At 68.4% G+C, this 56,564-nt stretch carries 47 protein-coding genes (2 of these 47 only partly in view); 21 read left to right on the forward strand and 26 right to left on the reverse strand.

What is annotated here, in order from left to right; genetic code table 11:
- A protein-coding gene (locus DB354_RS09575) for a S46 family peptidase (protein WP_107835345.1) crosses the window boundary here: on the forward strand, positions 1 to 394 show its end. 1,679 nt of this gene lie to the left of the window's left edge; only the last 394 of its 2,073 coding nucleotides appear in the window; its start codon lies off the left edge, out of view; its stop codon occupies positions 392 to 394.
- 327 nt (positions 395 to 721) lie between these two features.
- Here the strand turns inward: DB354_RS09575 and DB354_RS09580 are convergent, their stop codons facing one another.
- The 3 genes from DB354_RS09580 to DB354_RS09590 all read right to left on the reverse strand — a co-directional run bounded on the left by DB354_RS09580 (position 722) and on the right by DB354_RS09590 (position 4,043).
- Complete coding sequence (locus DB354_RS09580; RefSeq protein ID WP_107835346.1) at positions 722 to 1,951, reverse strand: cysteine desulfurase; 1,230 nt, start codon at positions 1,949 to 1,951, stop codon at positions 722 to 724.
- A 105-nt stretch (positions 1,952 to 2,056) separates the two neighbouring features.
- Positions 2,057 to 2,512 (reverse strand): Fe-S cluster assembly sulfur transfer protein SufU, encoded by a 456-nt coding sequence (gene sufU, locus DB354_RS09585; RefSeq protein ID WP_107835347.1) that lies wholly within the window; start codon positions 2,510 to 2,512, stop codon positions 2,057 to 2,059.
- A 448-nt stretch (positions 2,513 to 2,960) separates the two neighbouring features.
- Positions 2,961 to 4,043 carry a uroporphyrinogen decarboxylase family protein gene (locus tag DB354_RS09590; RefSeq protein WP_107835348.1) on the reverse strand — a complete coding sequence of 361 codons (1,083 nt, stop codon included), beginning with the start codon at positions 4,041 to 4,043 and terminating at the stop codon, positions 2,961 to 2,963.
- A gap of 133 nt (positions 4,044 to 4,176) precedes the next feature.
- Here DB354_RS09590 and DB354_RS09595 point away from each other — a divergent pair, with 133 nt between their 5' ends.
- Positions 4,177 to 5,133: a helix-turn-helix domain-containing protein gene (locus tag DB354_RS09595; protein WP_107835349.1), complete on the forward strand. Its 957-nt coding sequence runs from the start codon at positions 4,177 to 4,179 to the stop codon at positions 5,131 to 5,133.
- Here DB354_RS09595 and DB354_RS09600 read toward each other — a convergent pair.
- A complete protein-coding gene (locus DB354_RS09600; RefSeq protein WP_107835350.1) occupies positions 5,123 to 6,154 on the reverse strand; it encodes a LacI family DNA-binding transcriptional regulator in 1,032 nt (343 codons plus the stop codon). The two genes, DB354_RS09595 and DB354_RS09600, sit on opposite strands and share 11 nt — an antisense overlap.
- 190 nt (positions 6,155 to 6,344) lie before the next feature.
- Between DB354_RS09600 and DB354_RS09605 the strand changes: the two genes are divergently transcribed.
- The 3 genes from DB354_RS09605 (at position 6,345) to rhaM (ending at position 11,228) form a co-directional block, all read left to right on the forward strand.
- Positions 6,345 to 8,372: a hypothetical protein gene (locus tag DB354_RS09605; protein ID WP_107835351.1), complete on the forward strand. Its 2,028-nt coding sequence runs from the start codon at positions 6,345 to 6,347 to the stop codon at positions 8,370 to 8,372.
- A gap of 469 nt (positions 8,373 to 8,841) precedes the next feature.
- Positions 8,842 to 10,734, forward strand: a complete 1,893-nt coding sequence (locus DB354_RS09610; protein ID WP_146180172.1) for a hypothetical protein — start codon at positions 8,842 to 8,844, stop codon at positions 10,732 to 10,734.
- A 179-nt stretch (positions 10,735 to 10,913) separates the two neighbouring features.
- Positions 10,914 to 11,228 carry an L-rhamnose mutarotase gene (gene rhaM, locus DB354_RS09615; RefSeq protein WP_107835353.1) on the forward strand — a complete coding sequence of 105 codons (315 nt, stop codon included), beginning with the start codon at positions 10,914 to 10,916 and terminating at the stop codon, positions 11,226 to 11,228.
- Positions 11,229 to 11,486: 258 nt separating this feature from the next.
- Here rhaM and DB354_RS09620 read toward each other — a convergent pair whose 3' ends face one another.
- Entirely contained in the window at positions 11,487 to 12,236 is a 750-nt protein-coding gene (locus tag DB354_RS09620; protein WP_158277462.1) for a rhamnogalacturonan acetylesterase, read from the reverse strand.
- Positions 12,233 to 13,192, reverse strand: a complete 960-nt coding sequence (locus DB354_RS09625) for a pyridoxal-phosphate dependent enzyme (protein ID WP_107835356.1) — start codon at positions 13,190 to 13,192, stop codon at positions 12,233 to 12,235. The genes DB354_RS09620 and DB354_RS09625 overlap by 4 nt, the downstream gene beginning before the upstream one ends.
- An 88-nt stretch (positions 13,193 to 13,280) precedes the next feature.
- Between DB354_RS09625 and DB354_RS09630 the strand changes: the two genes are divergently transcribed.
- The 4 genes from DB354_RS09630 to DB354_RS09645 are packed head-to-tail and all read left to right on the forward strand — an operon-like array spanning position 13,281 to position 15,902.
- Positions 13,281 to 14,054: a hypothetical protein gene (locus DB354_RS09630; protein ID WP_146180173.1), complete on the forward strand. Its 774-nt coding sequence runs from the start codon at positions 13,281 to 13,283 to the stop codon at positions 14,052 to 14,054.
- 46 nt (positions 14,055 to 14,100) lie between these two features.
- On the forward strand, positions 14,101 to 14,484 hold the full coding sequence (locus DB354_RS09635) for a VOC family protein (protein WP_107835360.1): 384 nt from the start codon (positions 14,101 to 14,103) through the stop codon (positions 14,482 to 14,484).
- A 57-nt stretch (positions 14,485 to 14,541) separates the two neighbouring features.
- The gene (locus DB354_RS09640; protein ID WP_107835361.1) at positions 14,542 to 15,012 is read left to right on the forward strand and encodes a carboxymuconolactone decarboxylase family protein; all 471 of its coding nucleotides are present in this window, start codon (positions 14,542 to 14,544) and stop codon (positions 15,010 to 15,012) included.
- A gap of 14 nt (positions 15,013 to 15,026) precedes the next feature.
- Positions 15,027 to 15,902, forward strand: a complete 876-nt coding sequence (locus tag DB354_RS09645) for an RNA polymerase sigma-70 factor (RefSeq protein WP_107835363.1) — start codon at positions 15,027 to 15,029, stop codon at positions 15,900 to 15,902.
- Positions 15,903 to 16,061: 159 nt separating this feature from the next.
- Here the strand turns inward: DB354_RS09645 and DB354_RS09650 are convergent, their stop codons facing one another.
- From DB354_RS09650 to DB354_RS09655, 3 genes are all read right to left on the reverse strand, one after another.
- Complete coding sequence (locus DB354_RS09650) at positions 16,062 to 17,012, reverse strand: DNA glycosylase (protein WP_233256598.1); 951 nt, start codon at positions 17,010 to 17,012, stop codon at positions 16,062 to 16,064.
- A complete protein-coding gene (locus DB354_RS22670; protein WP_233256599.1) occupies positions 16,991 to 17,461 on the reverse strand; it encodes a hypothetical protein in 471 nt (156 codons plus the stop codon). The genes DB354_RS09650 and DB354_RS22670 overlap by 22 nt, the downstream gene beginning before the upstream one ends.
- Before the next feature lie 235 nt (positions 17,462 to 17,696).
- On the reverse strand, positions 17,697 to 19,316 hold the full coding sequence (locus tag DB354_RS09655) for a peptide ABC transporter substrate-binding protein (protein WP_107835366.1): 1,620 nt from the start codon (positions 19,314 to 19,316) through the stop codon (positions 17,697 to 17,699).
- 86 nt (positions 19,317 to 19,402) lie between these two features.
- On the opposite strand from DB354_RS09655, the gene DB354_RS09660 reads away from it, so the two are divergent.
- Positions 19,403 to 19,942 (forward strand): sigma-70 family RNA polymerase sigma factor, encoded by a 540-nt coding sequence (locus DB354_RS09660; protein WP_107835367.1) that lies wholly within the window; start codon positions 19,403 to 19,405, stop codon positions 19,940 to 19,942.
- A gap of 13 nt (positions 19,943 to 19,955) precedes the next feature.
- Positions 19,956 to 22,670, forward strand: a complete 2,715-nt coding sequence (locus DB354_RS09665) for a von Willebrand factor type A domain-containing protein (RefSeq protein WP_107835369.1) — start codon at positions 19,956 to 19,958, stop codon at positions 22,668 to 22,670.
- A 203-nt stretch (positions 22,671 to 22,873) separates the two neighbouring features.
- Here DB354_RS09665 and DB354_RS09670 read toward each other — a convergent pair whose 3' ends face one another.
- Positions 22,874 to 23,656, reverse strand: coding sequence for an SDR family NAD(P)-dependent oxidoreductase (locus tag DB354_RS09670; protein WP_107835371.1), 783 nt, complete (start codon positions 23,654 to 23,656; stop codon positions 22,874 to 22,876).
- Positions 23,657 to 23,958: 302 nt separating this feature from the next.
- Between DB354_RS09670 and DB354_RS09675 the strand changes: the two genes are divergently transcribed.
- Together DB354_RS09675 and thpR are read left to right on the forward strand one after the other, a co-directional pair.
- The gene (locus tag DB354_RS09675; RefSeq protein WP_107835372.1) at positions 23,959 to 24,444 is read left to right on the forward strand and encodes a hypothetical protein; all 486 of its coding nucleotides are present in this window, start codon (positions 23,959 to 23,961) and stop codon (positions 24,442 to 24,444) included.
- 166 nt (positions 24,445 to 24,610) lie between these two features.
- Entirely contained in the window at positions 24,611 to 25,195 is a 585-nt protein-coding gene (thpR, locus tag DB354_RS09680; protein ID WP_146180174.1) for an RNA 2',3'-cyclic phosphodiesterase, read from the forward strand.
- A 62-nt stretch (positions 25,196 to 25,257) separates the two neighbouring features.
- Here the strand turns inward: thpR and DB354_RS22515 are convergent, their stop codons facing one another.
- Both DB354_RS22515 and sugE read right to left on the reverse strand, forming a co-directional pair.
- Positions 25,258 to 26,049, reverse strand: coding sequence for a hypothetical protein (locus tag DB354_RS22515; RefSeq protein ID WP_199226825.1), 792 nt, complete (start codon positions 26,047 to 26,049; stop codon positions 25,258 to 25,260).
- Between the two features lie 39 nt (positions 26,050 to 26,088).
- Positions 26,089 to 26,406: a quaternary ammonium compound efflux SMR transporter SugE gene (gene sugE / locus DB354_RS09690; protein WP_107835375.1), complete on the reverse strand. Its 318-nt coding sequence runs from the start codon at positions 26,404 to 26,406 to the stop codon at positions 26,089 to 26,091.
- 113 nt (positions 26,407 to 26,519) lie between these two features.
- On the opposite strand from sugE, the gene DB354_RS09695 reads away from it, so the two are divergent.
- The 3 genes from DB354_RS09695 to DB354_RS09705 all read left to right on the forward strand — a co-directional run bounded on the left by DB354_RS09695 (position 26,520) and on the right by DB354_RS09705 (position 29,784).
- Complete coding sequence (locus DB354_RS09695; protein ID WP_199226826.1) at positions 26,520 to 28,022, forward strand: glycosyl hydrolase family 28 protein; 1,503 nt, start codon at positions 26,520 to 26,522, stop codon at positions 28,020 to 28,022.
- 88 nt (positions 28,023 to 28,110) lie between these two features.
- The gene (locus DB354_RS09700) at positions 28,111 to 29,220 is read left to right on the forward strand and encodes a LacI family DNA-binding transcriptional regulator (RefSeq protein ID WP_107835378.1); all 1,110 of its coding nucleotides are present in this window, start codon (positions 28,111 to 28,113) and stop codon (positions 29,218 to 29,220) included.
- Between the two features lie 114 nt (positions 29,221 to 29,334).
- Complete coding sequence (locus DB354_RS09705) at positions 29,335 to 29,784, forward strand: hypothetical protein (protein WP_107835380.1); 450 nt, start codon at positions 29,335 to 29,337, stop codon at positions 29,782 to 29,784.
- A 144-nt stretch (positions 29,785 to 29,928) separates the two neighbouring features.
- Here the strand turns inward: DB354_RS09705 and DB354_RS09710 are convergent, their stop codons facing one another.
- The 3 genes from DB354_RS09710 to DB354_RS09720 all read right to left on the reverse strand — a co-directional run bounded on the left by DB354_RS09710 (position 29,929) and on the right by DB354_RS09720 (position 34,124).
- Positions 29,929 to 30,888 (reverse strand): hypothetical protein, encoded by a 960-nt coding sequence (locus DB354_RS09710; RefSeq protein WP_146180175.1) that lies wholly within the window; start codon positions 30,886 to 30,888, stop codon positions 29,929 to 29,931.
- A gap of 120 nt (positions 30,889 to 31,008) precedes the next feature.
- Positions 31,009 to 32,334: a xylose isomerase gene (gene xylA, locus DB354_RS09715; RefSeq protein ID WP_107835384.1), complete on the reverse strand. Its 1,326-nt coding sequence runs from the start codon at positions 32,332 to 32,334 to the stop codon at positions 31,009 to 31,011.
- Positions 32,335 to 32,447: 113 nt separating this feature from the next.
- Positions 32,448 to 34,124: a PEP-CTERM sorting domain-containing protein gene (locus DB354_RS09720; protein ID WP_107835386.1), complete on the reverse strand. Its 1,677-nt coding sequence runs from the start codon at positions 34,122 to 34,124 to the stop codon at positions 32,448 to 32,450.
- Between the two features lie 189 nt (positions 34,125 to 34,313).
- Between DB354_RS09720 and DB354_RS09725 the strand changes: the two genes are divergently transcribed.
- On the forward strand, positions 34,314 to 36,347 hold the full coding sequence (locus DB354_RS09725; RefSeq protein ID WP_107835388.1) for a M13 family metallopeptidase: 2,034 nt from the start codon (positions 34,314 to 34,316) through the stop codon (positions 36,345 to 36,347).
- An 18-nt stretch (positions 36,348 to 36,365) separates the two neighbouring features.
- On the opposite strand, the gene DB354_RS09730 is transcribed toward DB354_RS09725, so the two are convergent.
- The 3 genes from DB354_RS09730 to DB354_RS09740 form a co-directional block, all read right to left on the reverse strand.
- Entirely contained in the window at positions 36,366 to 37,643 is a 1,278-nt protein-coding gene (locus DB354_RS09730) for a class II aldolase/adducin family protein (protein ID WP_107835390.1), read from the reverse strand.
- A gap of 121 nt (positions 37,644 to 37,764) precedes the next feature.
- Positions 37,765 to 39,219, reverse strand: a complete 1,455-nt coding sequence (locus tag DB354_RS09735; RefSeq protein WP_107835392.1) for a rhamnulokinase family protein — start codon at positions 39,217 to 39,219, stop codon at positions 37,765 to 37,767.
- A 130-nt stretch (positions 39,220 to 39,349) separates the two neighbouring features.
- Positions 39,350 to 39,886: a hypothetical protein gene (locus tag DB354_RS09740; protein ID WP_107835394.1), complete on the reverse strand. Its 537-nt coding sequence runs from the start codon at positions 39,884 to 39,886 to the stop codon at positions 39,350 to 39,352.
- 166 nt (positions 39,887 to 40,052) lie between these two features.
- Here DB354_RS09740 and DB354_RS09745 point away from each other — a divergent pair, with 166 nt between their 5' ends.
- The 4 genes from DB354_RS09745 to DB354_RS09760 all read left to right on the forward strand — a co-directional run bounded on the left by DB354_RS09745 (position 40,053) and on the right by DB354_RS09760 (position 45,284).
- A complete protein-coding gene (locus DB354_RS09745; protein WP_107835395.1) occupies positions 40,053 to 40,820 on the forward strand; it encodes a (Fe-S)-binding protein in 768 nt (255 codons plus the stop codon).
- Between the two features lies 1 nt (position 40,821).
- Complete coding sequence (locus DB354_RS09750; RefSeq protein ID WP_107835397.1) at positions 40,822 to 42,216, forward strand: LutB/LldF family L-lactate oxidation iron-sulfur protein; 1,395 nt, start codon at positions 40,822 to 40,824, stop codon at positions 42,214 to 42,216.
- A gap of 61 nt (positions 42,217 to 42,277) precedes the next feature.
- Positions 42,278 to 44,608, forward strand: a complete 2,331-nt coding sequence (locus tag DB354_RS09755) for an oligopeptide transporter, OPT family (protein WP_107835398.1) — start codon at positions 42,278 to 42,280, stop codon at positions 44,606 to 44,608.
- Between the two features lie 64 nt (positions 44,609 to 44,672).
- A complete protein-coding gene (locus DB354_RS09760) occupies positions 44,673 to 45,284 on the forward strand; it encodes an LUD domain-containing protein (protein ID WP_107835400.1) in 612 nt (203 codons plus the stop codon).
- Positions 45,285 to 45,396: 112 nt separating this feature from the next.
- On the opposite strand, the gene DB354_RS09765 is transcribed toward DB354_RS09760, so the two are convergent.
- The 8 genes from DB354_RS09765 to DB354_RS09800 all read right to left on the reverse strand — a co-directional run.
- Complete coding sequence (locus DB354_RS09765; RefSeq protein WP_107835401.1) at positions 45,397 to 45,876, reverse strand: hypothetical protein; 480 nt, start codon at positions 45,874 to 45,876, stop codon at positions 45,397 to 45,399.
- Between the two features lie 283 nt (positions 45,877 to 46,159).
- Positions 46,160 to 46,627 (reverse strand): TspO/MBR family protein, encoded by a 468-nt coding sequence (locus DB354_RS09770; protein WP_107835403.1) that lies wholly within the window; start codon positions 46,625 to 46,627, stop codon positions 46,160 to 46,162.
- A 193-nt stretch (positions 46,628 to 46,820) separates the two neighbouring features.
- Positions 46,821 to 48,347 carry a HAMP domain-containing sensor histidine kinase gene (locus DB354_RS09775; RefSeq protein ID WP_107835405.1) on the reverse strand — a complete coding sequence of 509 codons (1,527 nt, stop codon included), beginning with the start codon at positions 48,345 to 48,347 and terminating at the stop codon, positions 46,821 to 46,823.
- Positions 48,348 to 48,462: 115 nt separating this feature from the next.
- Positions 48,463 to 49,197 carry a response regulator transcription factor gene (locus DB354_RS09780; RefSeq protein WP_107835407.1) on the reverse strand — a complete coding sequence of 245 codons (735 nt, stop codon included), beginning with the start codon at positions 49,195 to 49,197 and terminating at the stop codon, positions 48,463 to 48,465.
- 181 nt (positions 49,198 to 49,378) lie between these two features.
- Positions 49,379 to 50,407, reverse strand: coding sequence for a cupin domain-containing protein (locus tag DB354_RS09785; RefSeq protein WP_158277463.1), 1,029 nt, complete (start codon positions 50,405 to 50,407; stop codon positions 49,379 to 49,381).
- A 262-nt stretch (positions 50,408 to 50,669) separates the two neighbouring features.
- Positions 50,670 to 52,844, reverse strand: coding sequence for a beta-galactosidase (locus DB354_RS09790; protein WP_107835411.1), 2,175 nt, complete (start codon positions 52,842 to 52,844; stop codon positions 50,670 to 50,672).
- Between the two features lie 119 nt (positions 52,845 to 52,963).
- Positions 52,964 to 55,174 (reverse strand): 1,3-beta-galactosyl-N-acetylhexosamine phosphorylase, encoded by a 2,211-nt coding sequence (gnpA, locus tag DB354_RS09795; protein WP_107835413.1) that lies wholly within the window; start codon positions 55,172 to 55,174, stop codon positions 52,964 to 52,966.
- A gap of 147 nt (positions 55,175 to 55,321) precedes the next feature.
- On the reverse strand, positions 55,322 to 56,564 hold the 3' portion of the coding sequence (locus tag DB354_RS09800) for an ammonia-forming cytochrome c nitrite reductase subunit c552 (protein ID WP_107835415.1). The gene runs 221 nt beyond the window's last position; 1,243 of the gene's 1,464 nt are visible here — the last part of the coding sequence; its start codon lies beyond the right edge, outside the window — the gene reads right to left on this strand; its stop codon occupies positions 55,322 to 55,324.

The raw sequence follows: 56,564 nt of genomic DNA on the forward strand, positions 1-56,564 counted from the left end.
GAAGGGCTACGAAGAGGCGGGCAAGGTGGTGCCGCCGTATACGCAGATGGGCGGGCTCTTCGCGCGCAGCGAGGCGCAGCAGGGGCGCGAGCCGTTCGATCTCCCGGCGCGCTGGCTTGAGAAGAAGGGCGCGATCGACCCGACCACGCCGTTCAACTTCGTGAACACCGCCGACATCATCGGCGGCAACAGCGGCAGCCCCGTCGTGAACACCGCGGGTGAGTTCGTTGGCATCATCTTCGACGGCAACATCCAGAGCCTGGTGTTGAACTTCGCGTACGAGGACCGTCAGGCCCGCGCGCTGAGCGTCGACTGCCGCGCGATCCTGGAGTCCATGCGCAAGGTGTACGGAGTCGATGCGCTGGTGAACGAACTCGTCAAAGGTACGCGCTGAGGCGGAGGCCGGAAGCCAGAGGCCGGAAGCCAGAAGCCGGAGGCCAGAGGCCGGAAGCCAGAGGCCAGACGTCAGAAGTCAGATGTCAGCAATCAGACACTAAGGTGTCAGAAGGCCGGTAAGCCGGGCGGCTGATGGCGGAAGGCGGAAGCCGGAGGCAGATGCCAGCCGGACGGCAGATGAACAGAGGCGGGAGGCCCGAAAGGGCTCCCGCCTTTTTCGTCGGCCGGGACGGAAAAGTGTCACGCAATACGTGACACTTTCCCGGGGGCTCAGAGGGCGCTGTGCGCGGAAGTGTCACGTATTGCGTGACACTTTTCGCGGCGGTCAGCCGGTGAAGAACTTCAGGATGCGCTGCAGGCTCTTCACCAGGACGTCGATCTCCTCGGCGGTGTTGTAGAGGTAGAAGCTCGCGCGCGTGGTGCTGGTGAGGCTGAGCTTGCGCATGAGCGGCTGGTTGCAGTGGTGACCGCCGCGGAGCGCGATGCCGTCCTCGTCGGCGAAGGTCACAATGTCGTGCGCGTGGACGTCGGCGAAGGCGAAGCTGACGAGCCCGCTGCGTTCGCCGGTGGGGCCGAGAAGCCGGATGCCCGGGAGCGTGGCGAGCCGCTGGTAGGCTTCCTGGGCGAGCGCGGCATCGTGGCGCGCGATGGCGTCGCGACCGATGCTGTCGAGGTAGTCGCAGGCGACGCCGAGCGCGACGGCGTCGGCGAAGTTGGGCGTACCGGCCTCGAAGCGCTCGGGCGAGGGCTTCCATTTGCTCTGCTGGTATTCGACGACGGAGATCATGCCGCCGCCACCCTGGTACGGAGGCATGGCATCGAGGAGGGTGCGGCGGCCGTAGAGCGCGCCGATGCCGGTGACGCCGGCCATCTTGTGGCCGGAGAACGCGTAGAAATCGCAGCCGAGGGCGCGGACATCGACCGGCATGTGGCCGATGGACTGGGCCCCGTCGATGACGGTGATGATGCCGCGGGCGCGGGCCTGGGCGCAGAGCTTGGCGACCGGATTGATGACGCCGAGGGTGTTGGAAACGTGGGTGAAGGCGAAGAGCTTCACCTCGGGCGTGAGCAGCGCGTTGAGGCCGGACAGGTCGAGTCCGCCTTCGACGTTGGCGCCGGCGACCGGGACAAAGCGCAGCTTGGCGCCGGTGCGCTGGGCGATGAGCTGCCAGGGCACGAGGTTGGAGTGGTGCTCCATCTCGGTGAGGAGGATCACGTCGCCGGGCTTGAGGTTGGCGCCGCCCCAGCTGGAGGCGACCAGGTTGATGGATTCGGTGGTGCCGCGCGTGAAGATGATCTCGGCGGGGTCGGCGGCGTTGATGAACTTGGCGACGCGGGCGCGGGCACCCTCGTAGGCCTCGGTGGCGCGGTTGGAGAGCGCGTGCAGGCCGCGATGCACGTTGGCGTTGTCGCGTTCGTAGAAGCGGGAGAGGGCGTCGATCACGACGCGGGGCTTCTGGGCGGTCGCCGCGTTGTCGAGGTACACCAGAGGCTTGCCATTCACCTGCTGGTGGAGCGTGGGAAAATCAGAGCGAACGTCGCGGCCGGAGAACACGGGGAGTGAGAGTGAAAGTGAAAGTGAGAGTGGGAGGGGCGGAGGGACGGAAGGGGAGAAAGAGTAAGAGGAAGAGAAAGAGGTGGGGGAGAGGCGGGGGGCCGCTCAGTCGGTGTGAGATTCGGTGGTGGCGGGAGAGGCGTCGCCGTGGAGGGCGTTGAGGGCGGCGTGCCAGCCGAGGGTGGCGCACTTGATGCGGGCGGGGAAGGCGTGAACGCCGGCGAAGGCGGCGAGATCGCTGATCTCCTCGGGTTCCTTGCCGCTGGTGACGATGTCGTGGAACTGCTGGAAGAGCACTTCGGCCTCGGCGGTGGTCTTGCCCTTGATCTGGGTGGTCATCAACGACGCGCTGGCCTGGGAGATGGCGCAGCCGGAGCCGTCGAAGGAAATGTCGGCGATGCGGTCGCCCTCGAGCCGCAGGTACACGCTGCACTGGTCGCCGCAGGTGGGGTTGTCACCGTGGGCCACCCGGTTGGCCGTGGGCAATTTGCCACGGTTACGGGGGCGCTTGTTGTGATCGAGGATCACCTGTTGGTATAGCTCGGTGAGGTCGGCGGACATGGCGTGGAGGCGATGAAAAGTCGGGACTGGTTCCGCACTGAACCACGTTCGCGGCGGCTGGCAACTGAGGAGCTGGGCGCGGTGGCGGCGGCCGTTGGCGCCAGTGGTAGGCGCGCCGTCCGGAGCAGCCCGTCGGGTCGTCATGCCCGATGGAGATCAACGTGATGGCGCGGCCCAGGTGCGATTCACCTGCGCCGCGCGGGGCGCAGGGGTCGAGCACTGTGCCGGTCGGAACGTTGGGTTGGTGCCGGCGGCAACAACCGCCCTGCGCCCATGCCCGCTGGATCGGATGACCGCCCTGGGCCGACCTCTGGCATCCGACGTCTATCTGTCTTCCGGCTTCCGGCCTTCCTCCTTCGCCAAGGCTTCGGAGGACAGGCAGGCTTCCGGTTTCTGGCTTCTGTCCTCTGACGTCTGACGTCCGACATCTGACATCTGGCCCGGGCGATCAGCGCAACCGCCGGGCCTCGTCGATCATGGCGAGGATGTTGTCGATGGGCGTGCCGGCTTGGACGTTGTGGCAGGAGCAGCAGATGTAGCCCTCGCCGCCGGCGCCGAGGGTGGCGTGGCAGTCACGGACCTCGGCGCGCACCTGCTCGGGCGTGCCGCGCGGGAGCACGGTCTGGTTGTCGACGCCACCGTGGAAGATGACGCGGTGGCCGAACTCGCGCTTGAGCTCGGCGAGATCCATGCCGGGACAGGCGTGCTGGATCGGGTTCAGGACGTCGACGCCGCAGTCGAGAATCTGGCCGATGAGGGGGCGGGCGGCGCCGTCGGTGTGGTAGAACGTGCGCAGCCCGTGGGCGTGGATGAGGTCGCACCAGCGCTTGAGGCGAGGCTGCAGGTGGCGCTGCCACATGGCGGGGGAGAGGAGGAGCGACTGCTGCCCGGCGATGTCGTCGCTGATGAACACCAGGTCGAGGTTGCGGCCAACGCGCGGGAAATAGCGGCGCATCATTTCGGTCTGGATGGACTCGATGCGGTCGAGCGCGGCTTCGACGAGCTCCTCGTTCTCGACCAGGTCGATCATCGCCTGCTCGAGCCCACGCATCTGGCAGTAGATCTCGAAGAAAGACACCCAGGGACCGATGACGGCGAACTCGCGCGCGGCGGCTGCAGCGGCCTGCACGGCGCGATCGTAGTCGAAACGCTCGACCTGCGGCCACCACGGGTAGTCGTCGAGGGACTGCGGGGTGTCGTAGCCCGCGAGCGGCGCGGAAACGACCTCGGCGTAATGGGCCGCGCCGGCCTGCACGTCGCGCAGCGGGGCGCCCCAGGTGGTGCGGTTCGCGGTGGGATCGTCGGTCTGGCCGACGAGGGTGGTGACGTGGCCGCCGTCGGGCGGCAGGTAGTCGAGGAACACCCAGACGATCTTGTCGAGGCCGAGAGCGCGGTAGGCGGCGAGGTCGTCCTTGACGCCGAGACGCTGCTGGAGGGCGACGCCGATTTCGGGCGTGTGCCACAGGTCGACGGGGAGCCGGTCGACCGGCTGGCGGGCAAGCGTGGCGAGGATGCGTTCTTTCGGCGTCATGAGCTTTGGGGCGACGGGCGGGCCGCGGGCTGGAGGAGCTGGAGGAGCGGCGGACGCGCCGGCTGGAACAAGAGTCTTGCCCTGGCGGGCCGGGTTGGCGCAATAGGCCAGAATTCCGATTTTGCGACAAACGATGGCGGCTTTGCGACAGCAGGGGAAGCGCGCGGGGGCGCCGGCGGGCGACCCCCGGGGCGGGTGCGCGCATTACCTGCCGGTGGGCGATGCGATTCGGGGCTGGGAACTCTACGTTACGAGCGTCGGCGCGCAGGATTATGCGCGCAACGAGGGTTATCCGCGGCCGGGGCATCCCTCGCTTTACGATTTCGACTGGCGGAAGGGCCGTACGCTGCCGGACTACGCGCTGGTTCTGGTGACCCGCGGGCGGGGTGAATACGAATTCCGGAATTTGCCCAAGCGGGAGTGTGGGCCGGGGGACGTGCTGCTGATGGCGCCGGGACAGTGGCACCGCTACCGACCGCTGCCGGCGACGGGATGGACGGAGCGGTGGCTCTGCCTGGGCGGCGAGTACCTGCAGCGGCTGCGGCGGCGCGGCCTCGTGTTCACGCGGCCCTGCGTGGCGTTGGGCGAGCGACTGGGGGCGGCGCGCGCGGCGTGGGAGGCGTTGCTGGCGAAGGCGCGGGCGGAGCCGGAACAGAACGGGCCGGAGCTGACAGCGCTGGCGTTGCGGGTGCTGGCGCTGGTGGCGGCGGCGACGGAAGCGGAGCTGGCGCGCACGGTGTCCGAACGGGTGCCGGCGGCCGATCCCGACGTGGCGAAGGCGCTGGAGTTCGTGCGCAACAACAGTCACCGGCCGATTCGCATTGCGGACGTGGCGCGGGCGGTGGGGCTGCATGCCCGGACGCTCGAGCGGCGGTTTGCGGCGCAGCATCCGCGCGGCGTGCGGGCGGAGATTGAGTGCAGCCGTTACGCGCGGGCGAAGCGGCTGCTGAAGGACACGCGGATGCCGATCAAGGAGATCGCGTATGCGTGTGGGTTCGGCGACCCGCGGCGGATGATCGAGATCTTCCGCCGCCGCGAGGCGCGGGCGCCGCGCGAGGTGCGGGCGCAGGCGGCGAACGCTACGGCTTGAGCTGCCGCACGGACGGGCCGTCGACCCAGCGGGCCGGAATCGTCGTCGTGAGGGGCCACTCGGGGATGCCGGTTTCGTTGCGCTGCAACTGGGCGATCAGCAGTTCGGTGGCGCGGGCGCCGAGGGTGCGCGGCTGCAGGTCGAGGCCCGCGCATGGGCGCGTCTTCATCCACACGTTGAGGGCGACAAAGCCGTGCGTCTCGGGGATGCGCGCGCCGCAGGATTCCATCCAGTCCATCGCCTCGGAGTGGTGGGAAATGACGACGTCGGGCTTGTGCTTGCGGAACCACTTCACGAATTCCTCGCGGGTGAAGTTCTCGACGATGAGGGGCGGGACGGCGCGGACCTCGGGGTGATTCTCGAGGAAGGCGCGAAACGCGGCGCCCCAGCGGAACTGCAGGCGCTCGTCCTGGTGCTTCTGGAGGAGGAGGCCGGGCTGGCGGTAGCCGAGGCCGGCGAGCCGCTGCAGGGCGGCGAGCATCGAGCGGTAGTGGTCGGGGCAGACCGAGTGCAGGGCGGGGTGCTCGATGATGTAGTCGGTGTAGATGCCGGCGAACGTGTGCCAGTCGAGATTGGTGAGGTCGGGTTCGTCCCAAGCTGGGAGGAGCACGACGCCGTGGATGCCGCGCGATTGGAGGATGGAGTCGAGGCGCTGGACGGAGACGCCGCCGTTGCCGACGACGAAGCGCTCGACCTTGAAGCCGAGTTCGCTGGCGCGCTCCTCGGCGCCGCTGACGAGTTCCTTGTGGTAGGCCGCGGCCGCGGCGGGGCGGTTGGGCTCGTTGAAATCGATGGCGGCGATCACGCCCCGGAAGGCGGCGCCGCGGGAACGGCGGAGCTCCGACATCAAGGCGCCCGCGAGCGGATTGCGGCGGTAGCCGGCCTCGCGGGCGGCCTTCTTCACGCGGCTGGCGGTGTTCGGGTCGACGCGGGGCGAGCCGCGGAGGGCGTCGGACACGGTCGTGCGGGAAAGACCCAGCGCACGCGCCAGGGAGCGGAGGGTTGGTACGTCGGAGGCCATGTTCTCGGACTGTCCGGCATTTCGAAGCCAGGCCGGGCGAAGGCAATCGTTTTCCCGGCAACTTCCTCGCGGGTGGTGTCGGCCAGCGGCTTAGCGGCCTTCAAAGTCGGATGTGCCTGACGGTCCGCGGAACTGTTTGCTCGCCGCTGCTTCCAGCGGGGCACAACGTCGCCTACCTCCAGATTTCCCCATGACGTTCGGCAGCCTGCACATCCTCGATATCCTCATCATCATCGCCTACCTGGTGGCAGTCGTCTACATCGGCTTCCGGGCATCGAAGGGCGCCAGCTCCGAGGAGGGCTACTTTCTGGCGGGCCGCAAACTCGGCAAGCTGTACCAGTTCTTCCTGAACTTCGGCAACGCCACCGAGCCGCAGGGTGCGGTCAGCACCGCGAGCTTCGTGTACCAGCAGGGCGCGCCGGGCGCGTGGCTCTCGTTCCAGACCGTCTTCATGAACCCGTACTTCTGGTTCATGAACGTCTGGTTCCGCCGCGTGCGCCTCACGACCGTCTCCGACCTTTTCGAGGACCGCTACGCCAGCCGCGGTCTGAGCCTTTTCTACGCCATCTTCCAGATCCTGGTCGCCTGCGTGTTTCTCGGGTTCGGCAACGTCACCGCCTACAAGATCGCTTCCTCCCTCGTGGTGAAGCAGGAGGCGCAGTGGACCGTCACCGAGCGCGCCTCGGTCGAGGGCTACAACGAGCTGAAGAGTCTGCAGAAGCAGGCCTCCGTGACACCGCTGAGCCCGGAGGCCCGGCACCGGCTCGAGTTGCTGCAGGACCGCAACGCCCGCGGCGAGCTGCGCAGCTACGTCACCGTCCTCAACGACGTCGCCTTCTACGCCATCTTCACGCTCGTCGTCGGCACCTACATCGTCCTCGGCGGCATGGCCGCGGCGGCGGTCAACGAGGGCCTGCAGAGCGTCCTGATCATCGTCTTCTCGATCCTGCTGATCCCGACGGGACTGCATGCGATCGGCGGCTGGTCGGCGCTTGCCCACAAGGTTCCGAAGGAGATGTTTGACCTCTTTGGCGCGGGCGGCGGCGCCCAGTTTACCTTCTGGAGCCTCGTCGGCATTCTCCTCATCAGCATCGTCCAGAACGGCGGCCTCAGCCACAACATGGGCATCTGCGGCTCGGCCAAGAACGAGTTCGCCGCACGCTCCGGTGTTTCCGGCACCTACCTGAAGCGCCTCATGATCATCATGTGGGTCTTCGCCGGCCTCATCGCGGTCGCCATGTTCGGCGTCGGCGGGCTGTCCGATCCGGATGCCGTCTGGGGCGCGATGTCCAACCGCCTGCTCGGACCCGGCCTCATCGGCCTGATGCTCGCTGGCGTGCTCGCCGGCACGATGTCGACGCTTGCCGCCAAGGCGCTCGCAATCTCCTCGCTCTTTGTTCGCAACGTTTACCGCCAGATCTGGCCCGGGATCTCGCAGAAGCAGGGCGTGTTCTACGCGCGCTGCACCATCGTGGCGGTCCTGCTCCTTGGCACCGTCGCCGCGACGGTAATGGGCAGCTTCTACGACATCGTCCAGATGGTGCTGACCGTGAACATCCCGTTCGGCGCGGCCGTGCTCCTGACCTACTGGTGGCGCCGCGTCACTGCCCCGGCGGTGTGGGCCTGCGTGATCCTCTCGACGCTGTGCATCCTCGTCGTGCCGTGGACCGCCTCGAAGGTGCCGTCGATCGCGACGAACCCGACGCTCGCGCAGATGAGCACCACGCCCGGCACGGGTGTGTTCTTCAACAAGGTCGTCCACCAGAATCCCGACGATCTCAGCAGCCCGTTGATCGCCAGCGCGTCGCGGACCAACCGGTTCAACTTCGAGTCCTGGACCGTGAGCAAGCTCGGCGTGGACGTGGTTTCGATGACGCCGACGCAGCGTTTCACGCTGCAGTGCTTCTTCGACGGCCTGTTCCCGTTCTGCGTGCTGATCGTGGTCAGCCTCCTGACCAAGCCGACGGACCCAAAGCGCGTCGCGTTCTTCTACGGCAAGATGAAGACGCCGGTGGGCGAGACGCCCGAGCTCGAGGCCGCGGCGATGGAAGAGACGAAGCGCAACCCGACCCGCTTCGACCATACGAAGCTCTTCCCGGGAACGAACATCGAGTTCTGCAAGTGGGACAAGGTCGATACCATTGGCTTCATCTCCTGCAGCGCGCTGTCCGCCGCGATCGTCGGCCTGTTCCTCTTCTTCCTGCGCTGGGCTTCGTAACCGCAGCCCGCGCCCGCCCTTTTCCAAGCCGTCCGCCCCTGAGGCGGGCGGCTTTTTGCTGCCTACGGTCGGGAACTCGCAGGACCCGCCACGGCCGCGCGTGTCGCACTGAGGAGGCCCCCCGGGTTCTTCCAAACGGACCTGTCCCTTTTTCGTCCGGCCGCAGTCGGCTATGCGGACCTGTCCCTGATCGGGCTGGCTGCCAAACGGACCTGTCCCTCTTTGCTTCCATCCGCAGGCAGCGATACGGACCTGTCCCTGATTTGGGCCTGTGGCCATCGGCCAAAGGGACCTGTCCCTGATCTCGGGACCCAACGGGGACGATGCGGACCTGTCCCTGATCTCGGGGCCGGAGGGGTGCCGCCTCGGCATGGGCGGGGGCTTGCTTTCGCAAGCAGCGCTGAGGCGGTAACGTGCGAATTTGTTTAGTCTGGCAACTTTATGGCAGATGGGTCGTCTCAACCGTGACATGAAACTCTCGGCCTACCTCTCCGGGTTGATTCGTACGGGTGCGTTTTGGGTGCCCTTTGGCCTTGGCGGCATTGGGACCCTCGCTTTCGCCGAGGAGGCCAATCCCGGCCCCATCGTTGAGCTGCCGAAGTTTGTCGTCACCGACTCCCGCGAACTGCCGCCGCCGGAATCATGGCGCTATGTGTCGCTGCCGGGCATCGAGGTGCTGAGCAGTGCGTCGGACCGGACCACGCGGCGGCTGGTGCAGGACTTCCAGATGTTTCGCGAGGCGCTCGACGTGGTGTGGCCGATGCCCGCCACGTTGAACACGCCGATGCTGCTGGTGCTGTGCAACCGCGCGCGCGAGTTCGACTCGTTCCGGCCGGCCAAGTCCGAGGACGGGCCCGACCTGATCGCCGCGAGCCTTTACCTGCGGAACCCGCTGCGGGGCGCCATCGTGGTCAATCTGGGCTCCAGCGTGGTCAATGTCGCTGCGCTCGACATCTCGCTCGATGAGATGCTGGGCACGAATTCCACGCAGCTCTCGATCGACCACAACAAGCAGCTCTATCGCGAGTACGTGCGGTACATGCTGAGCCGGGCCGACCCGCGACTGCCGGCGTGGTTCGAGGAGGGCATGGCGCAGATCGTGATGGGGATGGAATTCAATCCGAAGTGGATCGAGTTCGGCAAAATTGAAGAGGCGGGAACGGTGTCCGCGCAGGCCGGCATGGTCGCCAGCATGAACGCGATGGCGGCGCAGCAGATGGCGGCCAGCGGCTCGGCGGCGGGCGAAAGCGCAGACAGCGGGCTGCTCCCGGGCGCGCCGGCCGAGGATCGCGACTTCAACAACGCCCTCGCCCGGCGCGCGCTGATGCCGATGGACCGTCTCTTCGCCCTCTCCCACGAGGCGGTCGAGGCGCAGAATCCGCTCGGCAACAATGTGTGGGCGAAGCAGTGCTACGCGTTCGTGCACATGTGCCTGTTCGGCGAGCACGGCAAATGGCGAAAGCCCTTCAGCGCCTTCCTGCTCCGCAGCACGCGCGAACCCGTGACCGAGGCGCTATTCAAGGAGTGCTTCAAGATGTCCTACAAGGACATGGCGATGCAGCTCCGCGGCTACATCCAGTTTACCGCCTACGAGGCGCAGATCTACCGCGCAAAGGACCGCAGCAGTTTCCTGACGACGGCCAAGGTCGAGCTGCGTGACGCCACGCCGGCCGAGATCGGCCGCATCAAGGGCAACACGAAGCAGCTCGCCGGCCGGACGGAGGACGCCCGCACCGAGCTGATCGCGCCGTACATTCGCGGCGACCGAGATCCCCAGCTCCTCGCCGCGCTCGGCCTGATCGAGCACGCCGCGGGCAAGCCTGATCGCGCGCGCCGGTTTCTCACCGCGGCGGTGGCGGGCAAGTGCAGCGATCCCGAGGCCTACCTGCAGCTGGCGCGTTACCTGTACGCCGATGCGCTCGCCGCACCGGGGGCGAAGGACAACCGCTTCTCGCCCGAGCAGGTGCAGGCCATCACGCAGCCGCTCTTGGCCGGTCGCGTGCTGCCGCCGCCCATGGCCGCGAGCTACGAACTGCTGGCCGAAACGCTTCTCCGCAGCGGCACGCCTCCGACGGAGGAGCAGTTGGTGCCGCTCGTGCAGGGCGTGCAGATCTTCTCGCATCGCCTGAAGCTCGTCTATCAGACCGCCACGCTCTGCCGCGACGCGGGCCTGGACGAAGTGGCGCACCGGTTGACGGATTTCGGGGTGAAGAACGGCCGCGACGAAGCGAGCCGGAGCAACTTCCAGCGGTTGAAGGCGTCGTTGCGTCCGCTGCCGACGCCGCCTGCTGCTGGTTCGGGCCCGGCGAACGCTCCGACCGCCACGCCGACGAGCGCCCCGACGGCTGCGACCACGAAGTGAACCGCGTGCGCGGCGGCTCCGGTCCCCTCTCGGGCGGGCCGCTGCGGTGCAGCGCCTTACTGTCCGCCTTGTCGGCACGTGACACCGCTCCGGCGCGCGCGCAGAAGGAGTGACCCTTGCGGCGGCCGGCCGTTGGCCAGGACTGCCGCCTCTCCAACCTTCATCCCCAACTCCCTCCTATGATTCGCAAAGCCTTCGTGATGTCCGTGAACCCCGGCTGCGAGGCCGAGTATGCGCATCGGCACCAGCCGATCTGGTCCGACCTGGCGGCCGTGTTGAAAGCCCACGGCGCACACAACTACTCCATCTTCCTCCATCCGGAGACGCGGCAGCTCTTCGGGTACGTCGAAATCGAGAGCGAGGAACGTTGGGCGGCGGTCGCCAAGACGGAGGTCTGCCAGCGCTGGTGGAAGCACATGGGCGACGTCATGCCGTCCAACCCGGACAACAGCCCGGTCTCGAAGGATCTGAAGGAAGTCTTCCACCTCGCCTGAACGCGCGGCGTCCTCGCCCTCACGGATCCTCCCGCCGGATCCTCTGGCACGACGCAGAGGCGACGAGGGCTGCAAATATTAACGATTATCCCGCAATTGATTGCGGGATAATGTCCAGATACTCGGAATAATGTCCGGATACTCGCCGGAATAATGTCCGGATACTCGGCGCTGCCGGCCGTCGCGCTGGAAACGCGTGGCGCGCAGGGGGCGCTGGGTGGCGCGGGGCGCGGTGATGGTCAGCCGGTCCCTGGCGGTTCACTTCAGCCAGCGCGCGAGCGGGAGGTTGAGGCGGATCTCGGCGGCGGCGAGCCCGGCCACGTGGCGGGCCCCGGCCTCGACGAAGTGCGTGTCGTCCTTCCGGCCGTCCGGGATTTTCGGATACTTGCCCGGCTCGATCCACATGAAGAACTGCCGCGAGGGCTCGTTGCCGACGGACTGCAGCCAGGCCGCGGTGGCGTGCTGCAGTTCCAGCAGCGGAACCTTCTCTTCGGCGGCCACCGCACGGGTGGCGTCGGGCCAGGCACCGTGGGTGTCGACGAGTTTGCCGTTGGCGTCGAACTTCCGGCGGCAGACGGGGGTGGCGAGGATGGGGGTGGCGCCCTTGGCGCGGGTGTCGCGGACGAAGCGGCGGAGATTGTCGCGGAAGGTGGTCGCCGGGTCGGTGTAGCGCTTGGGGTCCTTGTCCTTCTCGTCGTTGTGGCCGAACTGAATGATCACGAAGTCGCCGGCCTTGAGCTCGGCAACGACTTTGTCCCAGCGCCCCTCGTCGATGAAGCTCTTGGTGCTGCGGCCGTTCATGGCGTGGTTCTGCACCATGCCGGGCTCGCGCAGAAATTCGGGGAGCAGCATGCCCCAGCCGCGCTCGGGCAGGTCGAGCGGCTTGTTGGCCATGGTGGAGTCACCGACCATGAACACGTGCGGGGGCGGGGTGGTCTCGGCGGCGCGGAGGACGGGGGCGATGGCAGCCAGCGCCACCGCGAGACAAACGCGAAGCGGGAGGTTCATGCCGGTGACTTTGGCGCCGACCATGGCAGGGCGTCGAGGTCGACGTTCCCGCCCGTCAGAATCAGCCCGACGCGACGACCGGCGAACGCAGACGTGCTCTCGAGCAGCGCGGCGTAGGGCACGGCGGCGGACGGCTCGATCACGATCTTCAGCGTCTGCCAGATCGTGCGCATCGCCTCGATAATGGCGGCCTCGGTGACGGTCACGATGTCGTCCACCGCGCGCTGCATGATCGCGAAGTTCGTGGTGCCGATGTTGGTGCGGAGTCCGTCGGCGATCGTGTTGTTTTGCGCCCAGGGCGTGCGTTCGCCGCGGCGGAACGACTCCGCGGCGTCGCCGGCCTGGGCGGGCTCGACGGCGACGACGCGGAGGCCGGGCCGGAGGTGGCGGGAGGCGAGGGCGGTGCCGGCGAGGAGTCCGCCGCCGCCGACCGGACAGAGCACGACGTCGAGGTCGGGGACCTGGGCGAGCAACTCGACGGTCGCGGTGCCCTGGCCGGCGATGACGCGCTCGTCCTCGTACGGGTGCACGAGGGAGGCGCCGGTTTCGGCGATGACCTGGGCGCAGGCGGCTTCGCGCGCGGCCTGGTTGGGGGCGCAAAAGACGATGCGCCCGCCGTAGCCCTCGACCGCGCGCACCTTCACGGCCGAGGAGTTCGAGGGCATCACGATGTGGGCGGGAATGCCGCGCAGGCGGGCGGCGCGGGCGAGCGCGGCGGCGTGGTTGCCGGAGGAGTGGGTGGCGACGCCGCGGGCGGCCACCTCGGCCGACAGGGCGAGCACCGCGTTGGTGGCGCCGCGTGCCTTGAAGGCACCGACCTTCTGGAAATTCTCGGCTTTGAAGAACAGCCGTGCACCCGAGGTGGCGTTGAGTCGCTCGCTGGTGAGCACGGGCGTGAGGTGGATGTGCGGCTGGATCCGCGCGTGCGCGGCCTGAATCGCGGCGAAATCGACCATGGCGAAACCATGCCGCGGCGGGCTTGGCCGTGCAACTCCCCTGCGACTAGGCGCTTGACGGAATCTCTCCGGCAGTTTGTTTGCGTCTATGCGCCTTACCTACCTTGCCCTTGCGCTTTGTCTGGTTTCGGTGGCGTCTGCCGCCGGTGAGTCGGCCGACTTGCGTCGGGAAAAACTGCGGAACCTGCCGGTCACGGTGTACCCCGACTTCTACGTCGGAGAGTCGCCGTTTGTGAAGCAGCTGAACGACCTCACGCGGCCCGGAGATGCCGTGGTCGTGTCACACCTCGATGCGCTGAAAGGCAGCTTTCGCGTGGCGGATGTTGGGCTGAAGCAAGCCGATGTCTGGGTTCACGTGGCGAACGACACCTTGATCAGCGAGCGCCAGCGCAACCTGGCTGGCGCCAAGGCGGTGGTGTTTGTGCCTGGCCGCTACCACGATGGCGTGCGGCGTGAAGCCCAGATGATGCGCGAGGACACGCAGCACCTCGGGATCCCGCTGGTGGTGGGCCTCGAGTATCCCGACACGCGGGTGCTGGCGCATGTGGGCGAGATCGCGCGCTACGGAGACGTGATCACGGTCTATGCGCGTTCCGAACTGAGCAGCGGGCGAGTGGCGTTTCGCGAATATGTCGAGCGGGTGGTTCGCGCCGCGAAGGAGGCAAACCCGAACATCAAGGTGGAGGTGGCGGTGGCGGCTGCGCGCACCCGTGAGGCGACGCTCGCGGTGTACGGGGCGTTGCTCGACAGCGCCGACCTGGCCGACCGCGTCGCGATCTACTGCAACGACACGCCAGAGGCGGCCACGAGCCTGGCGGAGCTGATGCACGCCCTGCGCGACCCGGCGGCGCCGACGGCTTGAGGTTCCAGTTGAGCGACGGCCGGTTCGGTGCACCTTAGCCGGCACCATGGTTAAGAAACTTCTGCACACCCGGATGCGGGTGAATGATCCCGAGCGCACGATCCGCTTTTATGAGGATGTGCTCGGCCTGAAGGTGGCCCGCCGCAGCGTTTCCCCGCGCGGCGCGCAGATCGTCTTCCTGGCGACGCCCAACAGCGACGAGGAGATCGAGATCACCTACCTGCCGAACAGTCCGAGCGTGCAGGTGCAGTCCGACCTCATGCACCTCGCGTTCGAGGTCGACAGCATCGAGGCCTTCGCCGCGGCGATCGCGAAGAAGGGCTACGCGTTGAGCGACGGCCCGACTCAGACGAGCAGCGGCGACACGATCGCGTTCGTCGATGCGCCCGAGGGTTACGAGGTGGAACTGATTCAAAAGGCGCGCCGCTAAGGCCGATTCTGGCCGGCCCGTCACAAACGCGACCGGCATTTCGTCTTCGTTGGTGTCATGATCATTCCCACCAACGAAGAAACCCACGTCCAACCGCGTCTCGACTACGCCGAAGCCACGCCCGAGGTCCTGCAGGCCATGCTGGCCCTGCAGCGGGCGGTGGATGCGTCGGGGCTCGAGCCCTCGCTGCTCGACCTCGTGAAAGTGCGGGCCTCGCAGATCAACGGCTGCGCCTTCTGCCTCGACATGCACCACCGCGACGCGGTGCAGCGGGGCGAAACCTCGGCGCGCCTCTACCTCCTGAATGCGTGGCACGAGGCGCCGGGCTACACCGCGCGCGAGCGAGCCGCGCTGCGCTGGACCGAAGCCCTGACCCGGCTCGCGCCGGTGGCGGACGACACCTATGCGGAGGTGAGCGCGCAGTTCACCGAGCCGGAGCTGTCGCGGCTCACGCTGGCAATTGTCACGATCAACGGTTGGAACCGGTTCAACGTCGGTTTCCGCGTGCCGCCGGAGCTCGGCGCGTGAGTCGAGGACCCGCCATGGAGGATCCGTTCGTGGCGCTGCGGCCCCGGCTGTTCGGCATCGCCTACCGGATGCTTGGCAGCGTGGCCGATGCCGAAGATGCCGTGCAGGAAGCCTACCTGCGCTGGCAGGCGCAGGATCGCGCGGTTGTCACCTCGGCGACAGCGTGGCTGGTCTCGGCCACCACGCGACTCTGCATCGACCGCCTGCGCTCGGCGCAGCGCCGCCGCGAGGAATACGTCGGGGTCTGGCTGCCGGAGCCGCTGCTGCACGACGCGGCGGCGGATCCCGCCGAGCCGGCGGCGTTGGCGGATTCGCTGAGCATGGCGTTCATGCTGATGCTGGAGTCGCTCGCCCCGGTGGAGCGGGCGGTGCTCCTGCTCCGTGAGGCCTTCGACTACGACTACGCCGAGATTGCGGGCATCGTCGGCCGCAGCGAGGCGGCGTGCCGGCAGATCGTCAGCCGCTCCCGGCGCAGCCTGGCCGGCGGCGCGGGGCGGACGGCCACGCTGCCGGAAAAGGCGGAACAACTGACGCATCGCTTCCTCGGCGCAACGCAGACGGGGGACCTGCGCGAGCTGTTGGCGTTGTTGACCGACGACGTCGTGCTGATCGCCGATGGCGGCGGCAAGGCGAACGCGGTGATCCGGCCGGTGCGGACGGCGGATCGGGTCGCCCGGTTCTTCGTCGGTATCCGACGTTTCGCGACGGCGGCGCCGCAGGTCACGTACGTGCTGGTGAACGGCCGACCCGGGGCCGTGGTTCGCGTCGGCGGCAAAGTCGACCGTGTGGTGTCACTCGACTTCGACGGCGACCGCGTGCGCGCGATCTACATTGTGCGCAACCCGGACAAGCTGGTGCGCTGCCGTCCGCCGGGGGCGGACGGCAGCTAATGCAGAATGGAGAATGCAGAATTTAGAATGATGAGTCCCCGTGGGAGGCTGCTCCTGCGTGTTGGGAGCGGACGCGATCCAAGGCTTCGGGCGCGAGAGAAAGAGGAAGAGGCGGAAGAGAGGAAGCTTGCGTCGGCTTGCGCACTTTCACTCTCACTTTCACTCCTCACTCCTTCGGGCCCGTTCCCAGGCGAAGAGGAATTGCTGAGCGAGGCCGGCGGAGGGGCCGAAGTGCAGGCGGCCGAACTGCGCGAGCGGAGCGGGTTTCCAGCCATCGAGTCCATAGCGACGCGCGAGCGTCTTCAGGATCCACACATCGACCGGAAAGGCTTCGAGGCGGCCGGCACCGAAGAGCAGCACGCAGTCGGCCACCTTTTCACCGACACCCGGCAGGCCGCACAGCCGCGTCTTGGCCTCCGCGTAGGGCAAGGTCTCGGTTTCCTCGAGCCAGCCTGGATGCGCGGCAAGGAAGCGTGCGGTCTCGCCGATGTAGCGGGCGCGAAAGCCCAGGAGGCAGCCGCGGAGGTCGGCCTCCGGGGCCTCGGCGAGCGCCTCCCAGGTGGGGCGCTGGAAGCCCAGGCTCGCGGGGGCGCCGCGCGCGAGGAGGGCGCGTTGCGCGGGAGTGATCGGCTGGCCGAGCCGGGCGGCGAGCAACGCGACCATCTGCTTGATCTGGACGATCTGCTTCGTGGCGCTGCACAGGAAACCGAGGAGCGTCTCGCCGAACGGCTGGCGCAGGATGCGCAGCCCGGGAAAGGCGTCGAGACAGCGGGCGAGGTGTGGGTCGCTGCGCCAGGGCAAGGCGTCGGTGAGACCGTTGAAATCGACGGTGGCGCCGAAATAGGCGGCGACGGCGGACACGGTGGCTTGGGCCTGGGCGGCGGGGGCGCACCATTCCAGCGCTCCTTTCGGGCTGAGTCGCACGCGCACGACGTGGTTGGCCCAGGTGCCGTACCAACTGTCCGCCGACTGGTACCAGCGAAACGCCTGGCCGCCGTCGACGAGCTCAGCGAGCACGGCGGCGGTGAGCGGCGGCAGGCCTGGTACGTCCTGCCAGTCGGACCAGCCGGCGCCCGCGGGGACGGGTGCTATTTGGTTGGGCTGGCCCACAGGAAGCTCTGCTCGCTCGCGAGGACATTTCCCGCGGCGTCGAGCAGGCTGAGTTTCCAGGCAACGGGATGGGCATCGCGACCGCCGGGCCAGTCGGCGCCGGTGAGGCCGACTTCGACGACGCGGCGCTTGGCGGAAAGCGTCACGGGAAACGTGAAGCGCTTCGGCTCGGGCGCGTCGGGTCGGATGACCTCGACGACGATCTGCGCGGCCGGGGCGGACGCTTCGCCCTTGAGGCGAACGAGAAAGTAGAGCCCCGCGCGCTCCTCGGCGTGCGTGCGGAGGACGAGTTCGCGTCGGTCGCTCTCGGACTGACCAAAGTACTGGCCGATGCGGTCGAAATCCTCGGCGTTGACCCATCGCGGCCAGACGCGCACGAGCGCGGAGTCAGCGGCGAAGGTGGACGCCGTGAGGAGAACGGAAACGAAGAGGGCGGAGAGCCAGCGCATGGAAGAAGGGAATGAGGGAAAGGGAAGTGAAGGGAATGAGGGAAAGGGAATGAGGGAGTGAGGGGACGGAAGAAGTGAAAGTGGCCTGCGGAGTGAGAGTGAGAGTGGCCGACGGAGGGTCTTACTCTTTCTCTTACTCCTACTCTTTCTCTCCGGCGACGGGCGGGAGCAGTGAGAGCGAAAGAGCGGGGGAGGGCGAATCTTGTTCTTCGGAGCGGGCGGGTGGCGGAAAGAACTACTCGTTCGCGGGGGCCAGGCTCACCTTTTGGTAGCGGCGGCTGCCGAGGAGGGCGGGAACCCAGCCGCGGACGGCAGGGTGGATGAGGAATGTCTGTGCGCCGTGATAGACGGGCGTGACGGGCGCGGTTTCGAGCAGGAAGGCTTCGGCCTCCTGGAAGAGTTCGAGCCGGCGCGCGGCATCGGTGGTCGTGGCGGCGGTGTCGATGAGCTGGTCGTACTCGGGCGCGCTCCAGCCGGTCCAGTTGTTGCCGCTCTGGCCGGTGAACAGGCCGAGGAACGTGAGTGGGTCGGGGTAGTCGCCGACCCAGGAGAACGTCGACAGCGAGTAGTTCAACGTGCGCTGGTTTTGCAGCCAAGTCTTCTGCTCGAGCGGGGTGAGTTCGACGTGCACACCGAGGGTTTGCTGCCACATGCCCTGGAGCGCCTCGGCGACGACGGGCTGGAGGTCGTCGTTGCGCACCTGGAGGGAGAGGGCCGGCAGGCCGGCGCCGTTGGCGTGGCCGGCGGCGGCGAGGAGGGCGCGAGCCTCCTGCGGATTGTAGTCGACGCGGGCGCGGGCGGTGTAGCCCCCGGAGTCGGGCGGGGTGGCCGCGAACGCGGGCGCGTAGCTGCCGCCGAGCGCGGTGCGCGAGATGGCGGCGCGGTCGATGGCGAGGGCGAAGGCGCGGCGCACGCGGGCGTCATCGAAGGGCGGGCGCTTCGTGTTGAAGGAGACGAAGGTGGTCTGGAGGAACGGATCGACGCGCAACTGGGCGGGGTCGCGTTTCCGCCAGGTGGCGATGCGCGAGACCGGCAGTGAGAACGTCACGTGCAGTTGGCCGGCGCGAAAGCTGTGCTCCTCGGCGTCGGCTTTCTCGTACGGGAAGAACTCGATGCGCTCGAGCTGCGTGGCGGCGGCGTTCCAGTAACGCGGGTTCTTCACGACAGCGACGCGCGCGTGGGGCGTCCATTCCGCCAGCGTGAACGGGCCGTTGCCCACCAGGTTTCCGGGGCGCGTCCAAGGTGTGCCGCGGTTGCGCATGGCATCGAACTTCTCCAGCACGCGCGGGTTGATCGGATACCAGTAGGTGAGGGAGGTGAGGAGCGGTAGGTGCGGGGTGGGGCGCTCGAGCGTGAGCACGAGGGTGTGCGCGTCGGCCGCGCGACAGCCGAGCGCGGCCGGGTCCTCGATCTTGCCGGCGTTGATGGCCGCGGCGTTCTTCAGGGGGAAAAGGTAGGAGGCGTTCTCGAGTGCCAGGCGCGGGGACACGGTGCGGCGGAACGACTGGACGAAGTCGTCGGCGACGAGGGGATCGCCGTTGGACCAGGCGGCGTTGGGTCGCAGGTGAAACGTCCAGGTGAGCCCGTCGGCCGAGGTTTCCCAGCGCTCGGCGGCGGCGGGCACGGGCCGGGTGGTCTGTTCGTCGATGAACGTGAGCCCCTCGAACAGCGCCATGACGATGTTCATGTCGGTGTAGGCCGTGACGGTGGGCGGATCGAGGTCGGCGGGCTCGGCGGCATTGCCGACCAGAAGCGTGCGGGACTTCACGCCGGCGGCGGCGGGGGTGTCGGGCCGCGTGCAGCCGGCGGGGAGCAGGAGCAGCAGGAGGCTGGCGAGCAGGCACAAGCGACGCATAGGCGGCAAGGAAGCCCCGGCTCGCCATGCTGGCAAAAGTCTTTTCTAAGAAACCGCGCCGCAGCTCGTTTACCCAGGAGAACCACATGTCGCCAACTCCCCCGAATCCGCGGGTAATCGACCATGCAAACACCTCGTTTCTGGAGCGCATCGTTGCGGAGCAACGCGCTCCCCTTGTGCGTTACGCCACGCGACTCCTCAACGACCGGGAGCGCGCGCAGGACGTCGTGCAGGACACGTTCGTCCGCTTCATGTCCCAGCCGGCCGAAACGGTCGCGGGCCACGCCACCGAGTGGCTGTTCACCGTCTGTCGCAACCGGGCGTTGGACGTGCTGCGGAAGGAGGGGCGTATGAAGCGCTTCGAGGAGGGTCAGGTGGAACGGGTCACCGCTCATGAGCCGCGGCCCGGGCGGGCGCTGGAGGACGCGGAGACGCAGGAGACGATCCTGCGCCTGATCGACCGGTTGCCGCCCAACCAGCAGGAGGTCATCCGGCTGAAGTTTCAGAACGGATTCAGTTATCAGGAGATCGCCCGGATCACGGAGCTGTCGATCGGCAACGTGGGCTTCCTGATTCACACCGCCGTGGCGCGCCTGCGCACGGAATTCGCCGCGCAGCGGCCCTAAGGAGAACGAGACGATGAACCCTTCCCGACTTTCCCCCGATGATCCGAAGCTTACGGCGTATGCCTTGGGCGAATTGCCCGAGTCCGACCGCGCGGCGGTCGAAGCCGCGCTGCGGGAGGACCCGGCCGCACGCGCGGCCGTGGAGCAGATCCGACAATTTGCGCAGAGACTGGAGACCGCGCTCGCGCACGAGCCGGAACCGCAGGTGCGCGTGCCGGTGGTAGTCTCGCCTGGCGGTGAACCCCAGGTGATCACGCTGAACGGCCATGCCGCGCCAGCGACCGCACCGCACCGGCCGACGCCTCCTTATGCGAGCGGCGGTTTCGGCGCGAAGATCCTGCGTTTCCCGCAGCTCTACTATGTGGTGGGCGGCGTGGCGGCGGCGTGCTTTGCGGTGATGTTGGCGCTGCGTGATGAGCGGCCGGCGCAGGAGGTGCGGTACTATACGGAGATCAAGCTGAACCCGCCGGGAAACGGCACGGTCGCGGTGGCCGAGCCGCAGGCCCTGCCCACTGCTGACGCTGCTCCGGCGGTCGACAACCCCAAGACCGAGGCGGACGAGCTGCGGCTGCAGGCGTTTGAGGTGAGAAAGCAGCAGTTTGCCGAGGCGGCCCGGGCGAACACCCGTGAACTGGCCGCGCGGGGCCTGCTCGAGCAGGTGCGGACGGCGCAAGCCGCGAAAACCGGCGAGCGGTCGATGACGTATGCGGCCGTCGAAAGCACGACGGGGCTGCGGCCGGCGTCGGGGCAGTATGTTGGCGCAGCGGTGCCGGGCGCGAAAGGCACGGACGCGACCTGGGCGAGCGGCCACACGCCAGGCAGTCTTGCGCTCAGCAAGCAGCCAGCGACGCCAACTGGCGGGCAGGTCATGCTTACGGCTACTGACGTCCATTTGGGGGTACCGTATGGCTCGGACGTGGCGGCTACGCGTTCGAAGACCGCGCGCGTGGCGGCCGCCCAAGCGCCACGTCCCTATTACTATCCCGACGATCCGGGGTTCGTGATCCCGGCGGAGCCGCGGAGCCGCGTGCCCGCGCCGCAGATGCATGCCTACGTGACGCCATGGCCGCAGGAGCCGGCGGCGCCGCTGCTCGCTCCGAGTCTGAAATCGCCGCCGGAGCGGTTCTCGTTCCGCGTGCCGGGCGAATGGAACAACACGATCGACGCGCTGCGGCGGATGCCGCCTCCGGCGGGCGTGCCGTGGCCGCGACCCTTTGTCCCGCGGGTACCACCCGTGCCGGAGGTGGACTACGCGTATCAGCCGACGCCGCACAACACGGAGAGCTACGCTTTTCAGCACGACAACCGGTTTGTGGCGGCGGCGAGCGAGCCGTTCTCCACCTTTGCCGTGGACGTGGACACGGCGAGCTACGCGAATGTCCGGCGCTTCGTCGAAGGCGGGCGGCTGCCTCCGCCCGATGCGGTCCGAATCGAGGAGCTGCTCAACTACTTCAGCTACCAATACACGGCTCCGGCGGCGGATAACGGCACGCCGTTTCTCACCTCGCTCGAGGTTGCGGACGCGCCCTGGGCTCCGGGGCACCGGCTCGTGCGCATCGGGATCAAGGCGCGCGAGGTGAGTGTCGCCCAGCGGCCCGCGGCCAATCTCGTGTTCCTGCTCGATGTGTCGGGCTCGATGCAGAGCGCCAACAAGCTGCCACTCGTGAAGCAGGCGATGCGCGTGCTCATCCAGGCGCTACGCCCGGATGATCGCGTCGCGATCGTCACCTACGCCGGCACCTCAGGGCTCGCGTTGCCGTCCACGCTGGCGTCCCGCTCCCAGACGATCCTTGAGGCGATCGACGCGCTCCATGCCGGCGGCTCCACCAACGGTGCGATGGGCATCCAGCTGGCGTACGACATTGCCAAGGCCAACGTGATCGCCGGCGGCATCAACCGCGTGATCCTGTGCACGGATGGTGATTTCAACGTTGGCGTGACGAACCAGGGCGAGCTCGCGCGGCTGATCGAGGAGAAGGCCAAGACCGGCGTGGCGCTGACGGCCCTCGGTTTCGGGATGCACAACTACAAGGACAGCACGCTCGAGCTCCTAGCCGACAAGGGGAATGGCAACTACGGCTACATCGACTCGCGCCGGGAGGCCGAGAAGCTGCTCGCGCAGCAGGTGAATGGCACGCTGCTCACCGTGGCGAAGGACGTGAAGATCCAGGTCGACTTCAACCCGGCGCGCGTGGCGAGTTACCGGCTGCTGGGCTACGAGGACCGCCTGCTCAACAAGGACGACTTCAACAACGATGCGGTCGACGCCGGCGAGATCGGCGCGGGGCACACCGTCACCGCGCTCTACGAGATCGTGCCGGTGGGGGCGGACGCAGCCAACGTGGTGATGCCGCCGCCGGTGGATGTCTCACGCTACGCCGTCGCGGCGCCGCTCGCCTCGGCGGTGGTGCCCCATGCCGCGGAATTGCTGGCGGTGAAGATCCGCTACAAGGCGCCGGACGGGGACGTCAGCCAGAAGCTCGAGATCCCGTTGACCGATGGCGGCGCGGCATTCGCGAATGCCAGCTCCGATTTCAGGTTCGCGGCGGCGGTCGCCGCGTACGGGATGGTGCTGCGCGAGTCGCCGTACCGGGGCAGCGCGAGCATCGGCGACGTCATCGCCTGGGCGGCGGGCGCGGCGGCGAAGCCGGCCGACGACCCCGCGGGGCAGCGCGCGGAGTTCATCGACCTGGCGCGCCGCACCCAGCGACTCATGGGAAAAGGCTGAAGAAACGAAGGCTGAAGGCTGAACCCGGAGAACGGATACGTTGGCGCGACTTGCTCGCGGTTGGGTGAACGAAGGCCGGAACCTGTCACTTTCCAACTTTCCCACCTGCAACGCCGTGCCGGCGGCCGCCCTGGAGAACCTGGACCCTGCAACTTTCCAGCCTGCCGACGCTCGAACGAACGGGCCGGCGGCGCGGGCGGCGGTCAGGTGCGAAGGTAGCTCGCGCCGTTGAGGTCGACGATGGAGCCGGTCATGACGGCGGGGGCGTCGAGTCCACAGAACACGGCGGCGCGGGCGATCTCATCCGGGCGGGAGACGCGGCCCAGCGGGTGCTGGGCGTAAATCTCGTCGCGCCGCGGGCCGGTGAGGTGTTCCGCGGCCATGTCGGTTTCCACCCAGCCGGGCGCGAGGCAGAAGATGAAGACGCCCCGTGGGGCGAGGTCCTTGGCGAGCGACTGACTGAGCGAGTTGAGACCGGCCTTGCTGGCGCCGTAGGCAGGCGCGTGCGGTTCGCCGCGAAACGCGCCGCGCGACGAGATGTTCACGATGCGTCCCCGCCCGAAGGCGTCGGGCGTGGTGCGCTCCGCGCGGCTGACCATGGCGAGGGCGGCGAGGTGGCAGAGGTGCGCCGGGGCGAGAAGATTGGAGGCGAGGGTACGCTGCCACGCCTCGCGCCAGGCGGCGTGGTCAGTGGTGAGCGACGCGTGGAGCTCGTAGATGCCCGCGTTGTTCACCAGCAGATCGACCGGGCCAAAGCCCCGCTCGACCTCCGTCCACAGCGTCTCCGCTCCGTCATTACGCAGGAGATCGGCTGCGAAGCAGGCGTGGCCGTCGCCGGGGAGCGTCGCGAGGAGGGATTCGGCGGCGGCGCGATTCTGGTGGTAGTGAACGGCGACCCGGCAGCCGCGCGCGGCGAGTTGCTCGGCAATGGCGCGGCCGATACCGCGGGATGCTCCGGTGACCAGGGCGTGGAGGCGCGAAGTCATGCGGGCGACGGTACGCGGGTGCCTCGCGGAGGCGAGGGCGCAAGGCTGAAAGCTGAAGGACTGAAAGCGGAATGAGGACAACTGCCGGTCCGACCCACCCCCGCGCGCCGGGTGCGTAAGTCACGTGCTGGCATCGATCGGTCCCGGCGGAGCGGCCCACGACGGGTTCGGTGCGGCGGACGGAAAGATTAGCGTCACGAGTGGCAGATTCGTACGTTGTAAGTTGTTGGAAACCAATATGCAGTGACGCCGTAATCGCCGGCGGTGAATATGGGCCGCGGCGGGTTCGTCTCAGGTGCGCAATGAAAACTCTTCTCGTCACTCTCTCCCTCGCGCTCGCGGCCGGTGCAACCACGGTGCAGGCGCAGTCCGCGGTGGGGCCGGGCGCGGTTGTCGGCGCCATCGCCGGCGGTCTGATCGGTGGGCACAACAACGATCGCTGGGCCGAGGGCGCAGTGATTGGCGGTGTGGCTGGCGCGATTATTGGCGCCGCGGTTTCGACCCCGAGCCGTCCCGCCTATGCCTACCAGGACACGACGGTCTATGCGCAGCCTGCTCCGGTCGTGACGGCGCCTCCGCCCACGGTGATCTACACGCAGCCCGCGCCGCAGGTCGTCTATGCGCAGCCGGCCCCGACCGTGGTGTATGCGCCGCCGCCTCCGACGGTGGTGTATGTGGGCCCCGGCCCGCGGTACTGCCCGCCGCCTCCTCCGGTCAGCTACCATTTCCGCTATTACTCGGGCCCGCGGTATGGTGGTCATGGCCATCACGGCGGTCATCGCTGGTGAACTGGACGGCACTAAGCGAGAAGCGGTAAGCGATAAGCCAATTCATCTAGCACAGGCGGCGGGTTAGGTCCCGCCGCCTGTTGCATTTTGAACTTCGGCCCGACGTCCCGTCGGCAGGGGGGCACCGGTGATTGAGAATCTGCCGGAGGCGGGCCATGAATGCGCCATGACCGCCCCAGATGCGCCTGCCGCCGCGACCAACACGACGGAACGGCTGTTCATTGCGCTCTCGCTGCCGGAGGCGGTGCGGACGGCGTTGCTCCCGCTGGTCGAGCCGATCCATGGGCTTACGTGGACGCGGCCCGAGCAGATGCATGTGACGCTGCGCTTCCTCGGCGACGTCAGGGCCGAGGAGGCGGCGGCGATGGCGGACCGGCTCGCGCAGGTGCAGGTCGCACCTTTCGTGTTGCCCATGGAAGGACTCGGCACCTTCCCGCCGAACCGGCCGCCGCGCGTGCTCTGGCTGGGCGTGGGGGCGGGACATCCCCGGCTGTTCCAGCTCCGGCAGCGGATCGACGATGCCGTGCTCGGGGCGGGCATCGATCTCGATGTGCGCACGTTTCACCCGCACGTGACGCTGGCGCGCTGCACGGAAAGTGTCGGCCCCGCGCTCGCGCACTGGATGCACGCGCACCGGGAATTCGTCGGACCGTCCTTTCGCGTCGAAAGCTTCGATCTCTACGCGAGCGAGCTGCGGCCGAGCGGGGCGGTGCACACGCTCAAGCGGCGTTTCCCGCTCGCGACGGGATGACGTCCGCAAGAACGGAAGCGAAGCGCGACAACGGCGGGCGACGGCGCGGGTGAATCTCAGACTTAGCGCGGAGGAGGCGGAGCGGCGGGCGCGTTGGCGACGCCGGGCTTGACCTTCAGGCGGAGCACCTGCGTTTCGCGTGCGCCGTTGAACTTGAGGGTCACGGTGAGCGGGGTGTCGGCGGACTCGATGCCGAGCTGCGATGTCATGGGAAAGGCCGCGGCCGCGCCGTTGGCCGGGACGGGAATCACCTTTGGCTGCACGGCAAAATTGCCGAGCACCGACGTGAACTCCGCCACCTCGACCTGGACGTCGGCACCGGTGGTGTTGCTGAGCCGGAGATGCAGTCGTACCGGGGGCTGGCTGCCGGCGGTCAGCCGTGCCGTCGGGATGCCCGAGGCCATTTCCTCGCCGCCCATGCCGCCGGGAGGTCCACCCATGCCGCCGCCAGGGGGCCCGCCCATGCCGCCGCCTCCACCCGGAGGGCCGCCCATCCCGCCTCCGCCGCCCATGCCCATTCCCATGCCGCCACCGCCAAAGCCGCCGCTGAAGCCGGCGCCGCCACCGCCCCCACCGCGGCCGCTGCGACCGCCGCCGCCCGGGCCGCCTTTGCCCGCTTCGGGGCCGAAGCCGGCGCTGTTGAGGAGCACGTCGACGACGAGTTGCCCGCCGTAGAACGTCCCGTGGGCCTCCATTTCGGGGATCGTGACCGGGGGCTTGCCCTTGCGGCCACCGGGCGGGCCGCCTTCCGGGCCGGGACCGCGGTGCGCGCAACCTGCCAGCGCGAAGACCGAGAGAAACGCGAGCGCGGCGGAGAGACCGGCGCGCAGACGGGGCGAGGGCTTGGACGACATCGGTCCGGGGCCGACGCAGTCCGTGGTCCGGAGTTACAGTTATCGCTCGAAGAGCCGGAGCCCGACGACGCCGCTGACGATGAGCACGAGGCAGACGATGCGGGCGGTCGACGCGCTTTCGCCGAAGATCAGCATGCCGGCGGTGGCGGTGCCAGCGGCGCCGATGCCGGTCCAGATCGCGTACGCGGTGCCGATCGGCAGGCCGCGCGCGGCGAGGGAAAGGAGGCCCACGCTGCCAATCGTGGCGATGACGACGATGACGCTGGGCCAGAGCCGGGTGAAGCCGTGGGTGAACTTGAGGCCGACCGCCCACACGATCTCGAGGGCGGAGGCGCAGAGTAGGAGCGTCCAATGCATCCGGCACGTTCACCGAGCCCTTGGGCGCGCGCAACCCCGCGGCGCGGCGGGGCAGTCGGACCGTCCTCGGGGTTCACGGTTGACCGGGCGAAAAGCGCGCATGCTCTCGCCACATGAAAGCGAGATTCCCCGGGTGGCTGGCGTGGCTGGTGATGGGGCTGGCGGCCGGCGTGGTCGGCCGGGCGGCGGCGCCGGGCCTGGAGCTGCCGGCGTGGGTGGACACGGTGGGCGCGCAGCGCAGCCCCGCGGCGGAACGGGTGTTTCGCGTGGTCGAGTTTGGCGCGAAGCCCGATGGGGTTACCGTCGCGACCGCGGGCATCCAGGCGGCGATCGACGCCGCGCACGCGGCGGGTGGGGGAAGGGTGACGTTCGCGCCCGGCACGTACGTGAGTGGCGCCCTGTTCGTGAAGAGCGGCGTGCACCTGCGGATCGATGCCGGCGTGACGCTGCAGGGCGTGGCGGACGAGGCCGCCTATCCCCGGCGGCCCACCCGCGTAGCGGGCATCGAGATGGAGTGGCCCGCGGCACTGATCAACGTGTACGAACAGGAGAACGTGAAGATCTCGGGCGCGGGGACCATCGACGGGAACGGCGAGTGGTGCTGGCGCAAGTACTGGACGCTGCGCAAGGACGAGTACGACCCGCGCGGGCTGCGCTGGGCGGCCGACTACGACGCGGAACGGGTGCGGCTGTTCGTCGCGTGGCGCGCGTGCGACGTGACGCTCGAGGGGCTGACGCTGCGGCGCTCGGGATTCTGGACCGTGCAGCTCACCTACTGTGAGCGGGTGACGGTCGACGGCATTCACATCCGCGACAACGCCGGGCCGAGCACGGACGGCGTAGACGTCGATTCCTCGAGCCACGTGCTGATCCAGCGCTGCGACATCGACAACAACGACGACGACATCTGCCTCAAGGCCGGGCGCGATGCCGACGGGCTGCGCGTGAATCGCCCGACCGAATACGTCGTGATCCGCGACAACATCGCGCGCCGTGGCGACGGCGTGATCGGGTTTGGCAGCGAGACCGCGGGCGGCATCCGGCATGTGGTGGCGTACCGCAACCGTGGCATCGGCACGAACGAAGGCCTGCGCTTCAAATCGGCCCGCACGCGCGGCGGCTATGTCCGGGATGTGCTGATCCTGGACACGACCCTCGAGCGCGTGGTGCGGCCGGTGACGTTCACGCTGAATTGGAATCCCGGGTACAGTTACGTGACGCTGCCCACGGACACATCGAACCTGCCCCCGGCCCTCAAGGGCAGGATGCCGGCCTACTGGCAGGTGATGGCGGAACGGGTGCCGCCGGAGCGCGGGATCGCGGACTTCGGCGATATCACGATCGCGCGGCTGAAAATCACCGGAGCGCGACAAGTCTTCACGGCGTCGGGCATGGCGGAGCGACCGCTGCACGACATCCGTCTCGAGGACATCGAGGCCGCGGGCCAGAAGGCGGGGACGATCGCCCACGCCCGCGACTGGACCGTGCGGCGCGTGCGGGTCGTCACGCCCGACGGCGCCCCGGTGGCCCTCAAGGCAGTCCAGGCCGTGACGGCGCCCGAGGTGACGAAGGCGGGGACCGAAACGGCGCCGGTTCCGCCGCCGCCCGCACGATGAGGGGCGCGCGTTTGGGCAGGGGCATGCGTGATAACCGCCGAGATTCGGCTTGCCAGCGCTTCGCATCGTGATTGCCAGACAGTCTGGCATGAAGTCATCCCCCGCCCCAACCGTCCGTTCACTGGCCCGCGCCCTGGGATTGTCGCACACGACGGTCTCGGATGCGTTGCGGGGCAAGGGACGCGTCGATCCCGAGACGGCCGAGCGCGTGCGACAGGCGGCGGACGAGGCCGGTTACCGGCGGAATCCGCTGGCGGCGGCGGTGATGTCGGAGTTGCGGCGTTCGCGGGGCGGGACGTTTCGTGGCGTGCTGGCCGCATTGGACCTCTATGAACCGGGGCGGGCGCCGCATGGGCCGTTTCACCGGGAGCTCCTGCAAGGCGGGCGGAACCGCGCCCTCGAGCTCGGGTTCAAGCTGGAGGAATTCATCGTCGGCGTGGATGGCATGACGGTGCAGCGCCTCGACGGCATCCTGCAGTCACGCGGTATCAACGGCGTGCTGCTCCTGCCGTCGTGGTATCCACCGGACTGGACGCAGCTCGACTGGTCGCGCTACGCGGCAATCTATACGGACTACGTGATCGATCGTCCCCCGGTGCACTGCGTGTGCTGCAACCACTACCGGTCGGTCCTGGCGCTGCTGGCGATCCTGGTGAAGCGCGGGTACCGGCGACCCGGGTTATACGTGGAGCGGGATCGCGACGACCGCATGCAGCGGCGGTTCAGCGCGGCGTTTCGTTCGTACCAGGAGGCGCCCGGCACGCCGATCGAGTTTGTGCCGCCCTTGATCACGGATCAGCGCCGGCAGGACGAGTTCACGGCCTGGTTCAAGCGCTACAAGCCGGACGTGGTGCTGGGGCATTTTACGGACGCGATCGACTGGATGGAGGCGGCGGGGGCGCGCCTGCCGGAGACGCACGGCTTTGCGGCGCTCAACGTGCTTTACCGCACGCGGCCGACCGCGGGGTTGGACCAGCAGGCCCAGGAGCTGGGCGCGCGCGCGGTGGAGTTGCTGATCGCGCAGCTGCAGCGCAACGAAACGGGTATTCCGCAGTGGCCGACCACCACGACGATTCCGGCGCGCTGGGTGGAAGGGCCGACGATCCGGCTGGCGGCACCGGCGCCTGAGGCTGCCCCGGCGCCAGCGCCTCGCCGGCGGCGAGGGCGCAAGGCTGAAGGGTGCAAGGCTGAAAGCTGAAGACTGAAGCCGACCGGCTCGTTTGGGTGGGGCGGTAGATCGGCGTCCCCGTTCTTCGTCATGGCGCCGCGTGTGGCTTGCGCTGCGGAGGTCGTCGGCCCAGATACACAAACCATGAAGGTGCTCTTCGTACTCCTTGCGGCGGCGGTTGGGCTGTGTGCCGGATGCACGACGGTGACGATGCGAAAACACCCGACGGTGGACCTCACCCGCTACCAGCGGGTCTTCGTGGTGCAGCCGTTCAACGAGAACAACCACGTCGACGAGTTCCTCGCGGCGGAGATTCGGCAGACGGGCCGCACGGCGAGTTCCGGTCCTTTGACGATGATGCCGGAGGACGCCGAGGCGGTGCTGAGCTACAGCGCCCGGTGGACGTGGGATTTCAACGCGTACATCATCGAGCTCAACGCCGAGCTCCACACCGCGCACACCAAGAAGAAGCTGGCGGAGGTGCGGTTCTACCAACCGTCGGCCCGCACGGCGCCGCCGAGTGTCATCGCGCACGCCGTCATTCAAAAGCTGTTCGGTTCCTCCGGCTTGGCTAACGCCAAGCCGGAGAAGTGAGGTTAAGTGAAAGAGGGTCAGGTCCGGCGGTGACCAGCGAATGGCGCGATCGCGTCCCCGGGAGCGGAGCGGGCCGACGGAACCTGGAACCTTCCAACCTGGTACTTTCCGACTTGGACGACGGCGGCGGGCGGCCGCCGCCGATCAGCGGCTGGCGGCGGGCTTCGGCGTGACGTGTTCGAGCACTTCGCGGAGGGTGGTGCGCCAGCTCACCCGCGTGGTGACGCCGTGGCTGTCGCCGTGGCCCTCCTCGGTCGTGTAGCGATAGCCGATGGAGACCTGCCATTTGCCGGGCAGCTTCCATTGGGCGCTGCGCCAAAGCGGAATGTCCCAGATGGTGCCGATCTGCGTCTCGTGGCCCAGGTGGTTTTCGAGCGGCGTCTGGAAATGCCGGAATCGGTATTCGGCAAAGTAGCCGAGCTCGCCGGGCTTGTAGAGCAGGCCGGGCGCGACTTCGCCGACGTGGCGCCGTTCAACATCCGGCGGCGGCGGGCCGCGCTCGGTGAGCTTCACGCTGCGATCGTAGGAGAAGTTCGTGTAGAACGTGGTCTGGGGCCAGCGGCGCAGAGTGCGGGAGGTCGCGAGAAAGGGCCGCACGTGCGTGTAGTGGTCGTTGAGCTGGACGGGAGGCTTGCCGAGCGGGACGCGGGTCTCGAGGCCGACGGTGGCCTTGTCGTAGAACCAGAGCCGGCTGCCGATGTCGTAGCGCGCGCCAATTTTCGCCTCGCCCGGGCCCCAGCGATGGTCGCGGCCGCTGTTGATGGGATTCGGGGTGAAGGGGGAGACGCCGCCGATGAGTTCGAGCCGGTCCGTGGCGCCGTACCGTACCTCGACGGGCAGGCGGAAGAACTCGCGGTCGCGCAGGTCGGTGAAGCGCGGGTTGACGTGCAGGGTGACGTTGTCGGCGCCGAGGGTGCCGGGCAGCACGGTATCCAGGAACTCCGTCATCTGGAGGACGCGTTCCTTCAGGACGTACATCGGCGATGATGCGCCAGGCTTTTCCGGCGCGGGGGCGACCGGGGTGGGGTCAGTACCCGCCCGGGCGGTGGTGCCAATGACGGTCAACGCGAGCAGGACAATCAAGGTCTGGACTGTACGGGGCATGCTGAGGGCTAGACCACACGATCCCAAGGCGGTGCCCACGGCAACGCCTAAGCACAAAGAAGCCGGCGGACTTGGGGTCCGCCGGCTGCGACTAAGGCGAATGGCTGGCGTGGCGCTGGCTCAGGTCAGGTACCGGTTCACCAGGTTTTCGAGGTACTCCTGCTTGCCGCTGCGGAGCTTGGGCTCGCCCAGCTTCGTCAGGACCAGCTTCTCGAGCTGGCGGAAGTTGGTGCGGCCGGTCTCGATCTCGCGGCCGAAGCCGGAGTCGTAGCTGGCATAGCGGTCGGCGACGAACTTCTCGAGTTTGCCCTCGGCGAGGATCTTGCGGGCGACCTTGAACGCCAGGGCGTAGGTGTCGAACCCGCCGATGTGCGCGTGGAACAGGTCGTCGAGGTCGACCGACGGCCGGCGCAGCTTGGCGTCGAAGTTGAAGCCGCCGGAGCCAAGGCCGCCGGCACGCAGGATCGACACCATGGCGAGGGTGAGCTCGCGCGCGTCGGTGTTGAACTGGTCGGTGTCCCAGCCGAGGAGCGTGTCGCCGGCGTTGGCATCGATCGAGCCGAGCATGCCCGCGGCGGCCGCGACCTCGATCTCGTGCGAGAAGGTGTGGCCGGCGAGGGTGGCGTGGTTGGTCTCGATGTTGAACTTGAAGGCGCGATCGAGGCCGTACGTGCGCAGGAAGGCGATGCCGCTGGCGACGTCGAAATCGTACTGATGCTTGGTCGGCTCCTTCGGCTTGGGCTCGATGAGGAACTGGCCCTTGAAGCCGATGAGCTTGGCGTAATCCACCGCCATGTGCATGAAGCGGGCGAGGTGGTCCTGCTCGCGCTTCAGATTGGTGTTGAGGAGGGTCTCATAGCCCTCGCGGCCGCCCCAGAAGACGTAGTTTTCACCGCCGAGTTCCTTGGTGACCTCGAGTGCTTTCTTCACCTGCGCGGCGGCGTAGGCGAACACATGGGCGTCGGGGTTGGTGGCGGCGCCGCACATGTAGCGCGGGTTGCCGAAGAGGTTGGCGGTACCCCAGAGGAGCTTCACGCCGGTGGCCTTCTGCAGCTCGCGGGCGTGCGCGACCAACTGGTCGAGGTTCTTGTTCGACTCGGCGAGCGAGGCGCCCTCGGGCGCGATGTCGCGGTCGTGGAAGCACCAGAACGGGGCGCGGATCTTCTGGAAGAACTCGAAGGCGGCCTCCATGCGGGTCTTCGCCACGGAGATCGCATTCTTGCCGCTCTCCCACGGGCGCACGATCGTGCCCGGGCCGAACGGATCGGAGCCGACGCCGCGGAACGCGTGCCAGTAGGCGATCGAGAAGCGCATGTGCTCCGACAGCGGCTTGCCGTCGAAGAGCTCATCGGGGTTGTAGTGGCGGAAAGCCAGCGGGTTTTCCGTGGTCGGGCCTTCGTAGGCGATGGTGCCAATGCCCGGGAAATGGGCGGGGGATTTTTTCATGAGCAAAGAGACCCGCAGCCTATGTCGGCCCCGCTTTGGAACGAGCGTGAAATTAGTCTCTCTGTTGACTTCGGCCCCGCTCCGGCCGCCCCGCCGGACCGGCTCGCGGCGCCCTAGCGGCGGCGCCGCCGCAGCCCGAAAAGGAGCGCCCCGCCGCCGGCGAGGAGCATGTAGGTTGCCGGCTCCGGCACGGCCTGGAAGTCCGACAGGCTCACGCTCGTGGCGCCGATCGTCACCGCAAACGAGCCGGACCCGTCGAGCGTGAACACCCGGCCGCCGCTCAGGTTCGCAAAGGTCCCGCTCACTCCGGCGGCCCGCAGGAACGTGAAGGTGTCGGCCGACTGCACCAGGCTGCCGTAGCCGCCGACGAACAGGACCGCCAGGGTGCCGTCGAGGCTCGCCTGGCCGCTTACGTCGAGAAAGTCATAGCCGGTGCCCGGCGTCGTACCGCCCAGCTCGATGAGCAGCACCGAGGTCGAGAGCAGGTCGAAGTCGCCGGTGATGGTCAGCGTGCCCGCGGAGTTGCCCGGTGCGACCCAGCCGCCGGCGATCACGCGGCTGGCCTCGATCGTGCCCCGGCCGACGAGGTACGTGTCCGTGCCGAAGGTGAGCGGGCCGCCGAACTGCGCGACCGCGCCGCCGGCGAGCACGATCGAGCCGCGGTTCGTGAACGCACCGTTGAACACCATGCGGCCCGCGAGGACGGACACCACGCCGTCGTTGACGAAGGCGGCGTTCATGGTCGAGGTGCCGGCGCCGTCCTTGCCGTAGGAGCCGCGGTTGATGAAGAGGAAGCTGTTGGCGTTCGCCCCGGCGTTCACACTCGAGGACGCGCCGTCGTGGAAGATGCCCTCGTTGACGAGGGTCGCACCGTGGTCGCCGCTGAGCGTGCCGCCGGTCCAATTCACCACGCCGTCATTCGTCAACGTGTGCTGATCGAGCCCGTGGTCGCCGTCGCCGCTGAGCGTGAGGACACTGCCGCCCGCCACCGTGGTGGTGCCGCCGGCACCGAGCGTGCCGCTGACGAAGTCCATCATGCCGGACAGCGTCAGGGTGCCCTGGAGCGTGGCGCCATCGAGCACGAGGTTCTCGGCGAGGACCGTACCGTACGCCGTAAACGCGCCGCCGGTGAGCACGGTGGTGCCGGCGCCGACAAACGCGGCGTGGTCGCCCAGGCTGCCGCCGGACGCGAGCTTCAGCCGGCCCTGGTCGACGATGACGCTGCCCGCATTGTGAAATGCCACGCCGCTGACCTGGGTGTCGCCGGCGCTCGCCTTGGTGAACGTGGCCCCGACCTGGTTCACGAAGACGCCGTCGTCGGAGCCGCCGACGAGATGGCCGGTCGCACTCCAGTACACCGCGCCGTAGTTGGTCAGCGTGGCGCCGTCGAGCACATGGTCGGTGGCACCGCTGATGGTTAGGAAGGCGCCCGGTTGCACCGTGACGCCCCCGCCGCTCGAGAACCGGAGCGTGCCCGCGCTCCAGACCGAGCTCGCGGTCGTGCTGTGCAGCGAGACGGTGTTGCTGCCGCCGCGCAGTTTCCCGCCGGCAAGTTCCAACGTCCCGATATCCCAGGCGCGGAGCACCCGCACGGTGCCGTGCGAGATCCGGACGTGGTCGAGTAGCGAAGGCACGCCGGATCCGCCCCAGCGGGTGTGTTGATCGAAATCGTCCTCGTCGTCGTTGCCGCCCCAGTCCCAGACGGGCGACGCGGGCAATGCCAAGGCACTGCACCAAAGGAGCAGGGCCCAACGGGCATGGCGCAGCCAGCGGGTTTGCGATCCGGTCATCGTGGGAAGCGTGGTAGGCGGTCATAGGTGCCGCTTGAGGCGAGTGACGGCGATGCAAATTCGCGGCGGGATTCCCGGTGGGCGCATGGGGCAATTTCCGATACCTGGATGCGGTGAAAACGGGTGGCTTCGGGACGGGAACGGCGGCAGGGCTTGCGCCCGGCGGGGTGCGTGCCGACGGTGGCGGCCATGCGCAAAACCCTTCTGGCCGCGGCAGCGGCCGTGCTCGTGGCGGCGGCTCCGCTTGGGGCCGGCGTCGAACCCCAGTATTTCGATCCTTCGGTTCGCCCGCAGGACGATTTTTTCAGCTACGTGAACGGTACGTGGCTGAAGCACGTCGTGATCCCGCCGCACCTCGCGCGCTACGCGAGCTTCAACCGGCTGCAGGAGGAGAACTGGGCCAAGCTGCACGGCCTCTGCGAGCAGGCGGCGACCAAGGGCGGCGCGGCGACCGGCGCCGAGCGGTTGGTGGGCGATTTCTACGCGAGCGGCATGGACGAGGCGGCGATCAACGCCGCCGGCGCCAAGCCGCTGGACGCGGAGCTCGCGCGGATCGCGGCCGTGCGCACGGCCGACGACGTGCTCGAGGCGCTGGGACATCTGCGCATGCTCGGCGTCAACGCCGGCTTCCGCTTTGGCAGCGGGCCGGACGACAAGGACAGCACGCGCGAACTCGCGGAAATCGCGCAGGGCGGGCTCGGGCTGGCGATCAGCGACCAGGGGCGCGACGCCGACCGTGACTACTATTTCAACCCCGACGCCAAGTCGCAGAAGCTGCGCGAGGATTACGTCGCGCACATCGCGGCGACCTTCGTCCTGCTCGGCGATACCCCGGACGCCGCGCGGGCCGCGGCGGGGCGCGTCCTGCAGCTCGAAACCGAGCTGGCGCGGGCGTCCTCGACCCGCGTGCAGTTGCGCGATCCCCAGACCAACTACCACAAGATCAAGTTCGCGGACCTGCCGACCTACACGGGTGGGGTTGACCTGAAGCGGTACTTTGCCGCGACGAACGCCCCGGCATTCAGCGAGCTCAACCTGGCGCAGCCGGCCTTCCTGAAAGGCTTCGCCGCCCAGCTCCAGTCGGCGCCGGTCGAGGACTGGAAGTCCTACCTGCGCTGGCATCTCCTCCGCCGCACGGCGCCCTTCCTCGGCGACGCGTTCGCCGATCCGCACTTCGCGTTCTTTGGCACCGCCATGACCGGCGTGACCGCCCAGGAGCCGCGCTGGAAACGTGTGGTCACGGCGACCGATGACGCGATCGGCGATGCGCTCGGCCAGCTGTACGTCGGCGCGTTCTTCCCGCCGGCGGCCAAGGCCCGGGCGCTGGAGCTCGTGGGCAACGTCCGCGCCGCGATGCGCGAGCGGCTGGCGACGCTCGAGTGGATGGATGCGCCGACCCGGGCGAAGGCCGTGGCCAAGCTCGACGCCTTCACGGTGAAGATCGGCTATCCCGACCGCTGGCTGGACTACTCGGCGGTCGGTATCGACCGCCGCTCGTACGTGCTGAACGTGCTTCGCGCGGCCGAGTTTGAGACGCGCCGCAACCTCGCGAAGATCGGCGGGCCGGTGGACAAGGACGAGTGGCACATGACCGCGCCGACGGTGAACGCCTATTACAGCTCCGCGGTGAACGGCATCACCTTCCCCGCGGGCATCCTGCAGCCGCCCTTCTTCGACGCGCAGGCGGATGATGCGGTGAACTATGGCGGCATCGGCGTCGTGATCGGCCACGAGATGACCCACGGCTTCGACGACTCGGGCCGGCAGTACGATGCCCACGGCAACCTGAACGACTGGTGGACGGCCGCGAGCGCGGAGCAGTTCAAGCAGCGGGCAGCCGGCCTGGTGAAGCAGTATTCCGGATACGTGGCGCACGCGGACGTGCACCTGAACGGCGAGCTCACGCAGGGCGAGAACATCGCGGACCTCGGTGGCCTCAAGGTGGCCTACGCGGCGCTGCAGAAGGCGCTCGCCGGCAAGCCCCAGCCGAAGATCGACGGTTTCACGCCGGCGCAGCGGTTCTTCATCAGCCATGCGACGGTGTGGCGCGACATCATGCGGCCGGCGGAGGCGATCCGCCGCGCGCGGGTCGACCCGCACTCCCCCGGCAAGTGGCGCGTCAACGGCCCGCTGGCGAATCTCGACGAGTTTGCGCAGGCGTTCGACGTGCCGGAAGGCGCGCCGATGCGCCGCGCGAAGAGCGAGCAGGTCGTGATCTGGTAAGGCCGCCGCCGGGCGGACTCACTCCACGTTGAACACGCGGCGGAGTTCGCTGATGGCCTCGTCGGGCATGGGCACGACGGGGCCGAGCGGCTGGGCGAGCAGCAAGGCTTCGGTCGTCGCCTCGAGCACCTCGAGCCGGTCGAAGGCGTCGAGCACGTCGCGGCCGAGGACAAGCGCGCCCTCGTTCTGGATGAGCACGACCGGGCGCTTGCGCAGCGAAACCTCCTGCGCGATCCGCTCGGCGTCCTCGACGATGCGGAGGAACGGGAGGCGCGGCGCCTCGTTGAGCACGATATAGCTCTCGGGGATGGTGCGCGTGCTCAGCGGCGCGGCGGTCATGCAGAACGCGGAGGCGTGCGCGGGCTGGGCGTTGATGATGGCGCCGACGTCGGGGTTGCGTTCGTAGATGAGCGCGTGGAGGAGGGCGGCGCGGCTGGGGCGCTTGCCGTGTTCACAGGCGCCGCGGCGCGCGCGAACGATGCTGGCGGCGGTCATCTCGAGCCGGTCGCGGCGGCGGGGGGTGATGAGGAATTCGTTATCCTGCAACCGCGCCGAACACGCGCCGGCGGTGCTGATCAGGAGCCGCTGCTGGTAGGCGCGCTGCACGAAGCGGCAGATCGCGGTGCGCAACTCCTTCTCGCGGTTGGAGACGACGGCGTCGGGCAGCTCCGTGAAATCGGGCATGGTTTCGACGCCGAGCTGCTCCGGGGACAGCTTCTGCACCGTGCCGAGGGCGGAGGCGTTGATGAGGGTCTGGGCGACGAACTCGAGCGTCTCGAAACGCTGGAACGCCTCGGCCAAGTCGCGGCCGCCGATCACGACGCCGTGGTTCTCGAGCAGCACGCAGTCGGCGCCGCCGGCGAACGTTTCGGCAATCTTCTCGCCGAGCTCCGCGGTGCCGGGGCAGGCGTAGGGGGCGATGGCCACGCGGCCACAGACGGAGAACACGTGCGACTGCACGCGCGTCTCCGGCACGCGCCGGCAGATGGAGAACGCGACGAGGGCGCCGGGATGGGCGTGGACGATCGCCTTGATGTCGGGTCGGCGGCGGTAGATCTCGCGATGGAACGGAAACTCGGAGGACGGCGGGTGCAGCCCCTCGCGAGTGCCGTCGGGCAGCACGCGCACGATGTCGGTCGGCTGCAGGCTGCCCTTGTCCACGCGCGACGGCGTGATCCACATGCTGCCGTCGGGGTCGAGGATCGACAGGTTGCCGCCAGACGTGGTCGTCATCTTGTAGCGGTAGATGCGACGCATGGTTTCGACGAGTTCCTCGCGGGGATGGAGCCAGATCATGGGCGTGGTGGGTTGGAGAGGTTGGGCGACGACGATGAGGGCCCGGCCGGCAGCGTAGCCGGGCGGGCGTGAAGGAGGAATGGACCGGCGCGGCGGGCGCGCCGACAGCGGGAGGAAGGGATCAGGCCTGCGGCTTGAAGACGGTCTGCTTGAGGTTCGCGGCCAGGTGGCGGCGGAACGTCGGCAGATCCTTCACGGCGCCAATGGCGATGAGCTGCCGGGCGAGGTTGCCCACGGCCGTGCCCTCGAGGGCGAACGACAGGACGGGCAGGCCGGCCGCGTTGGCGGTGGCCTGGCAGAGGAGGCGGTTCTTGGAGCCGCCGCCCACGATGAGGATCCGCTTGAACGTGCGGCCGCTCATCTTCTCGAACGCGCGCATGGCGTCGGCGTGGCCGCGGCCGAGCGAGTCGCAGATCAGGCGGGTGTAGCCGGCGAGGTTCTTCGGCGGCGCGACCTTGCGCTTGCGCAACTGGGCGTCGATCGCGGCGCGCATCGACTTCGGGTTGCTGAAGGCGGGATCGGTGACGTCGAGGAGCTGGGCCGGCGCCGGGAGTTTCTCGGCGGCGGCGATGAGGGCGCTCCACTCGCGATCATTGGCCGGGCGGGAGGCGAACTCCTTGAGGGTGCACTCGAGCAGCCAGAGCCCGATCACGTTGGTGAGCGGACGATAGCGACCGTCGCCAATGCGCTCGTTGGCCACGCGCGCGGCGAGCGCTTCGGCGCCGAGGAGCGGCTTTTCGCTCTCGTAGCCGACGAGCGACCAGGTGCCGGAGCTGATGTAGAGGTCGGAGCCGTCGGGCGCGGCCGGCATGGCGTCGTAGGCACAGGCGGTGTCGTGGCCGGGGACGGCGATGACCTGGGCGGCCTCGAGGGCGGGCGCGGCGAGCGCCTCGCGGGTGCCGGCGCTGAGCCGGCCGAGCTTCGTGCCTGCGAGCACCGGCTTCGAGAACCACTGCGACGGGATGCGGAAGTGATCGAGGGCCGGGCGGGACCAGTCGGTCGAGTTGACGTCGAGCAGCTGCGTGGTGCTGGCGATGGTCAGCTCATTGGCCATCCGGCCGGAGAGCAGGTAGTTGAAGTAATCCGGCAGGAAGAGGCAGCGCGTCGCGAGATCCTCGACCGCGGGGCAGGAAGCGACGACCTCCTCGAGTTGGAGCGAGGAGTTGTAGAAGACATTCGGGATGCCGGTCGCGGCGTAGATGCGGGCGAGGGCGGCGCGGGTGTTGCCGAGGCGCTTGAGTCCAGGCTGGGTGCGGGCGTCGCGGTAGGCGTGCACCGGGAAAACCAGCCGGCCGGCGTCGTTGAGCAGCGCGTAGTCCACGCCCCAGCAGTCCACGCCGATGGAGGCGAGCTTCGCGCCGCGGGGCAGGAGGGCGGCGAGCTTGCGCAGGCCGGTCTGCACCTCGTGCCAGAGCCCGCCGACGTCCCAGTAATCGTGGCCATTGAGCGAACGAAATGCGTTCGGGAAGCGGTGGGCTTCCGTGAGCGCAAGCCGGTTGCCGGCCCAGGTGCCCAGGATGACGCGACCGCTGGTCGCGCCGAGATCAACGGCGGCGGAGTAGATTGCTTTGGCCATGGAGGGACTGAGTTGAGGGCGCAGCGTAGGTGGGCGGGCGCAGTCGGCGCGAGCATCGGTTTTGCCCGTCCGTCAGATTTTGGCACCGGCGCGCGGCTGCGCCGCAGCGTCGGTCCGGCTCCCGTCCAGCTCAGTGGTCGCCCGCGGCGTCGGTGCCGAAGGTGAACTTGAAGTCCATCCGGCCGCCGAGCGGGTCGGCCCCGAGGTACAGGCGTTCGCCATTTGCCTGCACACGGTAATGAATCACACGGGCCGGCACGATGCGCCAGCGATGCACGGCGGCGGCGATGGCGCGCAATACCTCGTCGGCGTGCTCCGGACGCAGGACGAGGCCGCGCAGACTTGGCGCGACATCGGTGACCGTGCCGTTCTCGTCATAGGTCACGGTGACGATGAACGTGCGCTGGCCACCGACGGCGGCGAGCGTCGCGGCGCTGAGAGTGGGACGCGCGTTGCCGTAGATCCGGGGCGAGGTCACGACGTCGACCGTATCCGCCAGGACCGGCTCGCCCCCGGCGGGTTGCCGCGCGGCCGGTGCGGCGAGCGGGTCGAGCGCCTCGAACGAACTCGTCAAGGTGCGCGGCGGCCGGTGGGCGCACGCGGCCAGCAGGAGCACGGCCAGCGCGGCCGTGCCGAAGCCAAGGCGGTGCACGGGTGGACGATCCATCAACCTGATGGTAGCCGCGGCGGTGGAAACCGCACCAGGCGGCGTGGGCCGCAGTTTGGGCCGACGGCGCGAGCGGCAAATCAGCGGCGTTCGGGGCGGCGCCGGCGCGGCCGGATTTTCGATTGCACTGGGGACGCCCGGGGGCAGCGTTTTCGCTTTCGCTCTCATGCTCCATACCGAGCGCACTCCTATCACGGGCAAGCGGGTCCAGCTCATGGCCACGTGCCTGTGCGACGCATTCTATGACGACGTGGCGGCCGCCACGGTGGAGGTTCTCGAACACCTCGGCGTCGAGATTGCCTTTCCTGAAGCGCAGACCTGCTGCGGTCAGCCGGCCTTCAACGGCGGCGATTGGGCTGCTTCCCGCAAGGTCGTGCGCCATGCGGTGCGGACCTTCGCCGGCGACGACCCGGTGGTGGTGCCGTCCGGCTCGTGCGCGGCCATGATGTTCCATGGCGCGATCATGGAGTTCGAGAAGGAGCCCGATCTGCCCGAGGTCGCCGCGCTGGGCCGCCGCACCTGGGAAATCTGCGATTACATCGTGAACGGGCTCGGGGTGAAAACCTGGCCTGGCCGCTACGACGCGAAGATTGCACTGCACCGCGCCTGCCACACGCGGGGCACGAACTCGATCCCGGCGGCGCTGCAGCTGCTGGGCTCGATCCAGGGCGTGCAGCTTGTCGACTTTGGCGAGATGGAGCAGTGCTGCGGTTTCGGTGGCACGTTCTCCGTGGCCTTCCCCAACATCTCCGCGTCGATGGGCGAACTGAAGCTCGAGCATGTGCGCGCGGCGCAGCCCGATGTCTATGTTTCGCCCGACATGAGCTGCCTGATGCACCTCTCGGGGCTCGCCCAGCGTCAGGGCAAGCCGCTCAAGGGACTGCATGTGGCCCAGGTTCTCCGGGACGCCCTGAAGGGCGGAAAAAAGGACTGAGATGAGCTGCCAACCGATTGACCAGTACGCGACCCAGATCCCGCGCGAGAAGCGCGCGGCGGTGTACCAGGGGACGAAGGCGACGCACGAGAAGCGGACCAAGCTGCTCTTCGACCAGTTTGCCGACCCCAACCGCCTCCGCCGGCTCGCGGGCGAGATCAAGCAGCACACGATCGAGAACCTCGACACCTACCTCCCGCAGGTGGAGGCGAAGCTGAAGGCCAATGGCGTGAACGTGCACTGGGCCGGCAACGCCGAGTCGGCCTGCAAGGCCGTGCTGGATATCATGCAGGCCCGCGGCGCGACCAAGATCGTCAAGGCCAAGACCATGGTCAGCGAGGAGATCGAACTCGCGCCGTTCCTCGAAAAGCACGGGATGGAGGCGCTGGAGACCGACCTCGGCGAATTCATCGTCCAGATCGACCACGACCATCCGAGCCACATCGTCCGTCCGATCATCCACAAGAGCCGCGCCGAGATCGCACGCAGCTTCGAGCGCGAGGGCCTGGGCGCGTACAATGACGACCCGGAGACGATCACGCGGCGCGCGCGCCAGTTTCTGCGCCACAAGTACCTGAGCGCGGACGTCGGGATGACCGGCGGCAACTTCGTGTCGGCCGAGAGCGGCCGAATCGCGGTGGTGACGAACGAGGGCAACTCGCGCTTCTGCCTCGCCGCAACCAAGTGCCATATCGCGGTGATCGGCATCGAGAAGATCGTGCCGCGCGACCGGGACCTGGCGGTGTTCCTCAACCTGCTCGCGCGTTCCGCGACGGCGCAGGAGCTGACGACCTACACCGAGTTCATCCGCGGGCCGAAGAGCCCGGAGCAGCCGGATGGTCCCGAGGAGATGCACGTCATCTTCGTCGACAACGGCCGCTCCGAGGTGCTGGCGAGCGAGTGCCGGGAGATCCTGCGCTGCATCCGCTGCGGCGCGTGCCTCAATGTCTGCCCGATCTACCGGCAGGTCAGCGGCCATGCCTATCGCAGCGTTTATCCCGGCCCCGTGGGTGCGGTGCTCTCGCCGCTGCTGATGGGCGAGAAGTTTCCGCAGAAGGCCGACCTGCCGAAGGCATCGAGCCTTTGCGGCGCGTGCAACGAGGTCTGCCCGGTCAACATTCCGATCCCCGATCTGCTCCTGCGGCTGCGCAACCGCGCCAAGGAGGAGAACGTGCCGTCGGTTGGCACGCCGCCGATGGGCGGCTGGTCGATCCTGGCCTCGCAGCCGGCCGCCTGGCGCGCCGCGCTCGTGGGCGGCAAGATCATGGACTTCCTGCCGCTCCGGCACATCCCCGTCCCGCCGCTCAGCAAATGGGAGGCGAAGCGCGACCTGCCGCCGTGGCGCGGCGGCCAGTTCCGCAAATGGATGAAGCAGCGGCAGCGCCCCGGCGCCTGAGCCGTCGGCACACCCGCTGCTACCTGCCCCGTTTTCCTCCTCCCGGTCCTTTCAACGTCCCATGTCCAACACCCCCCAACACGAGCCGTTCATCGCGCCCGAGTCCAAGATGCTGGAGTTCACGGCGCGCGCCGTGATCACCGGCGCGATCCTCGGTCTCGTCTTCGGCGCCTCGTCGCTGTTCCTCGTCCTCAAGGTCGGTCTCACGGTGAGCGCCTCGATCCCCGTGGCGGTCATCTCGCTCGCGCTGTTCCGCGGGCTGTCGAAGTTCGGTGTGCGCGACTCCACGATCCTGGAGAACAACATCACGCAGACCGCGGGGTCGGCCGGCGAATCACTGGCCTTCGGCGTGGGCGCGACGATGCCGGCGATCATGATCCTCGGTTTCGAGCTCGAGCTCACCCGTGTGCTGCTGGTGGCGGTGCTCGGCGGCCTGCTGGGCATCCTGATGATGATCCCGCTGCGCCGCGCGCTGATCGTGAAGGAGCATGGCACGCTGAAGTACCCCGAGGGCACGGCGTGCGCCGCGGTGCTCAAGGCCGGCGCCAATCCAGAGGATCGCGCCGCCGCCGCGCCCGCCGCGCAGGCGGAGATGCGGGCGGCCGCCGCGAAGGGCCTCGGCTCCTCGCCGGGCGCCAAGGTCATCTTCACCGGTTTCGGCCTGGGCCTGCTCTACAAGACGCTCAACGTCGCGCTCAAGGGCTGGAAGGACATTCCTGAAAAGGTCTTCGGCGCGCCATTCAAGGGCGGCTCCGTCAGCGCCGAGATCTCGCCCGAGCTCGTGGGCGTCGGCTACATCATCGGCCCGCGCGTCGCGGCGATCATGTGCGCCGGTGGCGCGCTGTCGTACCTGGTGCTGATTCCGCTGATCAAGTTCTTCGGCGAGGGCCTTTCCGAGCCGCTCGCCCCGGGCACGATCCCGATCAGCGAGATGGCGCCCAACGCCGTCCGCCGCGCGTACATCCTCTATATCGGCGCGGGCGCCGTCACCGCCGGCGGCATCATCAGCCTCATCCGCGCGCTCCCGACGATTCTGCACAGCGTCAAGGCGGGCCTGCAGGACATCGGCATCGGCAAGGGCGGCGCGGGTGCTGCGACTGCGGGCGCGAAGCCCGGCTCGGGGGTTCCCCGCACCGATCGCGACCTGTCGCTCAAGTTCGTCGGCGCCGGCATCGTGCTGCTTCTCGCGCTCATCGTCCTGGCCCGCCCGCTGCACATGAACCTGCTCGGCGCGGTCCTGATCCTCTGCTTCGGCTTCCTCTTCGTGACGGTCTCCTCGCGTCTCACCGGTGAAATCGGTTCCTCCTCGAACCCGATCTCCGGCATGACGGTCGCGACGCTGCTGTTCGTCTGCCTGATCTTCCTCCTCGTTGGCTGGAACGGCGGCACCTACTACGTCACCGCGCTCTCCGTCGGCGCCATCGTCTGCATCGCCTCCTCCAACGGTGGCACGACTTCGCAGGACCTGAAAACGGGCTTCCTGCTCGGCGCGACGCCGAAGTACCAGCAGCTCGCGATCCTTGCCGGCGCGCTCTTCTCGGCCGTGCTTCTCGGGCCGGTGCTGCTGAAGCTCAACGACTCCGCCACGGTTTATGTGCCGATGGCCAAGGTGGCGCCCGCCGGCCTCACCGTCGCACCGGAGCAACTCGACCCCGAGCTGCGCGAGACGCTCCGCGGCCCGCAGGCCCGCGATGACGCCGGGACTTATCGCGTCTGGCACAAGACCGACACCAACGGCGCGCCCGCCGGCAAGTATCTGGTCAATGACCAGGGCCAGGCCGTGTGGCTCGTCGATCCGGGCATCAACGGCACGTACACCGACCGGCCCGACGGCTCGTCCGTCCGCAAGTTCGCGGCGCCGCAGGCCATGCTGATGTCGTACATCATCAAGGGTATTCTCGACCAGAAGCTGCCGTGGGCGCTCGTCGTCCTGGGCTTCATGATCGCGATCACGATGCAGATGTCGTTCGTGCCGGCGCTCGCGTTCGCCGTGGGCGTGTACCTGCCGATCGCCTCCTCGGCGCCGATCTTTGTCGGCGGCATGATCCGCTGGCTTGTGGACCGCAAGCTGCGGCAGCGGCCTTCCCATTCGACGCTCACCGAGGCGCAGTTCGCCGAGGAGAGCGACAAGAGCCCCGGCGTGCTGCTGGCCTCCGGCTACATCGCGGGCGGCGCCATCGCCGGCATCGTGATCGCGTTCCTTTCCGGCGCGCTCGACCGCGTCGACACCGCCCTGACCAACTGGTCGGCGAAGAACAATCCGTTCTTCGAGGGACCGTATGCGGATGTGCTCTCGCTGATCCCGTTCGTCCTGCTCTGCGGGTTCCTCTACCTGGTCGGCCGGGAGTTCCTGCTCTCGGGTCCGCGCCAGAAGGAGAGTAACACTGCTTGAACGTGAGGCTCGGGCGCGGCGCCCGGGCCTGCTCCCTTTCCCGAATCTCCCGTTATCCGGCACCATGTCCGACGATCGTGAATCCATCCTCTCCCGTGTGCGGGGCGCCCTGGCGCCGCTGCATGAGCGCGCGCCGCTGCCCGACTACGACTCCGAGCTGGCGGTGATGCGAAAGCTGATCGCGGGGCGCGATCTGGCGGAGCTCTTTGCCGAGCGCATCAAGCGCGTCAACGGCCTGGCCGTGACGAACGCGGCAGACCTCGTCGCCTACCTGCGCAAGGGCGGCTGGCTGCACGGCTACTGCGACCCGGTGCTGTGGCCCAAGCTGCAGCCGGCGTTCGGGCCGGACTTCACGGTGGAGACGACATTCGACCGCAAACGGGTCGACGACTACGCGTTCGGCATCACCCGCGCGGCGGGTGCGATTGCCGAGTCGGGCACGATTGTCTTGAACGACGCACTGACTTCCAGCCGCCTCGGGGCGCTCGCGCCCTGGGTGCACGTGGCGGTGATCGAGCGTGCGCTGATCCACCCCGACCTGCCCACGGCGGTCGCGGCGCTCGGGACCGATCCCAATGTGATCTGGGTGACCGGTCCGTCGCGTACCGCGGACGTCGAGGGCATCCTCATCGAGGGCGTCCACGGTCCCGGCCAGCAGGTCGCGCTGGTGGTGTAGCGCGCCTCTGACGGGTCTTTCTCTTACTCCTACTCATTCTCTTGCTCTCAGCTTTCTCGGCCGGCATCAGCCGGCCGAGAACGAGAACGAGAACCGGGCGGCGAGGGCCTGATCACGAACGCGGCGGCGGGAGGGGACGGAGTTCTTCGCCGGAGAGCTGGCCGTCCTTGTCGGCATCGAGGGCGGCGAGGCTGCTCGCGGCGTTGGCAATCTCAGCAGCGGAAAGCGCGCCGTCGCTATCGGCGTCCAGGGCGAGCATTAGCGGGTCGCCGCCGGGACCCCGGGGCGGAGCGGGAGGGGCACCGTTGGCGTCGGCGGGCGGCGGGGGCGCGTCGGCCGGCGGGGGCGGGAGGAGTTCGGCTGCGGAGACGTTGCCATCTGCATCCTGGTCGAGGGCGGCGAGCACCGTGGGTGCCTGGGCGAGTTCGGCGGCGGAGATGACGTGGTCGCGGTCGGTGTCGAGCGCGGCCACGAGGGGGGAGGGCGGCGGACCTTTTGGACCGCGGGGAGCGGAGGTGGCGTCGCTGGCGGCGACGGCGAACGGAGCGAGGCTGAGCAGCAGCCCGGCGACAATGCAACGAGGCGTGGTCATGGGAAAGGAACCGCGTGACCGTCGCGGTCGCCCGACATGGGCGGCGCGGAAACACGACGGTGGTGTGGATCCAGGGAGCCAGACGCGGCGAGTGTTAGGGGCTCGTCATGATTTGCCGGAGATTCGTTAAGCTCGAGTAAAGCACCGCAGCCGCGGTCCCGCGTGGGACCATGGCGGTGGGAGCGGTCGCTGGCGGGCGGCGACTCGACGCCAGAAGGCGAGAGCGGGAGGTTGGGCCAAGGCGGTGGGCCGGGGTGTGACCGCCGCCACGCGCCGGCCCGGCTCAGTTGAGTACGACGATCGCGGCGTTCAGGGCGGTCGCGTAGGCGACCCAGACGACGTACGGGGCCCAGAGCCAGCCGGAGAGCCGGTCGATGCGGGCGTGTCGGACCAGGATGACGACGAGCAGCAGCCAGAAGACGATGACCTCGATGAGCGCGATGGCAGGCTGGCGGAGGCCGAAGAAAAGCACGGACCAGCCGGCGTTGAGGACGAGTTGGGCGACGTACAGCCACAGGATGGGCTGCCGGGGCTTGGCCTTGCGCCAGGCAAGCCAGGCGGACACGGCCATCGCCATGTAAAGGAACGACCACACCGGACCAAAGAGCCAGTTGGGCGGCGTCCACCCCGGTTTCTGGAGCGTGGGATACCATTCGGCCACGCTGGCGTACGTGGCGGAGGAGCCGATCACGCCCGCGGCAACCGCGCCGAGGATGAAGAGCACCAATGTGGGGAAGCGTTCCGAGGACATGCGAAACGTTGCAACGTAGTGGCTGTTCGAAATCCGGCAACTGATGGAAGTTACGCAGCGTAGAAATACCCTTCGATCGCGGCTGGCGCCGCGATTGAAGACGGGGTGTTGGTGATCGAAGTCACTAATGGAAATTGGGATGCGCGCTTTTGGATGGCGACGAAATGGACGTCGTTGCGGACATTCGCGCGGCTTAGCTGGCGGCGGGAAGGCGGAGTTCGGCGCGGAAGCCGCGCGGCGAGCGATTGGTGAAACGTACCTGACCTCCACAGGCGGTCACGCTTGTGCGCACGATGGCGAGCCCGAGGCCGACGCCGCCGGTTTCGCGGGTGCGAGCGAACTCGGGGCGGTAGAAAGGTTCGCCCAGCCGCTCGAGGGCGGCGGCGGGCACGCCGGGGCCTTCGTCCTCCACGGCGATGACAACGGCATCGCGCTCGCGGAGCGCCGAGAGCACGACCGGGCTGAGGGCGTCACTGTAGCGAAGCGCGTTGCGGACCAGATTGCAGACGGCACGGAGGAGCAGCGGTTCGTCGGCGAGGACCTGCAGGGACGGGGAGAAACGGCGCTGCACGCGACCGGTGGCATCCTCCCGCGCGACCACGGCGGCGAAGAGGGACTCCACGGCGACCGGGGTAAGGGATGGGCCGCGGGGCTGCATGCCGGCGCGGGTGAAGGCCAGCAGCTCGTTGACGAGCGTGGCCATGTGCTGGACCTCCTCGCGGACGTCGCCGACCTGGACTTGCAGGTCTGGATCGGCGCGGGCAGCGAGAATTTCGGTGGCGACCTGCAGCCGGCCGATCGGGGAACCCAGTTCGTGGGCGACGTCGGCCAGGAAGCGCTTCTGGCCGTTGACGAGCGTGTCGAGCCGCGCGGCCATGGTGTTGACCGATTCGCCGAGCCGGCCGAGTTCGTCGCGGCGGTCGGCCGGGACGCGGGTGGAGAACCGGCCCTCGGCGATGTGCTCGGTTGCCGTCGTGAGAGCCTGGATATGGCGGGTGATGCTGCGGACCAGGGGAAGCCAGATGAGAACGGACCCCGCGAGGACGGAGCACGCGACGAGGATCCAGGAGGAAAGATCGAGGAGGAGCAGGACCCGCCAGAAGGAGCTGGCGTGGATAAGGAGCGTGGTCGGGCCGGTGCGGAAGTCGGCGCCTCCGAGCCGCACCTCGAGCCCGATCCACCAGCCCTGGTTGCCGCCGGCGCGGATGAGAAAGCGGTCGCCGGGGCCGCCCGGTGTGCCTTTCGTCGGGCTGCCCCGAAGTTCGCCCGGCGGGAGCGGAGGGGGGGCGTCGGGAGGCTGGGGTTGCTGGTCGAGGTCGGAGAAGCGCGGCTCCGGGCCGTCGAGCGCCTCGGGCGGCTCGAGCATGGGCCGTGGTCCCGGGCGGCGTTGTTCGAGCCGGCGTTGCACGACCGCGGGCAGTGCGAGCTTGGCGCCGGCGAGCCGGCCGCTGCGCGAGCGGGCGAGCAGGAAGTCGGCGTGATAGGCGGTGCTGAAGCGGGCGAGCACGGCGTCGCGCGCGGCGGGTGAGGCGGCGGAGACCTCGCCCGCGATGACGTCGCCGAGTGACTGCAGGCGATCCCCGGGCGTGCCGACCACGAAGGTGCTCCAGCCTCGGCCACCCTGGGTGAACAGGAACGCCGCGGCGCCGCCACCCAGCAGCGCCAGATTGAGCAGCAGCCAGAGGCCGACCTTAACCGAGAGAGGGAAGCGGACCTTCATGCATCCGTGAAACCAGGACGCAGCTTGGCGGATTGGCGGGCGAATTACCCCAACGTTTACGCGAGCTTAACAAAAAACGGGATGGAGGCGCGGGCGCGCGCTGCCGCCGGCCGCTTCAGGCGGGGCCGGTGAGCATGTAGCCGGCGGAGCGGACGGTCCGGATGAAGCGCGGCTCCTTGGCGTCGTCGCCGAGCTTCTTGCGTAGGGCGGAGATGTGGACGTCGATCGAGCGATCGAACACGTCGTAGTTGCGATCGCGGATCTCATCGAGCAGGGCCTCGCGTGATTTCACGCGACCGCGGGCGCGGGCGAGACAGGCGAGCAAGTCGAACTCCACGGGCGTGAGCGTGAGGGGGGCGGCGCCGAGCACCGCGGTGCGCGCTTCGATGTTCACCCGCAGCGGACCAACGACGATTTCGGCGGGGGGCGGCGGGGTGGCGGCGGTCCCGGCGGCCTGCGCGAGCTGGTTGCGGCGCAGCACGGCACGCAGCCGGGCGAGCAGCTCGCGGGTGGAAAAGGTCTTGGGTAGGTAGTCATCGGCGCCGACCTCGAGGCCGACGATGCGGTCGGTCTCATCGCCGCGCGCAGTGAGCATCAGGATCGGGACGGTGCTCTGCGCGCGGACGCGCTTGAGTACCTCAAAGCCGTCGAGGCCGGGGAGCATCACATCGAGGATGATCGCGTGCCAGGTGGCACCGGCCGCCGTGGCCTGCGCGACGCCGTCGGGTCCGGTATGCACCGCGGTGACATCGAACCCGAGCGGTTCCAGGTAAGCGCTGACGAGGCGGCAGAGCTTCCGGTCGTCATCGATCATCAGCAGCCGCGTGCGGCCGTCCGTCGTTTCGGGCATGGGAACCGGTTTGCGAGAAAAGCCGCCCGTCGGCAAGAAAGCGGAGCGCCAAGCCGGAAGGCAGAAGCCAGAGGCCAGAGGCCGGATGTCAGATGTCAGCAGTCAGAGGCCAGCAGCGAATCTTGCTGTGGCCACTAGCTTCGGGATTCGGGCCTCTGGCTTCCGTCCTCTGGCCTCCGGCTTACTCCTCGCCGTCGTAGTAGTCGGCTTCGGTGGGACGGAAGAACATGCGCGGGGCGCGGAAACCCCACTTTCTGGAGTCGGGGTAGTGCCAGTAGTCGGCAGGCGGATTGTCGGCGATGAGGTAGAACTCGAGCCGCTCGGTGGCCGAGGCATTGCGAATCTGGTGGGGCTCGCCGGGCGGGTGCAGGACGACGTCGCCCGGACCGAACGTATGGGCGGTTTCGCCGGCGCGCACCGTCGCCTGGCCGCGCACAATCCAGTACAGCTCCCATTGCGCGGCGTGGCTGTGAAACGGACAGCCGGTCATCCCGGGATCGAGCCGGCTGAATTCGACTTCGAACGGATGGCCCCCCAGCCCAATCGGCGTGTTGCGCTGCGCGCCGAGCGCGATCGAGAGCTCCTGGCTGGTGCCGAGGAAGCGGCGACGCGGCGAGTCCCAGCTCTCCCAGGGAATGTCGTTCGTGTGGCGCAGCCGGTCGGCCAGAGTGGCTCCCGGCGACGCAGACGCGGTCAGCAGCGGGCTGGCCGCAGTGCGGTCGTTCGGCGCTGCCGCGGAGGACCCGGTCGCCGGGGACAAGTGGGTCGACGCGAGCTTCTGCCCGGGTGCGCGCAGGTGCCAGGTGCCGGAGTCGAGATCGTGCACCGCGTCGAGCAGCGGCTGATCGGTGACGAGCATGACCTCGAGGTCGACGGAGCCGGAGTTGCGGAGCTGATGGGCCTCCCCGGGAGGGTGGACGAAGACATGGCCGGGACGGACGGCGTCGGTGCTCTCGCCCCGGCGGACCTCACCCGCACCGCTCAGGACGAGCACGAACTCCCATTGGGCGAGGTGAGCTTGGAACGGACTGAGCGCGGCGCCCGGTGGGACGCGGACGAGCTCCACAGCAAACGGATGGCCGCCACCCCATGTGCCGGTGTGCGGTCGGCCGCCGAGCGCGGCGGAGATTTCGCGGACGAGGGTGCGGTGGCGTCCGGCGTCTGAACGGCGCTCCTGCCATGGCAGAGCGGGGATGTGGGTGTGGTGCACGGTCGAGTGAAAGTGAGAGTGGGCGGGCAGGACTAAAGCGTAAGTGCGGGGCGAGTATGCTGGGCGCCGGGCTGTGGGGCACAGTGAACTCCGGGCGCGCGAGTCTGCCAGCTGCGGGGAGTATCCGGACATTCTCCCAAAAGTATCCGGACATTATTGCCGAGTATCTGGGCATTATCCCGCAAGCCACTGCAGAACGGTAGGATATAATTGCAGCCGTCCTGCCCTCCTGATCGTCAGTTTTCGTGTCGGCGAAAACTGGCTACTCCTGCCAGACGGCGACGCCGGCGATGGGGAGTTCGCGGGCGCCGAGCAGGAGCTTCGCGTTGGTGGGGACGGGCGCGGCCTGGGGCTGGGCGGTGAAGTTCGTGGCGATCCAGAGCCCGTCGCGCCAGTCGACGACGAAGCCCTCCGGGTAAGCGGCGGGCTTGGCGCCGGCGCGGGTGAGGACGTCGCGCACGAGTTCCACCTCGAGTTCGCCGTTCAGGGAGTCGACGCCGATGTAGGTGACGCTGCCGCGGCCGAGCGGGCGCGTGATGGCGGCGAGGCCGTTGGCGTAGTACTGGTCGAGATATGTCGCGAGCGGGGTGACGCCGGCGTTGGCGCGCGGCGCGAGCACCTCGCCCCAGGTCTGCCAGGGGTGGGCGCCGCCGGGACCGCGAACCTGGCCGACGTTCGGGGCGGGCAGGGTGTCGTAGAACGAGATGTCGGCGCCGATCAGGTCGAGGATCGGCGCGGCCCACGGGCCTTCCCAGAGCTGGCCGCGGCGGTCCTTCTGGCCGGTGCGGCAGGTGAGGATGAGGTGGCCGCCCTGTTCCACGTAGCTGCGCCAGCGGGCGACGAGCTTCGCGTCGAGGAGCTGGTAGGCGGGGGCGACAACAAACGGGTAGGCGGAGATGTCGCGGTCGCCGGTGAGGATGTCGACGGGCGCGCCGGCGCGTTTGAGCGCGGCGTAGTACTTCATCAGGTGGCCGTACGTGTCCCACGCCTTGTGCTGCTTGTGGTTATCGATGTCCCAGCGGTTCTCGTAGTCGTACAGCAGCGCGGTGCGCCGGGCGGCGTACGCGGCGGGGAGCGGGGCGCCGGGCTGGGCGACGCGGCGGAGCGCGACGATGTCCTGCATGGTCTGGGCGTATTGCAGGCCGCCGGTGGACGGGGTGACGCCGTCGGTGCCCACGAGGCCGTAGTGGTAGAGTTCGGCGCCGTAGAGCGGCTGGCGGTAGCGATAGGCGCAGGCGAACTTGGAGCCGCTGGCGAAGATGCGCATGAGCCAGAGGCGGACGGCGCCCGGGTAAGGCTGCGGGTTGACGTCGCCCCAGTTCACCTGGCCGGGCTGGAGCTCCATGATGCCGGCCTGGCCGTTGATGCTGCGCATGAAGTCGCCGGCGAAGGACATCACGTACGGGTCGCCGAGCCGGAACCCGAGCGGGCCGCGGTTGGCGTTGCCGTGGGCAGGGTAGTGCGTCCACGAGACGACGTCGAAGTCTGCGCCGTTGAGCACGGGGTTCACGGCGCTGAAGTTGTGGATGTGGTTCGTGGTGATCCACTGCCGGTGGCCGCAATACTGGCGGAGGATGTTGGTCTGGAAGCGCAGGTAGTCGGCGGTCTCCTCGGCGAACCAGCGCTGGGCGTCGAGCATCTGGTGCGGGTTGAACTGGGCGACGTACTCCTTTTCGTTCGGCAGCCGGATCTGGCCGAAGTGCTGGTACATCTGGGACCAGAACGCGTTGCCCCAGTCGCGGTTGAGGGCGTCGATCGTGCCGTACTTGGTTTTCAACCACGCCTGGAACTTGCGCTGGGAGGACGCGCTGAAGTCCGGCTCCTTGCCGTAGTGGGTGAGCTCGTTGTCGAGTTGCCAGCCCCAGACGCGCGGGTCGTGGCCGTAGCGGCGGCCGAGCTCGTGGACGATCTTGGCCACGTAGCCGCGGTAGACGTCGGAGCTCCACGTGGCGTGCTGGCGCGTGCCGTGGATCATGGTGCGGCCGTTGGCGTCGACCATGAGAACCTCGGGGTGCTTTTCAGTGAGCCAGGCCGGGGGCGTCGGCGTGGGCGTGCAGAGGATGACCTTGAGCCCCTGGTCGGCGGACAGCTGGATGACGCGGTCGAGCCAGGCGAAGTCGAACTTCCCCTCGGTGGGCTCCATGAAGGCCCAGGCGAACTCGCCGACGTGGATGAACTCGAGCCCGAGCTCGCGGATATGGGCGATGTCGCGGGCCCACTGGTCGGCCGGCCAGGCCTCGGGGTAGTAGTACACGCCGATGTTCATCAGATCGGCGGCGGGAAACAGGAAGCGGGTGGGCTCGCTGGCCGCGGGTTTCGCGGGAGTCGTGGCGGCGGCAGCCGGCTGGGCGGTCGCGGGGGTGGCGGCGCGGGCGACGAAGGGGAGGGCGGCGAGCGTGCTGAGCGCGAGGGCGAGGCGAAGGCGTTTGGGGTGCATGGCGAAAGGGGAAAACGGTTCGTTCCCGGCCTCACCACCGCGACGGCGGGAGGAACGGGAACGAAGAGGATGACGAACCACGGGGCGGAAAGGATTACCCTGCCGCCCCGGCAGGAGGACTAGACGTCGAGGATCGCGATGTCGTGCGCGGCGAGGTCGACGCGTTTCTGCGTGCGGCCGTCGGCGAGCGTGACGGTGGTCTGCTGCGGCTCGCCGGCGTTGTTGATGACGACGAGCTTTTTCTCGGCGGCGAACCAGGCGCACTCGGTGCGGACGTTGGTCGTGTTCCAGACCGGCCACGCCGCTTCCTGCGCCGCGGCCCAGAAGAGGGCGCGGTGGAGGAGCCGGGTGTTTTCGGCGGTGAACTTGAAGCCCGACAGGTACACGGCGCGGCCGCGGCCGAACGCATGCGTCGTCAGACGCGGCGTGCCCTCGCGCTCGGCGAGGACCGTCGTCGTGCCGTCGAGGACGTACGTGCCCTCGACGTCGCGACCGAGGTCCGGGGCGCTCGTGAGGTCGGCGGTGATGAAGTGGTCGGCGATGCCGGCGACGCGGCCCGCGGGGGCGGCGTACTTGTATTTGCCGTTGGCGATGCGCTCACCGCGGTCGCGGTCGACACCGAGGACGGGCGCCAGCCGGAAGAACTGGCCCGCCGTGGCGAATGCGGACGGCTCGCCGATGCCGACGACGGCGCCGCCCTTGCCGGCCCAGTTGGTCAGGCAGGCGACGACCTCGGGATCGTTCCAGTAGTGGCCGCCGCTCCAGGCGCTGCCGTCGCGGCCGCAATTGATGATGACCTTCACGCCGCGCGGCACGCCGCTCTCCTTGAGGTCGTCGAAGCTGATGAAGGACACGTCGACCGGCAGGCCGGCGAGGGCCTCGATGACGTGGTAGAGCTCAACGCTGGCCGTGAAGTGGCCGGAGCAGGTCCAGGCGCGCAGGTCGCCCCACGCGGTCAGCACGGCGACCTTGAACGGCGCGGTGTAGGGCTTGCCGGCGGCGTGGAAGGACTTCAGCAGGCGGAACTCGCGGGCGAGCTGCTCGATGTAGTCCTGAAAGTCCGGGAACGGCTCGACGAGCGAGAGGTAGCCGCCGAGGCCGATGCGATCGATCGGCGCGCGCAGGATGCCGCGGCGGGCGTCGATCCAGAAGTTCTTCGCATCGAGTGTCGGGTTGCCGCCGGCCTTGAAGGTCGGCTCGCCCTTGAGCCCCGTCGGGAACAGGTACGGGTGCAGCCGGAGCTCGTGGGTCTTCACGCCCTGGGCGTGGGCGCAGAGGCGGACCTCGAACGCGTTGAACACACACTTGATCAGGCCGTCGAAGCCGAACTCGGCGAACCGCGCGCTGTTGGGCTCCACGCCGATCCAGTGGTCATCGTAGAACACGTAGGCCTTCTTGCCGGCGGCGTGGACGCGGTCGATGCACTGGCGGCCGAAGGCGATGACGAAGTCGTGGATGAACGCCATGTAGTCGCGGTAGCGGCGCGACGGGGCGTTGTGGGTGGAGTTGTAGAGCCCGCCGTTGACGAAGTCCTCGGAGGTGAGCGCGTAGCCGTAGACCTTCTTGAATTCGGTGAGGGCGCGCGGGCTGACGGTCATCGCGTAGTCACCCCAATCCGAATACACGTCGCGCAACGTGGCCTGGTTGGCGCCCCAGAACCAGGAGAAGTTGTAGAACATCGACGTGAAGCGGACCACGCGGGTGTCCGGATGGTCGGCGAGCCAGCCGTCGAGGAACTTGAGGATCACCCGCTGGGTTTCCGGATGCATCGGATCCACGGCCGCGAGGTGTTCGCGGTCGCCCCAATTGTTGGTGATGTGGTTGTACATCGAGATCTCCTCCCAGATGCGGAAGGCGAGGAAGTTCACGGTGTAGCTGTGGCCGGGAATTGTGTCGCGGACGGTGACCGTGCCCTTGCGGACATTGAAGTCCCACGCGCGCTTGGCGACCTCGGTGCCGGTGGTGCGGTCGAACACCTGCCACCACTTCTTCGGGTCGTCTTCGACGTTGAGCACGAATTGCTCGGTGAAGTAGCCGGCGAGCGGGGTGATCGTGACGGTCTTCTTCTCCGCCACGACCGGGTAGCTCATCAGGAAGTTCTGCTGGAGCTTGTTCCGGTTGACGCGCGCCCAGGGCTGCACGGAGCGGACCAGGCAGACGGTCGAGTAGATGTCGTAGCCGGACTGGACGATCTCGGGCGACAGCTGGGTGCCGTCGGAATCGCGGATCGTGTCGGCGCCCCACTTCTTGGCGAGGCGCAGCGTGAGTTGCTCGTAACCGGCTTCACCGGGCAGCGTGAAATCGCCGGAATTGAGAGAGGAAGGTTGCATGGGAGGATGCGACGCCGGAGCTGACGACGATCAGCCCGCAGGCGCAACAGCATCGTCGGCGGGGCCGCCGCGCCGGGAAAACCCTCCGGGGGGATGACAGTCAGGCTTTTTCGGGGCGAGCGGGGCTCGCCCCGAAAAAGCCTATGGTCAGTTGCTGGCGGTTTTGACCGGCTGGGGGGCGTGCGTCGGGGTGATCTTCGCGGCTTCGATCTCGCCCTGGCGGGCGTAGTCGATGGCTTCGGCGAGGATGCGGGCGGCCTCCTGCGAGGCATGGAAGCCCATGGAGTTCTCGGCGTAGACGAAGTCGAGGCGCCATTGGGCCTTGCGCTGCAGTTCGCGGGCGGCCTTGAGCTGCTCGGCGGAGGCGCCGGACTTCTCGGCGTTGATCAGCGCGTCGATCAGGCCGACGACGGCCACCTGGCCGCGGTCGAGCAGCAGGCGGTTGCGGTCCTGGATGGTTTCGATGCGGGCCTTGAGCTCGGTCTCGGGCACGCGGTGGCAGGTCTGGCAGGCGGCGGCGAGGTTGAGCATCGGCGAGCTGACGTGGTGGTTGCTCACCTTGATCGCGCCTTCGCGCTGGTACGGCATGTGGCAGTCGGCGCAGGCGACGCCGGCGCGCGCGTGCACGCCCTGGCTCCACATTTCGAACTCGGGGTGCTGCGCCTTGAGGACGCCGGCGCCGGTCTCCTTGTGCGTCCAGTCCTTGTAGTTCTGGGCGTCGTAATACGCCTCGATGTTCTCCACGCGCAGGCCCTTGTCCCACGGGTTGGTCACGAGCTTCTTGTCGCCCTTGAAGTAGTACTCGTTGTGGCACTGGGCGCAGACCATGGAGCGCATCTCCTGGCGGGAAGCTTCGGTGTTGGGGTTGTATTCGCCCTGGCGGCCCTCGCGGCGCCAGCGCTCGATGCTGGGCAGGTGCGGGGTGGCGTAGTCGGAGCGGGCGAGCGCGCGGATGCCGTTGAGGAAGGCGGGCCGGGAAACGCGCAGGTTCATCGTGTCGGCCTCATGGCAGTCGATGCAGGAGACGGGATGCTCGACCAGTTTGGTGACCTCGGCGTACGGCTGCGGACAGATGACCTCGAAACCCTTCTGGATCTGCTCCTCGCGGTGCTCCTTGCCGGCGGGCGCGCCAGCCTTGAGGCCGGCTTCGATGTAGGCGGGGATGACGGAGGCGTGGCACTGGAGGCAGGCGCCGGGTTGCTTGAACTGCTTCACGCGTTCGGTCTCGCGCTGGTCAACCAGCATGTAGGCGTGGCCGCGTTCCTCGCGGTAATCCACGGCGAAGGCGTAGCCGTTGAAGATGCGCTTCCAGGCCGGGTCACGCTCGAGGTGGGAGAACGCCTCGCTGCCGCCGTACTTGGTGTAGATCTTGTCCACCGTCCGCTTGTAG

It is taken from the genome of Opitutus sp. ER46 (assembly GCF_003054705.1).
Classification (GTDB): Bacteria; Verrucomicrobiota; Verrucomicrobiia; order Opitutales; family Opitutaceae; genus ER46.

Excerpts from the sequence above, each read along its gene's own strand:
- DB354_RS22515 (WP_199226825.1), bottom strand. The coding sequence starts at position 26,049 with ATGTCGTCCAAGCCCTCGCCCCGTCTGCGCGCCGGTCTCTCCGCCGCG.
- DB354_RS09745 (WP_107835395.1), top strand. The coding sequence starts at position 40,053 with ATGCTCCATACCGAGCGCACTCCTATCACGGGCAAGCGGGTCCAGCTC.
- DB354_RS09770 (WP_107835403.1), bottom strand. The coding sequence starts at position 46,627 with ATGTCCTCGGAACGCTTCCCCACATTGGTGCTCTTCATCCTCGGCGCG.
- DB354_RS09735 (WP_107835392.1), bottom strand. The coding sequence starts at position 39,219 with ATGGCCAAAGCAATCTACTCCGCCGCCGTTGATCTCGGCGCGACCAGC.
- DB354_RS09780 (WP_107835407.1), bottom strand. The coding sequence starts at position 49,197 with ATGCCCGAAACGACGGACGGCCGCACGCGGCTGCTGATGATCGATGAC.
- DB354_RS09590 (WP_107835348.1), bottom strand. The coding sequence starts at position 4,043 with ATGACGCCGAAAGAACGCATCCTCGCCACGCTTGCCCGCCAGCCGGTC.
- DB354_RS09700 (WP_107835378.1), top strand. The coding sequence starts at position 28,111 with ATGAAGTCATCCCCCGCCCCAACCGTCCGTTCACTGGCCCGCGCCCTG.
- DB354_RS09640 (WP_107835361.1), top strand. The coding sequence starts at position 14,542 with ATGATCATTCCCACCAACGAAGAAACCCACGTCCAACCGCGTCTCGAC.
- DB354_RS09720 (WP_107835386.1), bottom strand. The coding sequence starts at position 34,124 with ATGACCGGATCGCAAACCCGCTGGCTGCGCCATGCCCGTTGGGCCCTG.
- sugE (WP_107835375.1), bottom strand. The coding sequence starts at position 26,406 with ATGCATTGGACGCTCCTACTCTGCGCCTCCGCCCTCGAGATCGTGTGG.
- DB354_RS09775 (WP_107835405.1), bottom strand. The coding sequence starts at position 48,347 with ATGAAGGTCCGCTTCCCTCTCTCGGTTAAGGTCGGCCTCTGGCTGCTG.
- DB354_RS09695 (WP_199226826.1), top strand. The coding sequence starts at position 26,520 with ATGAAAGCGAGATTCCCCGGGTGGCTGGCGTGGCTGGTGATGGGGCTG.
- DB354_RS09645 (WP_107835363.1), top strand. The coding sequence starts at position 15,027 with ATGGAGGATCCGTTCGTGGCGCTGCGGCCCCGGCTGTTCGGCATCGCC.
- DB354_RS09670 (WP_107835371.1), bottom strand. The coding sequence starts at position 23,656 with ATGACTTCGCGCCTCCACGCCCTGGTCACCGGAGCATCCCGCGGTATC.
- DB354_RS09705 (WP_107835380.1), top strand. The coding sequence starts at position 29,335 with ATGAAGGTGCTCTTCGTACTCCTTGCGGCGGCGGTTGGGCTGTGTGCC.
- DB354_RS22670 (WP_233256599.1), bottom strand. The coding sequence starts at position 17,461 with ATGCGCTGGCTCTCCGCCCTCTTCGTTTCCGTTCTCCTCACGGCGTCC.
- DB354_RS09760 (WP_107835400.1), top strand. The coding sequence starts at position 44,673 with ATGTCCGACGATCGTGAATCCATCCTCTCCCGTGTGCGGGGCGCCCTG.
- thpR (WP_146180174.1), top strand. The coding sequence starts at position 24,611 with ATGACCGCCCCAGATGCGCCTGCCGCCGCGACCAACACGACGGAACGG.
- DB354_RS09610 (WP_146180172.1), top strand. The coding sequence starts at position 8,842 with ATGAAACTCTCGGCCTACCTCTCCGGGTTGATTCGTACGGGTGCGTTT.
- DB354_RS09710 (WP_146180175.1), bottom strand. The coding sequence starts at position 30,888 with ATGCCCCGTACAGTCCAGACCTTGATTGTCCTGCTCGCGTTGACCGTC.
- DB354_RS09635 (WP_107835360.1), top strand. The coding sequence starts at position 14,101 with ATGGTTAAGAAACTTCTGCACACCCGGATGCGGGTGAATGATCCCGAG.
- gnpA (WP_107835413.1), bottom strand. The coding sequence starts at position 55,174 with ATGCAACCTTCCTCTCTCAATTCCGGCGATTTCACGCTGCCCGGTGAA.
- DB354_RS09790 (WP_107835411.1), bottom strand. The coding sequence starts at position 52,844 with ATGCACCCCAAACGCCTTCGCCTCGCCCTCGCGCTCAGCACGCTCGCC.
- DB354_RS09595 (WP_107835349.1), top strand. The coding sequence starts at position 4,177 with ATGGCGGCTTTGCGACAGCAGGGGAAGCGCGCGGGGGCGCCGGCGGGC.
- DB354_RS09755 (WP_107835398.1), top strand. The coding sequence starts at position 42,278 with ATGTCCAACACCCCCCAACACGAGCCGTTCATCGCGCCCGAGTCCAAG.
- sufU (WP_107835347.1), bottom strand. The coding sequence starts at position 2,512 with ATGTCCGCCGACCTCACCGAGCTATACCAACAGGTGATCCTCGATCAC.
- DB354_RS09655 (WP_107835366.1), bottom strand. The coding sequence starts at position 19,316 with ATGCGTCGCTTGTGCCTGCTCGCCAGCCTCCTGCTGCTCCTGCTCCCC.
- DB354_RS09675 (WP_107835372.1), top strand. The coding sequence starts at position 23,959 with ATGAAAACTCTTCTCGTCACTCTCTCCCTCGCGCTCGCGGCCGGTGCA.
- DB354_RS09765 (WP_107835401.1), bottom strand. The coding sequence starts at position 45,876 with ATGACCACGCCTCGTTGCATTGTCGCCGGGCTGCTGCTCAGCCTCGCT.
- DB354_RS09750 (WP_107835397.1), top strand. The coding sequence starts at position 40,822 with ATGAGCTGCCAACCGATTGACCAGTACGCGACCCAGATCCCGCGCGAG.
- DB354_RS09660 (WP_107835367.1), top strand. The coding sequence starts at position 19,403 with ATGTCGCCAACTCCCCCGAATCCGCGGGTAATCGACCATGCAAACACC.
- DB354_RS09725 (WP_107835388.1), top strand. The coding sequence starts at position 34,314 with ATGCGCAAAACCCTTCTGGCCGCGGCAGCGGCCGTGCTCGTGGCGGCG.
- DB354_RS09600 (WP_107835350.1), bottom strand. The coding sequence starts at position 6,154 with ATGGCCTCCGACGTACCAACCCTCCGCTCCCTGGCGCGTGCGCTGGGT.
- DB354_RS09740 (WP_107835394.1), bottom strand. The coding sequence starts at position 39,886 with ATGGATCGTCCACCCGTGCACCGCCTTGGCTTCGGCACGGCCGCGCTG.
- DB354_RS09605 (WP_107835351.1), top strand. The coding sequence starts at position 6,345 with ATGACGTTCGGCAGCCTGCACATCCTCGATATCCTCATCATCATCGCC.
- rhaM (WP_107835353.1), top strand. The coding sequence starts at position 10,914 with ATGATTCGCAAAGCCTTCGTGATGTCCGTGAACCCCGGCTGCGAGGCC.
- DB354_RS09630 (WP_146180173.1), top strand. The coding sequence starts at position 13,281 with ATGCGCCTTACCTACCTTGCCCTTGCGCTTTGTCTGGTTTCGGTGGCG.
- DB354_RS09665 (WP_107835369.1), top strand. The coding sequence starts at position 19,956 with ATGAACCCTTCCCGACTTTCCCCCGATGATCCGAAGCTTACGGCGTAT.
- DB354_RS09620 (WP_158277462.1), bottom strand. The coding sequence starts at position 12,236 with ATGAACCTCCCGCTTCGCGTTTGTCTCGCGGTGGCGCTGGCTGCCATC.
- DB354_RS09625 (WP_107835356.1), bottom strand. The coding sequence starts at position 13,192 with ATGGTCGATTTCGCCGCGATTCAGGCCGCGCACGCGCGGATCCAGCCG.
- xylA (WP_107835384.1), bottom strand. The coding sequence starts at position 32,334 with ATGAAAAAATCCCCCGCCCATTTCCCGGGCATTGGCACCATCGCCTAC.
- DB354_RS09730 (WP_107835390.1), bottom strand. The coding sequence starts at position 37,643 with ATGATCTGGCTCCATCCCCGCGAGGAACTCGTCGAAACCATGCGTCGC.